Consider the following 57,671-nt stretch of genomic DNA (forward strand, 5'->3'; position numbering starts at 1 on the left):
TTTGATTTTCATTGAGTATCAGATTTAAGAAATTAACTTCCTCGTCTCCAGAAAATCGCTAAGACAATCATGGAACCTAGTACTGCCGGAATGATGGCAGTTCCTGCTATTATCGGTCCCCAAGTCCCAAAAAGCAAATGCCCTATAAAGGCACCAATCCAACCGAGAAACATTTTTCCAAAGCATCCCATACGTTCTCCACGATTGGTCAGAGTACCTGCTAAAAATCCCACTAGGAGACCAACGAACATACTTCCTAACATATTATCTCCTTAATTTACCCAATCTCCGTTACGGAAGAGTGGTACACGTGTCCCATCCTCACGGATACCATCGATATCCATTTGGTTAGAACCAATCATAAAGTCTACGTGAACATCTGAACGGTTAAGCCCCGCAGCTTCAAGCTCCTCTTCGCTCATCTCCGCTCCACCAACAACGCTAGTTGCATAGGCTGCACCGATAGCCAAGTGGTTTGACGCATTTTCATCGAAAAGGGTGTTAAAGAAGGTAATGCCTGACTGAGAAATTGGACTTGGATCTGGTACCAAGGCACATTCACCCAAGGCACGCGCACCCGCATTTTCAAAGACAAGGTCTTTCATAACTTGATCGCCCTTCTCAGCAGTGATATCTACGATTTGTCCATCCTTAAAGGTCACCTTAATGTCTTCAATGATATTTCCGTTGTAGCTAAGCGGTTTTGTAGAAGTGACATAACCATCTGCACGACGGAAGTCAGGCGCTGTGAAGACTTCCTCTGTCGGCATATTTGGCAAGAACCCTTCGTCCTGTGCATTGATAGCACCAGCTGATTCCCAAACGTGGTTCTTCGGCAAGCCAAGGGTCAAATCGGTCCCTGGCGCTGTGTAGTGAAGGGCTGAAAATTGTTCTTTATTAAGCATATCTGCCTTGCTCTTGAGGATAGCTGCATGCTCTTCCCAAGCTTTAACAGGATCTGCTTCGTAGACACGGCAAGTTTTGAAAATTTGGTCCCAAAGGAGATCGACTGCTTCTTCGTCGCTCGCAGCATTTGGAAAGACTTTCTTAGCCCACTCAAGTCCAGCAGCGGCTGCTACAGTCCAGCTAACCTTGTTGGATTGAGTTGCGATACGCATTGGCTTCATAGCAAGTCCCATAGCTTTAGCAGAAGCTGAAAGCTTGTCAGCGTCCACTCCGTTCAAGGCACTTGGATCAGATGAACGAACCCCAAGACGGCTAGCTTTGTTCTCCAAGAGATAGTTCATCTCAGCAATCTTGTATTCTGGCACATTGTCCAGACGCTCCATCGGTGCGTGGAGGAATTTCTCACGGTTGCTGACATCATCGGTCCACTGAACGATCACCTCATGTGCACCCAAAGCATAAGCTTCTTTCACAATCAAATGCGCCAACTCACGTTGCTCCACATCGATAGAAAGAGCCAAAGTGTGACCAGGTTGCACGTTGATTCCATTCGCAACCAACAATTTCGCATATTTTTCTAGATTTTCTTTAAAATTTGGTAAAACCATTCTGTTTTCTCTTTTCTATTTTTATTTTTCTTTCAAAGCAGAAAAGATTCCTGCTAAAGCAATAGCACCTGACAAGAATGCTGTCGATAGAAGAATTGTACGATCAGCAAGTTCTAATTGATATTCAAATAGCTTCTCAGCTGGCTTATCTTCTGCGAAAATTCTTAGTTTCATGAAATATCCTTTCTTATTCTTCATGCTCTCCTAGGTAGAGGCGTCGTGCCTCTGGACTATTTGTGAGGATATCTATATAGGTTTCATAGTCATCAGGTAGAGGCTTTCCTAAAGAGATATCTTGTTCTGGATTTATATTTTTCCCATAAAGAAAGCAAAGATAGAGACGTTCGTTGAGTGTTGGAAATACTTCAATAGACATATGTTCAGCCTGACCTACCCGATCCCAATCCTGTTCTTTGATATCTGATATGATATAGGATTGGAAGAGTCCCATAAGTGGATTATCCTCCGGTTGCCCACTGTCCTTATCCGCCAGAACCAAAGAACAGCATCGGCCAAAACCAGCTACTTGACGCTCCCGTCCCTTTACCGAAACAGTAATAGGATGCCCTCCAATATGGCTATAAATCCATTCTTTAGGCAGTTCATAATCTAGCAGGGGGGTAACTTCTTTGACAATCGCTACAGGACTGTAGCGTAGAAACTGGCGAGTAACAGCCTTACAAAAGAGGATATCCTCCTCTTTCAAGGTCACTCCCTTCCAATTATTTTCCTCGTTAAAATGGTTGAAAAATACTAGATAGGGATCACGCACCATTTGTGCTAATACGTAAACGCCATTTCGCAAACTTATGGAAATAACTTTCCCTGGTTTCCAGGGTGTTGCTCTTTTTTTCTTTTCCATCATGATACAACCTCAAACCTACACAAGACATTTCAAACTTTTAAAACAACTCATCAAACAAACTCAACTGGTTATCCTCTGGCATATTTCCAAGAATCCCCATCTCATCCATCTTTTCAACCAAGGTTGATGAGAGTCCACCACGCTTGCGTAGTTCTGTTTTAGAGAGGAATTCTCCCTCTTCACGCGCTCGCACCAACTGCTTAGCAACGTTCTCTCCCAGACCATCCATTGCTACAAATGGCGGGATGAGGGTGTCTCCATCGATGAGGAATTCAGTCGCATCACTGCGGTAGAGATCGAGTTTGCCAAACTTAAAGCCACGCTCCCACATCTCATTGACAATCTCAAGAGTTGTATAAAGATCAATTTCTACATTAGAGGCTTCATTGTTCTTCCGTTTTTCAGAGATTTCTTCCATTCTGCGCTTGATAGCCTCCAAGCCCGCCCCCATGGTCTTGATATCAAAAGCCTTAGCACGGATTGAGAAATAAGCACAGTAGTAATAAATGGGATGATGAACCTTGAAGTAAGCTACGCGCAAGGCCATCATAACGTAGGCTGCCGCATGGGCTTTAGGGAACATGTACTTAATTTTCCCACAGGATTCGATATACCACTCTGGTACCTTATTAGCCTTCATGGCTTCGATGTAGCCATTGCGTTCCTCTTCGGAAATCTTGAGCCACAATCCCTTACGTACCCGTTCCATGATGGTAAAGGCCATCTTAGGTTCGAGACCAGCATGCATGAGGTAAACCATGATGTCGTCCCGACAACCAATAACAGTCGATAGGTCTGCTATTCCTTGCTTAATCAAATCTTGGGCATTTCCCAACCAGACATCTGTACCATGGGATAGACCTGAGAGCTGAAGCAACTCCGCAAAAGTCGTCGGATGGGTTTCATCTACCATGCCTCGGACAAAGTTGGTTCCAAACTCTGGAATCCCCAGCATACCCGTAGGCGTTCCGATTTGCTCAGGTGTTACTCCTAGCACATCAGTCCCAGAAAAGAGTGCCATCACGCCTTCGTCATCCATAGGAATTTCATTAGGGTCAATCCCAGACAAATCCTGAAGTTTCCGAATCATGGTCGGATCATCATGTCCTAGAACATCTAGCTTGAGGACATTCTCATCGATATCGTGGAAGTTAAAGTGAGTGGTCTGCCATTCAGCCGTCACATCATCTGCTGGATACTGGACAGGCGTAAAATCATAGACATCCATGTAGTTAGGAATAACAACGATTCCCCCCGGGTGTTGTCCTGTTGTCCGCTTGACACCAGCGGCACCTTGAGCGAGGCGTTCTACCTCTGCGTCACGATAAAACTTGCCATAATCTCGCTCATAGCCCTTTACAAAGCCATAGGCAGTCTTGGCAGCCACCGTACCAACCGTTCCTGCACGGAAGGCATATTCCTCACCAAAGATATCACGCACATCCAAGTGGGCGCTAGGCTGGTCTTCTCCCGAAAAGTTCAAGTCAATATCAGGAACCTTATCCCCATCAAAACCAAGGAAGGTCTCGAAAGGAATATCTTGCCCATTTTTGCTGAGTTTGTGACCACAGTTTGGACAGTCCTTATTGGGCATATCAAAACCTGAACCGTAAGATCCATCGGTGATAAACTCACTATACTGACACTGACCACAGACATAGTGAGGAGAGAGAGGATTAACCTCCGTAATCCCAATCATAGTCGCAACGAAACTGGAACCAACAGATCCACGGGAACCAACCAAGTAACCCCGTTCATTGGAACGTTGCACCAGCATCTGCGAGGCTAGATAAATCACGGCAAATCCATTCCCCAAAATAGAGGTTAGTTCTTTTTCAATCCGCAAATCAACAATATCTGGCAACGGATTTCCATAAATCTCAAAGGCCTTCTTATAGGTTAATTCGGCAACTGTTTCTTCAGCCTTGTTGATGAAAGGCGTGTACAAGTCACCCTTAACGACCTCAACAGGTTCAAAGATTTCTGCTAAGGCATTGGGATTTTCAATAACCAGTTTACGAGCCAGTTCCTCTCCCAAGAAGGCAAATTCATCCAACATCTCATTAGTCGTTCGAAAATGAGCCTTGGGAAGAGGAGCGGGTTGGGCATGTTCACCATGACCAATGGTTCGGTTAATCATAGCCCCCTGTCCCAAACTACGGACGATAATTTCACGATAAATCTCTTCTTCCGGTTCGATATAGTGGACATTTCCCGTAGCCAGAACAGGCTTGCCAAGGCGGTCTCCAACCTCTATCAAACTCTTGATAATGGTCTGGAGTTCCTCCATATCCTTGACCTGCTCCTTGGCAATCAAGGGAGCATAAATAGCAGGTGGCATAACCTCGATAAAGTCATAATACTTAGCCACCTCAACCGCCGCATCCACACCTTGGGAAACGACTGCATCAAAAACTTCGCCTTCTGCACAAGCTGATCCTAAAATCAAGCCCTCCCGATGGGCATCTAGAACCGTTCTCGGAATCCGTGGTACCCCTTCAAAGTACTTGGTATTAGACAAGGAAACCAGCTTAAAGATATTTTTTAGCCCTACTTGATTCTTGACATAAATGGTCGCATGTTTAATCCGAGCTTTTTTATAAGAATCTGGACTAATCAAATCAATGTTTAGTCTATCCAAGTCGGTCACACCATGTTTTTCTGCCACCTCTTTGATAAAGATGAAAAGCAGACGACCAGTAGCTTCCGCATCGTAGTTGGCCATGTGGTGATGTTCCAAAGCCACACCAAAACGCTTAGTCAAAGGCCCCAAACCATGACGTTTGTACTCAGGATAGAGGTTTCGAGCAAACTCCAGCGTATCAATCACTGGCTGACTAATCTTTGGCAGACCATGACGCTCATAATTGGCATTCATAAAGCCAACGTCAAAGGTCGCATTGTGGGCGACTAGGACCGTATCCTTGCAAAATTCTTGAAATTCCTGTAACACTTGTTCCAGTGGTTTAGCATTTTTGACATGGTCATCTGTAATTCCAGTCAACTCAGTAGTAAACGCTGACAAGGGATGTCCAGGATTAATAAATTCATCAAATTCAGCAATGACATTCCCCTTGTACATCTTAGAGGCCGCAACCTGAATCAAATCATTATAGATAGCTGAAAGTCCCGTCGTTTCCACGTCAAAGACCACATAGGTCGCTTCTGACAAGTCCATCTCCACTTCGTTATAGACGATAGGGACACGGTCCTCCACGATATTGGCTTCCATCCCATAGATCAGCTGGATTCCCGCTTTCTTAGCCGCCTTATAGCCATGTGGGAAGGACTGGACATTTCCATGATCCGTGATGGCAACCGCCTTGTGTCCCCACTTAGCAGCTGTTGCAACGATTTCTTCTACCTCTGGCAAAGCATCCATAGTCGACATATTAGTATGAGCATGAAACTCAACCCGACGCTCACCTTCTGGCATCAAATCCTTCCGCTCATAGTGAACAACTTCCTGCACATCCTGTACGTTCATCGTCAAATCGCGTGTGAAGTTATTCATCTCCACATTCCCACGAACTCGGAGCCAAGAATTTTTCTTAATTAGATCAAACTTCTGGGCCTCTTCCTCATTCTTGACCCATTTTTGCATAGAAAAACTTGAAGTGTAGTCCGTCATTTTAAAGTTGATCAAAACACGCCCTGTTCTGGTCACTTTTTGCTCCACATCAAAAACAACCCCTTCAAAGACCAAACGATTTTCCTCCGTCGTCACTTCGATCATAGGAGTAATCTCCGCCTTATCCAGCTTGGGTTTAGCTGCAGCTTTTTTGGCTTGAAAATCAAAGGCTGGTTTCTCTTCCGCTGGAGGAGGTGCCATCTGTTCCAGTTGCTCCATAGCACGGAGCGCTTCCTCATTGGCAGCTTGAACAATCTGCTCATTTTCAGCATGAAAGGCCTCTTCCTGCTCTTGGGTTAGGATATCATTCTTCTCGACTTGACAGTTAAAAGTTGGAAAACCAAACTTTTCAAGTTGTTTGGCTAAATTTGGAAGATGATTCTTCTTAAAGTGTTCCTTATCAATCGCCTCGGAACCTTCGATAAAGAGCTGGTTCCCCTCCGCACGAACTTGCAAATTTTGATAAAGAGATTTAAAACCTTGACTAGCACATGGGCCTTCAGAGAAAGCCTCCCTATAGTAGGACTGCAAGAGCTGATTTGAAAATTCTTGAGACCGAGCCTTGATTTCGAAAACAGCTTTATTGCCTGTCTTAGAAAATTCTTCCCTCAAACCTTTCTTTATTTCTAAAAAGATTTCAATCGGTAAAATATTAGAAAATACGAAATGAAACTCCCATACCTTACTAATTTTATGAACCACAACTCGCTCAATATCAGCCTGTGATAAAGCAGGATCCTGTCTCATTTCAGCAGGCATCCCCAATTGATTCATCAAAATTTCAAAATTGTTTGACATTCATTTTCCTCACATTATTCTCCTACTATTTTACCATATTTAGAGGTATTTTCTAAAGACAAAAGGAAGCCACTAAGTGACTTCCTTCTAGAGCGAGGACTGATTAGTCTTCACCTTTGTTTTTCTTAATGATTTCTTCTTGTACTGACTTAGGTACATCTTCGTAGTGGTCAAATACCATCATGAATGTACCACGTCCTTGAGATGCAGAACGAAGAACTGTTGCGTAACCGAACATTTCAGCAAGTGGAACGTAAGCACGAACGATTTGGCTGTTACCGTGTGCTTCCATACCATCTACACGTCCACGACGAGCAGTTACGTGACCCATAACATCACCAAGGTTTTCTTCTGGAACAGTGATTGTTACAAGCATCATTGGTTCAAGGATAGCTGGTTGTGCTGATTTAGCAGCTTCTTTCAGAGCAAGTGAAGCCGCGATCTTGAAGGCAGTTTCAGATGAGTCGACATCGTGGTATGAACCATCGTAAAGTTTAGCTTTAACGTCAACCATTGGGTAACCTGCAAGAACACCGTTAGCCATAGATTCTACCAAACCTTTTTCAACCGCTGGGATAAATTCACGAGGAACCACACCACCGACGATTGCGTTTTCGAATTCGAATCCTTTACCTTCTTCGTTTGGAGTAAATTCAATCCATACATCACCGAATTGACCTTTACCACCAGACTGACGTTTGAAGAATCCACGTGCTTGAGTAGAAGCGCGGAATGTTTCACGGTAAGATACTTGAGGAGCACCTACGTTCGCTTCAACTTTGAACTCACGACGCATACGGTCAACAAGGACATCAAGGTGAAGCTCACCCATACCTGAGATAACTGTTTCACCAGTTTCAACGTTTGTTTCAACGCGGAATGTTGGATCTTCTTCAGCCAATTTTTGAAGGGCGATACCCATCTTGTCTTGGTCTGCTTTAGATTTTGGCTCAACCATCAATTGGATAACTGGTTCTGGAACGTTGATTGACTCAAGGATGATTTTAGCTTTTTCATCTGTCAATGAGTCACCAGTTGTAGTATCTTTCAAACCAACGGCAGCAGCGATATCACCTGAGTAAACAGTGTCGATTTCTTGACGGCTGTTAGCGTGCATTTGAAGGATACGTCCGATACGTTCACGTTTACCTTTAGAAGTGTTCAATACGTAAGAACCTGATTGAAGAACACCTGAGTACACACGGAAGAATGTCAAACGACCTACGAATGGATCTGTCATGATCTTGAAGGCAAGAGCTGCAAATGGCTCTTCGTCAGATGCTGGACGAGTTTCTTCAGCGTCTGTATCTGGGTTAATACCTTTGATCGCTGGGATGTCAAGTGGGCTTGGAAGGTAGTCGATAACCGCATCAAGCATCAATTGAACACCTTTGTTTTTGAAGGCTGAACCACACAATACTGGGAAGAATTCAACGTTGATAGTCGCTTTACGGATACCAGCTTTCAATTCTTCGTTAGTGATTTCTTCACCTTCGAGGTATTTCATCATCAATTCTTCGTCAGTTTCAGCAACTGCTTCAATCAATTTTTCACGGTATTCTTGAGCTTGGTCAAGGTATTCAGCTGGGATGTCTTCTTCAAGGATATCTGTACCAAGATCGTTAGTATAGATTTCAGCTTTCATCTTGATCAAGTCGATGATACCACGGAAGTCATCTTCAGAACCGATTGGCAATTGGATTGGGTGTGCATTTGCTTGAAGACGATCGTGAAGTGTGCTTACAGAGTAAAGGAAGTCAGCACCGATTTTGTCCATTTTGTTGGCAAATACGATACGTGGAACTCCATACTCAGTTGCTTGACGCCAAACTGTTTCAGTTTGAGGCTCAACACCTGATTGTGAGTCAAGAACGGTAACCGCACCATCCAATACACGAAGAGAACGTTGTACTTCGATTGTGAAGTCCACGTGTCCTGGTGTGTCGATGATGTTTACGCGGTGGTTGTTCCATTGAGCTGTTGTTGCAGCAGATGTGATAGTGATACCACGTTCTTGCTCTTGCTCCATCCAGTCCATTTGTGACGCACCTTCGTGAGTTTCACCGATTTTGTGGATTTTACCAGTGTAGTAAAGAATACGCTCAGTAGTTGTTGTTTTACCGGCATCGACGTGAGCCATGATACCGATATTACGAGTTTTTTCAAGTGAAAATTCGCGTGCCATGAGGTTTGTTTCTCCTATTTATTTTTGATTTCTATTCTATTATAACACGATTTTAATAAAAACGGATAGGCAGGACCTACCCGTTCTCAATGTTTTCATGCTATTGTTGGTTTCGACTTACGAGATGGTAAGTTGAGTTATAGCTAATACTAATCGATTTAGCTAATTTGAACCCGGGCTAAAAGCTCGGAAAATAGATAAGCTCTCCTAGAATCTTCGATTCTTCGTCAAGCTTCCTAATTTTCAGTCGCTTTTTTAACGCCCTTAGTATCTTAATCTTACCAACGGAAGTGTGCGAATGCACGGTTAGCTTCCGCCATACGGTGAGTGTCTTCACGTTTCTTAACAGCTGCACCAGTGTTGTTAGCAGCATCCAAGATTTCTTTTGCAAGACGGTCTTGCATTGTGTGTTCACCACGAAGACGAGCGATTGTTACCAACCAACGAAGTCCAAGTGTTGTACGACGTTCTGGACGAACTTCAACTGGGACTTGGTAGTTAGAACCACCAACACGACGTGCACGTACTTCAAGTACAGGCATGATGTTTTCCATAGCTGTTTCAAATACTTCAAGTGCATCGTTGCCAGTAGCTTCTTTGATTTGCTCAAAAGCACCGTAAACGATTGAAGCAGCTGTACCACGTTTACCGTCAAGCATAACGCGGTTGATAAGACGAGTAACTAGTTGTGAATTGTAAAGCGGATCTGGCAATACGTCACGTTTTGGAGCTCTATTTTTACGACTCATTTCTCTTTATCCCCTTTCCTTATGCTTTTGGACGTTTAGTACCGTATTTAGAACGGCCTTGTTTACGATCGTTAACACCTGCAGTATCAAGTGCACCACGGACGATATGGTAACGTACCCCTGGAAGGTCTTTTACACGTCCACCACGAAGAAGAACCACGCTGTGTTCTTGCAAGTTGTGTCCGATACCTGGGATGTAGGCAGTAACTTCGATAAGGTTGCTCAAACGTACACGAGCGAATTTACGAAGGGCTGAGTTAGGTTTTTTAGGTGTCATTGTTCCAACACGAGTTGCAACACCACGTTTTTGTGGTGAAGAAACGTTTGTTTGAACTTTTTTATGACTGTTGTAACCAACGTTCAAAGCTGGTGATTTAGATTTTTCTACTTTTGATTTACGCGGTTTGCGAACCAATTGGTTAATTGTAGGCATCTACATACTCCTGTGTTTTTTTATTTTTGGTGATGATACACTTGGTGACAGCTATCATCTGTGTGTACTTTTGCAACATTTGTCAGCACGTCCCTGTACACTCTTGAGAGACCAAAAGTAAAAAGTACCGTCTATTATTGTAGCAAAATTTTCCATTGGTTGTCAAGATATTTTTCTTTTTTATTGTTAATTTTAGCTCTGCGTAACTTCTCAAAGTAACTTCCACTTGCCTGATCGAAGTGGAAATTAGTCTAAAACGGATTTTTATGGTGGAATTAAGTGTGAGACTTTCCGTTCCATCGTTGATAATATGGGAAAAGGCCCGTCAACGATTTCAAAGGAAATTAAGCGCAATCGCATCATGCATCCAACATCCGTCAAATCTGATTGCACGGATTGCACACTTATCAAAAAGCTCCTTATGTCTGTAACAACGCATTTTTCTCATACTAAAAGCTAGGTTGTGGAAAACTGGAAGTTAGTTTTATATTGAATTGAAATAAGACATGAACAAATCTATTGGGAAAGTCAACTTAATTTCTAGAAATGTTTTAATAGCAACAACGTACTATTCTAGTTTCAATCTGCTATAGAAGTTACCCTTTTCATTCTCTCAAAAGCCAATCATAAAAGAGGAGAAATCGAAGTTTCTCCTCTTCACTGTTTACTCTCGAATCAAGTAAATCAAATCGTTACTCATTCACAATTTTTTCATCAACTTTAGGGTTTAGAGTTGTTCCCCAATGTGTAATTGTACGCTGTTGTACTAGTGGTAAGTCTGTGCGGTTGTAAACTGTACGCCATGGTTCCCATACAAGACCCGTCTTTTCTTGAACCTTGATGCGAAGATTACGGACATTTCCTCTAAATTGAATCTCTGTTTGGAAGCCTGAAGTTCTGTTTTTTCCGTTATCTTCCCATTGACGTGAACGGATTTCTGGATTTCCTTGTTCATCATATGTAATTTCATCCCAATAGATGTAGTAACGCGCAACATAAGCACCCTTATGATGAAGTTTCAAGAAGCCATTTTTGTAAGAAGTAACCTTCGTTTCGATATAGTCTGTACTATTTTGTAAAGTTGCTTGGGCATTATCTTTTAGGAAGGCAGTCTTATATGAGATTGGCACAGCTGGACTTTGAGCGCTAAAGTTAGCTCCTTCTCTGATGAGTTCCTTCAAGTTTTCGACTGTTCCTGTGACAACTTTGGCAGCACCGCTAGCATTACCTCCTACAATTACCGCTGTTACAGAAGTATTCTTCAATAGACGGCTCCATTCAGAATTTGGAGCAATTGTTGCACCTTTGATAACCGCATTGATAGCTGCTTTTAATTCAGTAGACTTACTTGTTGACTCAAACTTAACATAGATTTGACGTCCGTAAGAAACGTTTGATACATATACAGGTGGAGTTTGTGAATCAACGCCTCTTTGTTTTAAATCTTCAGGTGTCACACTCTTGTCAAATACAGCTGCTGGATTGGTAGGTGCATCAAATGTCGCTGTATAGTAGATTTGTTTAAAGTTTACAACTTCAATTTGCTTTTCACCCTTTTGCACAGCCTCAAAGTCAATCTTGAGCGGTGCGCCTGCTTTTTCAAAGTCTGCACCAAATTTTGCTTTCAATTGGTTCATGCTATAGGCTGTAGTTGATTCATACTGAACACGGGCAGGAACGGAATGGCTAGATGAGTAATTCTTTGTCCATCTTTCAACCAAGGTATTCATCGCAGACTGCATACCACTAGTTGTAGGATCTGCTTCAATTCGGCTGTCAGACTGAATCATCCCAGGTAAATCAACGCTGACTGTCCCCTTTGCACGGGCAAGACTAATCAATTCTGGCTGATTTTCTAGCAGATTTTGGTTTGCCTTATACAAGCCACCTAGGAAGACATTTTGATTTCCATTGATGGAAACATCTGCTGTGCCTGTAGAGAGGGTTTTCTTGATTTTTTCTACAACGACAAACTCTCCATTTTGTTCCTTAGCACTTGTGTTGTAGCGATTTTCTAAGGTTTCTCCCTTGCGAGTTAAAATATCCAAAGGATTATAAGTTAAGCCAAAAAGGTAGTCTTTCAATGCTGATGTTTGATCTACTACTGGTGCAGTTCTATCCTGTCCAACTTGAGTTGTTGCTGAACGGAATACTTCCACTTCTGCCAAGCTCAATGGGGTATTTTTAGTTTTCAACTCCACTTTTACATAACGAGCGTCTTTGGCAGTGAAGAAAACTTCAAGTTCTGCCTTCCCATTCAAACTATCAAAGTGTTGACGAGCAACTTCTTGTTTTGCTTCATTTAACAAAACAACATCAAAATTGGAAAGACGATTAGCTACATTCCCATCTCCACGATTGTAAAGTTTAACTTTTCCAACATTCTCTGTTTTTCCAAGATCAACTTGCCACCAAGCATTGTCTTCAAAGTTTGTATGCGTTACAGAATGGTGCCCATAGTCACTATCAACATTACCATCCACTGCTCGTGTAGCAGCTCCTCCATAAGCAGTAGAACTTTGACTAGCTTGTTTTCCACGAGCGATGTTTTCTGTCTCAACTGGACGATTCCCTTGCTCTGTAGCCAAAGCTACTCCCTGAGCGTTCAATAAAAAGGCCGCAACAACAGCACTACACACACCGAGTCCACACTTTTTGACAAAGCGATGCAAACGTTTTTCTTGATTCATTCCTTATTCCTCCGTTTTTAAATGAATACGTTTTCCTATTTGTTTATAGTCTATCAAATTTCAAGTAAAAGTCAAGCACAAACCAGCAAAAAAGTCAAGAAAATAAGAAGAAAACGTTTGCTGAATTTTTCTGATATTTTCTTTCGATTTCCAGTAAATACTATAGTTTGGAAACTAGATAACACTTGAAAAACACTAACTTTTTTCTTTTCCTATTTATAGTTTCACTAGATGAGCTTTTTAAAAGAAATATTAGAGATCAATTTCTGAATAAAAATAGCTGGGAACACATCATCTTCCTAATAATACGTCTTGTCTTATGTGACATTTTTATACTCTTCGAAAATCTCTTCAAACCACGTCAACGTCGCCTTGCCGTACTCAAGTACAGCCTGCGGCTAGTTTCCTAGTTTGCTCTTTGATTTTCATTGAGTATTATCTCCATCATTTATACTGATATACAAAATAGTACGGAAAACTTCTCAAAAGTAAGAATTTCTTTTACAAACAAAGGAAAACGCTTGCATATTGTTTTACTACATGCTATACTGGTATAGAAATTTATTGATTGGAGAATCATCATGAGAAAAACACCAGCTCAAACTGAGAAAAAAATGGTCTACAGCATCCGTTCCCTCAAAAATGGAACTGGTTCTGTCCTTATCGGCGCAAGCCTTGTCTTGCTTGCCATGGCTACACCAACTATCTCAGCCGACGAAAGTACACCAACCACTAACGCAAATAATAGTGAAACTACTACTGCCCTTGCCCAGCCTCTTACTGATACAGCAACTAGCACTGGTAAGAAAGAAAGCGATTTTTCTTCACCTAATAATGCAAGCGCTTCCCTAGAGAAAGAAGAAAAACCTGCAACAGAGGCAACCACTCCTGTTGCAAGCCCAGCCGATCCAGCACCACAAACTGGACAAGATCGTTCAAGTGAGACAACTACTTCCACTAGTCCAGTAACGACTGAAACTAAGGCAGAAGAGCCCATCGAAGATAACTACTTCCGTATCCATGTCAAAAAACTTCCTGAAAAAAACAAGGATGCTCAAGGACTATGGACTTGGGACGATGTTGAAAAACCATCTGAAAATTGGCCAAACGGAGCCTTGTCCTTCAAGGATGCCAAAAAAGATGACTACGGCTATTACCTAGATGTCAAATTAAAGGGAGAAGAAGCCAAGAAAATTAGCTTCCTCATCAACAATACAGCTGGAAAAAATCTAACCGGCGATAAATCTATAGAAAAACTAGTTCCAAAAATGAACGAGACTTGGTTAGACCAAGATTACAAGGTTTTCTCTTACGAGCCGCAGCCTGCAGGAACTGTTCGCGTCAACTACTACCGCACAGATGGCAACTATGACAAGAAATCTCTCTGGTACTGGGGAGATGTGAAAAATCCAAGTAGCGCTCAATGGCCTGACGGAACAGACTTTACGGCTACAGGCAAATATGGCCGCTATATCGACATTCCTCTTAATGAAGCCGCAAGAGAATTTGGATTTTTATTACTAGATGAGAGCAAACAAGGAGACGACGTGAAAATCCGTAAAGAAGATTATAAATTCACAGATTTGAAAAATCATAGCCAAATTTTCCTAAAAGACGATGACGAATCAATTTACACAAATCCATACTATGTCCATGATATCCGTATGACAGGTGCCCAACACGTAGGAACTTCTAGCATTGAAAGTAGTTTTTCAACACTTGTCGGTGCTAAAAAAGAGGATATCCTCAAACACTCCAACATCACTAATCACCTAGGAAATAAAGTAGCTATCACCGATGTTGCAATAGATGAAGCTGGTAAAAAAGTGACCTACAGCGGAGATTTCTCTGACACAAAACACCCATATACTGTTAGCTACAATTCCGGCCAATTCACTACCAAAACAAGCTGGCGCCTGAAAGATGAGGCTTACAGCTATGATGGTAAACTTGGAGCTGATCTTAAAGAAGAAGGAAAACAAGTTGATTTGACCCTTTGGTCACCAAGTGCTGATAAGGTTTCTGTCGTTGTCTACGACAAGAATGACCCTGACAAAGTAGTTAGAACTGTCGCTCTTGAAAAAGGGGAAAGAGGAACTTGGAAACAAACTCTAGACAGCACAAACAAACTCGGAATCACCGATTTCACTGGATACTACTATCAATACCAAATCGAGCGTCAAGGTAAAACTGTTCTTGCACTCGATCCTTACGCTAAATCTCTTGCTGCTTGGAATAGCGACGATGCCAAGATTGACGATGCCCATAAAGTGGCTAAAGCCGCCTTTGTAGATCCAGCTAAACTCGGACCTCAAGACTTAACTTATGGTAAGATTCACAACTTCAAGACTCGTGAAGACGCCGTTATCTACGAAGCTCATGTGCGCGACTTCACTTCAGATCCTGCCATTGCAAAAGACTTAACCAAACCATTTGGTACATTTGAAGCCTTTATTGAAAAACTAGACTACCTCAAAGACTTAGGTGTGACCCACATCCAGCTCCTTCCAGTCTTGTCTTACTACTTTGTCAATGAATTGAAAAACCATGAACGCTTGTCTGACTATGCTTCAAGCAACAGCAACTACAACTGGGGATATGACCCTCAAAACTACTTCTCATTGACTGGTATGTACTCAAGCGATCCTAAGAATCCAGAAAAACGAATCGCAGAATTTAAAAACCTCATCAACGAAATCCACAAACGTGGCATGGGAGCTATCCTAGACGTAGTTTATAACCATACAGCCAAAGTCGATCTCTTTGAAGATTTAGAACCAAACTACTACCACTTTATGGATGCTGATGGGACACCTCGAACTAGCTTTGGTGGTGGACGCTTGGGGACAACCCACCATATGAGCAAACGGATCCTAGTTGACTCTATCAAATATCTAGTTGATACCTACAAAGTGGATGGCTTCCGTTTCGATATGATGGGAGACCATGACGCCGCTTCTATCGAAGAAGCTTACAAGGCTGCACGCGCCCTCAATCCAAACCTAATCATGCTTGGTGAAGGTTGGAGAACCTATGCTGGTGATGAAAATATGCCTACTAAAGCTGCTGACCAAGATTGGATGAAACATACCGATACTGTCGCTGTCTTTTCAGATGACATCCGTAACAACCTCAAATCTGGTTATCCAAACGAAGGTCAACCTGCCTTTATCACAGGTGGCAAGCGTGATGTCAACACTGTCTTCAAAAATCTCATTGCTCAACCAACCAACTTTGAAGCAGACAGTCCTGGAGATGTCATCCAATACATCGCAGCCCATGATAACTTGACCCTCTTTGACATCATTGCCCAGTCTATCAAAAAAGACCCAAGCAAGGCTGAGAACTATGCTGAAATCCACCGTCGTTTACGACTTGGAAATCTCATGGTCTTGACAGCTCAAGGAACTCCATTTATCCACTCCGGTCAGGAATATGGACGTACTAAACAATTCCGTGACCCAGCCTACAAGACTCCAGTAGCAGAGGACAAACAACCAAACAAATCTCACTTGTTGCGTGATAAGGATGGCAATCCGTTTGACTATCCTTACTTCATCCATGACTCTTACGATTCTAGCGATGCAGTCAACAAGTTTGACTGGACTAAGGCTACAGATGGAAAAGCATATCCTGAAAATGTCAAGAGCCGTGACTACATGAAAGGGTTGATTGCCCTTCGTCAATCTACAGATGCCTTCCGACTTAAGAGTCTCCAAGATATCAAAGACCGTGTACACCTCATAACTGTTCCAGGCCAAAATGGTGTAGAAAAAGAGGATGTAGTGATTGGCTACCAAATCACTGCTCCAAACGGTGATATCTACGCAGTCTTTGTCAATGCGGACGAAAAAGCTCGCGAATTTAATTTGGGAACTGCCTTTGCCCATCTAAGAAATGCTGAAGTTTTGGCAGATGAGAACCAAGCAGGACCAGTCGGAATTGCCAACCCGAAAGGACTTGAATGGACTGAAAAAGGCTTGAAATTGAATGCCCTTACAGCTACTGTTCTTCGAGTCTCTCAAAATGGAACTAGCCATGAGTCAACTGCAGAAGAGAAACCAGACTCAAGCCCTTCCAAGCCTGAACATCAAAATGAAGCTTCTCTCCCTGCACATCAAGATCCAGCTCCACAAGCTAAACCTGATTCTACTAAACCATCTGCAACAGTAGCTGATTCAGAAAATAAACCTAGCCAAGCTACAACTGGTTCACAAGCTTCACAACCAGCACAAGAAGCACAAGCATCATCTGTAAAAGAAGCGGTTCGAAACGAATCGGTAGAAAACTCTAGCAAGGAAAATATACCTGCAACCCCAGATAAACAAGCTGAACTTCCAAATACAGGAATCAAAAACGAAAACAAACTCCTATTTGCAGGAATCAGCCTCCTTGCGCTCCTTGGTCTCGGTTTCTTACTAAAAAATAAAAAAGAGAACTAAACTAGCCCTCCTATAGAAAAATCCCCCAAGCCTTAACGCTCGGGGGATTGATTTTTGCCCTGATAAGCCTATCTATCAAATCATATATTCTACACTATAGGTCGCATCCGAGAGTATTCGTGCCAAAAATTGCTTGGTTCGTTCTTCTTTTGGACGACTAAAGAAATCATGGGCATTATTTTCTTCAACAATTTTCCCACCGTCCATAAAAATAACATGATTGGCTACATCTCTAGCAAAACCCATCTCATGAGTCACTACTACCATAGTAACTCCTTCTTTAGCTAACTGTTTTAAAACATCTAAAACATCCCCTACCAACTCTGGATCCAAGGCCGATGTTGGCTCATCTAATAAAATGACCTCTGGTTTCACAGCAATGGCACGCGCAATACCGATTCGTTGTTGCTGGCCTCCAGAAAGCTGAGAGGGATAGTAAGCTTTATAAGCTAGTAAACCAACTTTTTCTAAGGCAGCTTCCGCACGTTTGATGGCTTCTTCCTTAGGAATTTTCCGAGCAATAATCAAGCCCTCCAAAATATTTTCCAAGGCCGTTTTATTAGCAAATAAATTATAATGTTGAAAAACAAAGGCGGTCTTCTGGCGAATTTCTAAAATATCTTTTTTGGTCAATTTGCCAAGATCGTATTCTTTATCAGCAAGCTTCAAAGAGCCACTATCGGCTTTTTCTAAATGATTGAGACATCTGAGAAAAGTCGTTTTACCTGATCCAGATGGCCCCAATATTACAACCACATCCCCTTGGTTGACCTTGAGATTAACATCTTCCAGGACTTGTCTGTCTCCAAATTTTTTTGCAACATGTTCTACTTGTAACATTGTCTCCTCCTATGCTAAACCTGTACTGGGCACTACTTGTCCCTTTTTTCTTTGAATATAGCGTTTCTCTAAGATTGAAAAGCCCCATTGAATCAATCCGCAAATAAGAATGTACTGTAAAAAGATCACAAAATAGGATTCAAAATACTGATAACCATAAGACGCTTCAACACGGGCAATGGCTGTAATATCCTTAATGGTCATCACAAAGACCAAAGAGGTTCCTTTTACAATATTTATGACTAGATTAGCCAGATTGGGCAAGGCTGATTGCAAGGCCTGTGGAAAAACAATCCTCACATAAGCCTGACTAGTGGTTAAACCAATCGCTTGTGCAGCTTCTAATTGTCCCTTATCCACAGTCAAAATAGCCGAACGTAAGATTTCTGATAAACTACCTGTTGTCATCAAACTATAGATAATAAAAGCATAATAGATCGGATTGAGTTTAAAGATATCAACATCACTCCCTATGCTTTTGAGAAATTGATTGAGCAAACTCGGAAACAAACTATAAAAGAAAAGAATCAGCAAAATCGGAGGTGTTGCTCTTATAAAAGCTAGATACACGAGAGAGAAAGTTCGAACACCTTTGACTTTATATATTTGTCCCAGAGCTAAAAACAAGGCTGATCCAAAACTTAAGACCATGGCTACAATCATAATGATTAAGGTGGTTGGCACCCCTTTTAAGGTCTCTAAAAAAGTTTTCGCAATATAGTCTAAATCCATATCCTATCTCCCTTTCGTTTCCAAAGATTTTTCTAACAAGCGACTCAAGAAGGAAACAGCCAAGGCTACACCCCAATAAAGAATGGCAACCGCTGTATAGGTTTCAAGAGAGTAATTCCCCAAATTGCGACTGATTAAGAGATTCCCAGCTCCCATGACATCCACAAAACCAATCGTATAGGCTAGGGCAGCGTCCCGCATCAAATTTAGAATAGCGGTCGTCATATTTGGAAGAGCCACTTGAAAAGCCTGAGGAAAAATGATTCTCCAAAATGTCTGACTAGGGGTCAGACCAATACTGACTCCAGCTTCCATCTGACCTTTGGGAATTGCCTGATAGGACGCCTTAAATACTTCTGCAATGATAGCCGCAAATAGCAAGACCATGGTGAATAAGACGAAGACCGTCTTAGACCAGTTGTTGATATCTAAATTCAGCCACCATTTTAAAAATTCAGGTAAACCATAAAAGACAAGGAATAGTAAAACAATAGGGGGAGTACAGCGAAGAGTGAAAATATAGCCCTTAGAAAGACCTGCAAAAGTCTTGTCTTCTCCCACTTGAGCCCAAGCCAGTAAGACACCGAAAAGGGAACCGAGGACTGTAGTAAAAAAGAGAATGGACAAGGTCATAGGAAGAGCCTGCCATAAGGTTGGTAAAAATTGGAACACTCTTGAAAAATCATATGAAACCATATAAACTTCTTTCTAATACTCAATGAAAATCAAAAAGCAAACTAGCCGCAGGTTNNGTTGTGGATAGAACTGACAAAATCAGTAACCATACCTACGGCAAGGCGACGTTGATGCGGTTTGAAGAGATTTTCGAAGAGCATAACACGCCTGACTGCTCATCTAATCTCTATCAACGTAGCTAAAGACATCTTCTTTAAAGTATTTTTGAGAAAGTTTAGCTAGAGTACTGTCTTCTTTTAATTCTTTAATCGCTTTTTCATACTCTTTAGCAAACTTCTCACCCTTTTCATCACGGTGAATCAAGGGATAGGTTGGAATTCCTTTATAAGGGAACCAGCTAAGTTTGTCCGCATATTGGTGGTAAGAACCATCATCTGTTGTCACCGCTTTTTCAAAAGACAACTTGATGTCAAAGAAAGCATCATAACGTCCTTCTAAAACCCAAGCATAAGCATCTGCCACCTTGAAAGATTCAGCAGCTGTCAACTCAATTGGTGTATCCTTGTGCTTGTCATTATAGCTATTAATCACATTCCACTGGGCATTTTGAGGAGAGATGGGTACTAATTTTCCTTTATTTTTGGCGAAATCATCAATATTCTTATATTTAGCTTCATCTCCTTTTCTGACAGTAAAACCAATAATGCTGGCTCCTACTGGCTCAGATGGAATAATGAATTTCTTAGCCCGTTCATCTGTATACCAAGCACCTTTAGTTCCAATATCGTACTTGCCAGACTCAAGTCCAATCAAGAGATCATCATCACTAGTTCCAGTATACTCAAATTTATAATCTGCTAATTTCTCATCAACCGCCTTTAAAACAGCAACTTCATAACCATCTGATTCCCCTTTTTCGTCAATAAAATCATAAGGGACATAGTTTTGAGTATGGGCAACTTTTAAAGTTGTTACTTGTCCAGACGAAGCTGCATCTGCACCTTTAGCAGATGCTCCCGACAAAGTCCTACCAATAATCGTTGCTCCAAGCACTGCCACAACCGCAACTCCACCAACAATCCATGTTTTCTTACTCATATTCTTCTCCTTTATTTAGCTACTGCTTCTCTCACCCACTGGATACGCTCCACTGCAATATCGTTTGGAATGGTACAATCTGCTCCAAGTATGAGGCCATCTTTCCCTGTTTCTTCTACCAATCGTTTGGTTTCAGCCTGAATTTCTTCCTTACTGCCTCGATAGAGAAGGCCATCTTTACCGTTTTCAAATCCTCCCAGAACAGCACGACCCTTGAAAATCTCACGACCTTCTTTTAGGCTAATCCCTTCTGGACCAACTGCCCAGTTAAAAACATGAGCTGGATAGTCGGCAAAGATATGAATATCGTTTCGGGCTCCTTCATAGCCACAGATATGAAGTATATTTACCCCACCAACCGACTTAGCCGCATTTAAAACAGTCAGTTCACTCGGCGCAATAATCTCCTGATAGGCTTCAGCAGAAACACGCGCATCCTGAATACTTTGCACACTGAGATAAATACCATCTACTCCTGCATCTTTAATAATAGCTTGACTCAAGCTAGCGATATCTTGCGCAATCACATCAAGTACTTTTTTCAATTTCTGAGAATCTTGAACTAAGAAGTCTGCAATGAGATCATCTCCACCAGACACTTCTCCAAGTAACCATTTGAGGTAGGTCACAGGCGCAAAAATATTGTAAATAGCAACAATATCTTCCGTAAACTCCTGCTTAATCTTCTTCACTAATTCTACCTGCTCTCTAATCCACGGATGATCTTTACCCAGAGGTTGAATCTCCGACAGCTCTTGGAGTGACTTCCCTTTGGCAATAACTGGATTTGGATAAGCAAAATAGCCATCACTCATCAACTTGATAAAGTCTGGATGTAGGTCACGGATAAAACGTTTGTGACCTTGTATGTTCTTTTCAATAATCACAGGATTGGAAAATCCCTTTAACCATTCCTCTTCTGATGTAAAGTGGTGCCAAAAACCTACAGGTACACGGCCAACCACTTCTCCTCTAAATGCTTTTAAAACCCAGTCTCTTTTTTCTGACATCTCTATTTTCCATTTCTTTCTTTTTCAACTAATAAAACACTGGCAATATCATTGGTTTGAATAAAGGGAAGACTTCTCTTCTGAAAATCCTGAATCCCATGACATCTTGGCCCTTCCTTACAAGCAAGTCCCTTTGTAAGACTGATCGCAAGTAAGATGACAAAGCCGAGGGCCGTCCCTACCAATAGCCACTTTTTTCTTTTCATAAGGCTCTCCTATTCTAACATAGCAGCCTGACGAATCCAGTCCAATCTTTCTAATTCAAAGTCATCTGGAACCGTGCAATCCGCTCCAAGAAGGACTCCTCTAGTCCCAGCTTCAGCCAACAATCGTTTGGTTTCCTCTTGTAGTGCAGCCTTTCTACCTCCATAAAGCAGGCTCTGCTTCCCATTTTCAAAACCACCCAAGACCGCTTTGCCATGAAATAGCTCCTGACCTTGAGGTAAACTGACTGCTTCATGGTGGGTTGCCCAATTGAAAACCTGGGCTGGATAATCTTTGAAAATAGTCACATTGTTACTGGCACCTTGGAAACCGCAGATATGCAGGATATTTACCCCACCTACCTGATTGGCAGCTTCTAAAACCTTTATGTTACTTGGCTCAATATAGGTCTGATACAATTCTGCTGTGATGCGCTCATCCTGAATTTCTTGTGTACTGAGATAGATTCCATCTGCTCCACCATCCTGAATGATTTTTTTAGTTAGGATAGCGATATCCTCAGCTATCACGTCTAAAACATCCCTGAATAGCTCTGGATTTTCAAGAAAAAGATCTGAAACCTCCTTATCACCTCTAGAAGTCTCTGTACGAAACCACCTTTTCAAATAGGAGATCGGAGAAAAAATATTGTAAAATGATGCAATGTCCTCAGTGAAGGTTGCTCGAATAGCCTCTACCACTTCTACTTGTTGCTGAATCCAAGGATGGTTTTCACCAATCGACTCAATAGAAGCTAACTCCTGAAGACTTGTAACCTTAGGACTGTAGACATTACTTGGATAAATGAAAAATCCGTCACTCATCATTTTGACAAAATCAGGATGGATTCTTTCAACGTACTTCCGATGTCCCTCTACACTTTTTTGAAAGATACGTGGATTATTTAAACCTTGTCCTTTTTCCTCCAGTATTACAAAATGAAACCAAAAGCCAACAGGAACCCGTTCCACCTCTTCTCCTCGAATAGCTCTAAAAACTAGCTCTCTTTTACTTGTCATACTTCTCTCCTTCCATTTGGATTGAAACCATCTTACCACTCCTTTTGACCTTTTCCCAATATATATTGACTATCGACTTGATTGGGATTGTTTATATCAATAGAGAAAAAAATCTCTGAAAAGCTTGATTTTACTAGCTTTTCAGAGATTTTTTCTGTTTATTGCTTTTTAAAATAGTTGTTATATAGATTTTTTATCAGCCTGATTAGTATTTTTTATTAAGCCTCTTTCATGGCAAAGTAAGCCCGGACTTTGGGTGCTACTTGTGTTCCGAATAGTTCAATAGCTCTCAGAACCTGATCATGAGGCATAGAACCAAGAGGTAGGTGCAACATGAAGCGGTCCAAATCTAAATCCTCTATCATGCGAATCAATTTTTCGGCCACCTGATCTGGATTGCCCACAAACATGGCGCCATTTGATCCTACCTGCTCCAAATATTGCTTATAACGCAATTCTTGCCAGTGTGGACGGTCTTTGGAAATAGCATCCACTACTTGCTTGGTCGGATGGAAATAATCTTTCACAGCCTGCTCGCCATCTTCAGCAATCCACCCCCAAGAATGGACCCCAACCTTTAGTTCATGACTGGCATGGTCTGCTTCGCTCCCAATCTCACGATAAGCCTGAATCAACTTTTTAAAATAACGAGGGTTACCACCAATAATGGCATAGACAATCGGTAGGCCTGCCTGAGCAATCTTTACTGTTGATTCGACATGACCACCTGTCGCTATCCACAAGGGTAATTTGTCCTGAACTGGACGAGGATAAACTTCTTTACCAGCAATCGTTTGGGTCAATCGACCTTTCCAGTCTAGCTTTGTCTTTTCATTGACTAACTGGAGCAAGTCTAATTTCTCATCAAAAAGGGCTTCGTAGTCTTTCAAATCATAGCCAAACAGAGGAAATGATTCCGTGAAAGAACCCCTTCCAGCCATAATCTCCGCACGTCCATTTGACAAAGCATCGATAGTGGCATATTGTTGGAATAAGCGAATCGGATCCATGCTCGAGAGAATGCTGACTGCACTGGTCAAACGGATTTTCTTGGTATTGACTGCCCCAGCTGCCAGGACAATCTCTGGGGCTGATACTGCAAAATCCTCTCGATGGTGCTCACCAATCCCATACACATCCAAACCAACCTTGTCAGCCAGTTCAACCTCTGCTAGCAACTGGCGAATGCGTTCGTCATGACTGTAAGTTTGCCCAATCCCTTCAAGCTCCGTTGTTTCCCCAAATGTTGAAATTCCCAATTCTACCATTGTGATTCTCCCTATCTACTCTGTCCTTCAATTTGAAAAATTATTCTAATACTCAATGAAAATCAAAGAGCAAACTAGGAAGCTAGCCGCAGGCTGCTCAAAGCACTGCTTTGAGGTGGTAGATAGAACTGATGAAGTCAGCTCAAAATACTGTTTTGAGGTTGCAGATGGATGCTAACCTGATTTGAAGAGATTTTCGAAAAATATTAAATATACTCTACAATTTGCTCAATCAATTCTGGGTCGTCTAAACCTGTAACTTGTATAACAACATCTTTGACTGATTGTTTAGCCAACAATTCACCTAATCGAATACTTTCTTCATCATTTACATCGCGATAGTCAAAGGCATAGCCAACTGTTTTAAGTAGGTTTTCATATGACAAACCAAGTTCTTTCAATTCACGTATCGGCCGGATGAATCGTTCATTATAGCCTAATTTTCGGATTGGAGTACGAGCTACGCGACTAACCTCGTCCACTATGAAAGGATTTTCAAACCGTTCTATAATGACTTTGTGATAATTCTCCAATTCTTTTTTATCAAAGTTCCATTTGGCAATCAAGAGACTCCGAATTTCAGTTAATACAGATTCAATCCGAGATTTGATATTAGGATTTTGAAGAGCTTCCAAAATTGTCTTGGCACCATAATGCGCACCAATGTAAGCTGAAGTTGCATGTCCAGAATTGACTGAAAAAAGTTTTCGCTCAATAAAGGGTTCTAAATCTTCTTCATAATGCACATCTTTTAGACGTAAATCTGGATTTTTAAGACGCTTGGTTTCCACGACCCATTCATTAAAGGGCTCGACCACAACAAAAAGGGAATCCTCGTGACTTTGTGCTGGAACAATCCTGTCTACTGCAGCATTTGGAAAACCTATGTAGTTATCAGCAAATGTCAAACCTTCCGGACTTAAATATTTCTTGACTTCTTGATAAAGAAATTGAGACCCGCCAATCATATTTTCACAGGCCATAACATCCAATGCCTGTGTATTTCCTGCAACTCGGCGAGCTTCGATTCCTTTGGCTAGAAGTTCAGCGATAAAAGGGAGTATATTAGGTCCGATTGCAGTAGTAATAATATCCGTCTTTTGAATCGCTTCAATGACTTGCTCAGGGTCTTCTTTGCTATTAATGCCAGCCACATTAGTTACTTCTATACGAGACTGTCCTTTCTGTGCAATTTCAATTTCATACTTGCCCTTTTCATTTAGAGCATGAATTATCTGATTATTGACATCCACAAAATCAATATGGAAACCATTTTTAAATAGAATTTCACCTATAAAACCACGACCGATATTACCGGCACCAAAATGAACAGAATGTTTCATTCAATTTCTCCTTTTCCTATTTGAGGGACATATATACTAGATGACAAATGACGAAATTCAATTATTCAACAGCATCAAATAAGCGCAACACTTCCTCTTTTGACTGAGCATCTGCTAGTTTAAGAACATTATCTACATCTGCACAGAAGATAGAAATTTTCTGAATAATTTCTAAGTGTTCATTACCAATACCAGCAATACCAAAAAGAACCGTTGCCACTTGAGGGTTAGATACATTCCCAAAATCAACCCCTCTAGGGACTTGAACGACTGTAATACCAGACTTGAGGACATCATTTTTTGCTGCATCTGTTCCATGCGGTATGGCGATAAAGTTACCCATGTAAACAGATAGCTCTTTATCTCGCTCAATCATGGCTTCAATATAGTCTTCATTAACATATCCACCCTCATAAAGAACTTGCCCACAATAACAAATAGCTTCCTCCTTGTTAGAAAATTGTTTATTAAGCTTAATCAAATGTTTTTCAAGTTTCATATTAGTTCTCCAATTTCTTAATTTTTTCGTTAAAAATAGTATTTAGCATCTGATAAATAATGGATTGATTTCCCGTCTTGTAAATCTCTGTATAAAGATGATTTTCAATAATCGACTGACTGATAGCTGTCATTAAATCTCTCGCTTCCTCGCTAGCTTCTTTAGACATTAGCATTAGCAGACACCTTTTGACCTCTTCTTCCTCTCGTTTCATTGACAATGCGGAGATAGGTAGTTTGAGTTCAAACATAGTAAAACTATTTGTTGTTACTTTGCTAGACTGACTATGTAAAAGCACCAGACCAGTATTAGGAATAGCCATAGGACTATTCTGGAAGTGAGATAACAATTTTCTTGTTAGGTAATCTCTGTCACTCACATTCTTCTGATATTGGATGATTTGTTCTACCGTGTGCTCAAATGATTGATTATTCTCCAATTGAACCAACTCGAATTGACTCAAAAGCTGACTACTAGATATTAAATAATCTTGCAAGTCATAACTTTTCTCTGGAGCGATAGCATCACGCGCGACAATTGTACGATGTGCCTGTACATACTGAAGTCGTTCCTGTAATTCAAGCAATTCTTTGACGGTTGGAAAACTAGAAATTACATCGATTTCCTGATTAGTCAGCGGCTTGGTAGATAAAATATAATCATACTGACTGAGATCAATACTATGGTAATCTACTAGAGACTGAATATCTATCAACTCTACAAAAGGAGCAACACTCTTAATTTTACTGACTAATAAATCTCTAGTGACCCGACGTTCATCCGTTAAAAGCAAAACACGGACTGGATAAATCTCTGGACTACGGCCTAAGCTAGAGATAAAATGTAGGGCAATCATGCCATACTCATACTCTGTATGAAAATATTTCGGAAAAATATCATTCACTAAAAGACTGATGACTGTATAAAGAAATTTATTCCTTTCAACTAAAATCTGGACAGATTCTGGCAAATTTTCACCCTGAAAAAGGATAGGGACGCCTAAACTGAGCCGAATATGATGGAAAAGAAAATTGAATAAAACCTTGTCCTTAAAAAAGTCAATCTTGGTATACATGGAAACCGTATCAATCAGATTTGAAATATTGTAGAAAAATTCACCATCAAATTTCTCCGTAAAGAGCGGATTGTCCTGACGTTTAATGATTAATTCATCCAAGATGCTCGCAAAATAGATAATTTCCTGAATACTATAAAATTGTGCAGTCTGCTTAGAGTAAGCTTGAAAAATTTTTTGAGAAATTTCCAAAGCCTGCTTACTAGTATTAGGTGAATTTTCAATGTTTTGCTCCTGACCTATAAGAGATAACAAGATCGCAAAAAACATCTTCATCCTAGCATCCATATCTGGAAAACCTGACAGTTGCTTATTAACAATCTGACTGGCCAGCCTAGTTCTATCTGCTTCTAAAATATCAAAGCTCCCAAAATTACCGGTTGAAAAATCTGCTACTGAGATACAGTTTGTCAGTAAAATAGCCAAAAATCTTCTCTTACCAACTGAATCACCAGAAATACGATAACCTTTTTGTCGTTCAATTTTCAGATCAAAGTCTAAAAGACGCTTATCAATATCTGAAATATCCTGAATAATAGTTACATTACTGACTTTCATGCATTCTTGCAATGCTTCATTGGTGACAAAACCACTCTCAGTCAGAAGGCGATAGGTAATCAACTCTTGTCTTTCTTGGGGACTATACTCAACTAACACTTCAAGTTCTGTCGGCAAATCATCCAACTCTCCAGTCAAAATATAGTATTTCCCATGCTTCGTTATTTCGATTCCATATTGCTCCATGCTATCTGTCAAATCTGATAAAGTTCGATAAATTGTTCTAGATGAAACCTGTAAGATTTCAGTCATGTCTTGCATTGAAAGCTTCCCTACATGTAGGAAAGCCTTCAATAATTGTTCTTCTCGTTTGGTTAATAGCATTCGTAATTTAGAAACCTCTAGTTCTATTTGTACATTCTAACAGCCATTTTGTCATATTCTGGTGTTGTTACTAAACTATCCACAATAAGAAATTGAGAATTCGGTGCTGTTTGCTGCACTTCTGCCTGTAAAGAAATAGTTGTTACAATCATTATGTTTTTAGAATTAAATTCACCTAATTCTGAAATTTTGGCAGTAGAAACTGGAATACGAATATTTTTGTTTCTAAAGATAGCCCGAATCGTTTCACAGCCCATAGTTGCAGATCCCTGTGCTTTACCATAAGCAACTACTACAGCATCAATATGGTTAAGGTCAATTTCCTGACTATCTACTGATGCTGAAGTTGATATATCTCCTTCAATTTCTGCTATTGGAGAAGCTCCTGTTAATGAAGCTACAATTTCATCATAACGAGGGGACGCTAAGAAATTATCAACAGAAACATGAATAGCACTTGGACTCTTGTCTTTAGCTCTTGGTGTCAGTTCTTCCTGAGTAACAATTAATGTTTTTGGTGTATCAAGCAAATTTGAGATTGCCTGATTAGATACTGGAATCTCTAGACCTGCTTTTTTAACCTTATCTCGAAGAATACTAGCTCCCATAGCAGAGCTTCCCATACCAGCATCGCAGGCGAAAATGATTTTTTCCACTGAGTCTGTCGAAACAACTGCATCAACAGAAGTTGATACTAACTGACCTTTAGACTGAGCCTTAGCTGCTTGGGTAGCCGCCTGAGCAGCTTCGAGCGAATCCTCAGTTGACTTGTCTGCATGAAGAATAAGGGCTGCTACAAGGAAAGAAACAACTGCTGCCACTAAAACACCTAGAAGAACATTTAGATGGGGCCAAACGCCTTTTGGCGCCGTAGCCATAATCGCAATAATAGAACCTGGTGAAGCTGGAGATTTAAGACCAGCGTCTAAGAGTTGAAAAGTAAAAGTTCCAGAGATACCTCCTGCCATAGCAGCTAAAAATAGAGTAGGCTTCATCATAACATAAGGAAAGTAAATTTCATGAATCCCTCCGAAGAAATGAATAAGCATTGCCCCCCAAGAAGAAGATTTAGCAGAACCTTTACCGAATACAGCATAAGCTAATAGAATTCCCAGGCCTGGTCCAGGATTAGCTTCCAATAGGAAGAGAATTGACTTACCAGCTTGAGCTACCTGTTCTACTCCCAGAGGAGTAAAAATGCCATGATTGAGGGCATTATTGAGGAAAAGGACTTTAGCCGGTTCGATGATAATATTAGCTATAGGAAGGAGGCGAGCATTAACAATAGCCTCAACACCATTCCCAACAGCTCCAGTAAGAGTCGATACGACTGGACCGATTGCGTAGAAAGCCAAAAGCAATAATGCAAAACCAACGAGACCAGCTGAGAAATTATTAACTAACATTTCAAATCCGGGACGAATTTTTTCCTGGAACTTTTCATCAAATTTCTTGATAGTCCATCCTCCCAGTGAGCCCATTACCGTAGCTCCGATAAACATAGGAACACTAGAACCTGTGATTGCACCAACAGTAGCAATAGCTCCTACAACGGCACCACGTTGACCATGGATCATATATCCACCTGTGTAACCAATCAGGATTGGCAATAAATACGTTAACATAGGACCAACAACAGTAGCTAACTGTTCATTTGGCAGATAGCCATCAGCGATAAAGAGGGCAGTCAACACTCCCCAAGCAATAAATGCTCCAATATTGGGCATAACCATATTTGAAAGCGATGTCCCTAGTTTTTGAACTCTGACTTTCAATGATACTTTTTCTTCCATTAGGATCATCCTCCTTTTCTTAAAACTAGTATATACAAAGTTAAAAACCTTTAAAACTAAAGTTTTGTCACAGATTTTGTGCCAAAACTTTACTTTTGACGAGGCTGGGCAAAAAGGCTTAAAAATGATAAAACGCATCATATCAGGTGTACAAAACCTTAATATGATGCGTTTTATCATGGAAAGATTTACTGAATTTTCTCTTCAAATTGAGTTTTTGCCCAGCTTCCTCTTTTTATAGTAGTTTGAAATAAGATACGAACAAATCAATTGGAAAATTCAAATTAATTTCTAGAAATATTTTAGTATTCCTGTGTACTGTTCTAAATTCAATCTGCTATAATTATTGAAAAGTAAACCCTTATCATCATTTGTAACATAAAAAATAGGCTGTAAAACCTTATAGGATAAACCTATGGCTTTACGCCCGTATATTCATAGATTCTATTCTACCGTTACTGATTTAGCAAGGTTACGTGGTTTGTCCACATCAAGACCACGGTGGAGGGTTGCAAAGTAAGCGACCAATTGTGTTGGTACGACCATTGAAATTGGTGAGAGGTAAGGGTGTACAGTCGTAAGGACGATATCGTCTGTCTCTTTAGCAACATTTTCTTCTGCGATAGTGAGGACTTTTGCACCACGGGCTGCCACCTCTTGGATATTTCCACGAGTGTGGTTGGCAAGGACTGGATCTGACAAGAGAGTCAAAACAGGTGTTCCTTCTTCAATCAAGGCAATAGTTCCGTGCTTAAGTTCTCCTGCCGCAAAGCCTTCACACTGGATGTAAGAAATCTCTTTAAGTTTGAGACTTGCTTCCATGGCTACGTAGTAATCTTGACCACGTCCGATGTAAAAGGCGTTACGAGTTGTTTCAAGTAGCTCACGAACCTTGACTTCAATGGTTTCTTTCTCTGAAAGAGTTGATTCGATAGACTGAGCTACGATTGACAACTCATGAACTAAATCAAAGGCTTGCGCTTTGGCATTTCCATTTGCTTCTCCGACTGCTTTTGCAAGGAAGGCAAGGGCTGCAATTTGCGCTGTATAGGCCTTGGTTGAGGCTACGGCAATTTCAGGACCTGCGTGAAGGAGCATGGTATGGTTAGCTTCACGTGAAAGGGTTGAACCTGGGACATTTGTCACTGTCAAGCTTGGGATTCCCATTTCATTAGCCTTGACCAAAACCTGACGGCTATCCGCTGTTTCACCAGACTGGCTGATAAAGATGAAGAGTGGTGTCTTGCTGAGAAGTGGCATACCGTAGCCCCACTCAGATGAGATTCCAAGTTCAACTGGTGTATCTGTCAATTCTTCCAGCATCTTCTTAGAAGCAAATCCTGCGTGGTACGATGTTCCAGCTGCAAGGATGTAAATGCGGTCTGCATCTTGAACAGCCTTAATGATAGCTGGATCTACCACTACTTGACCAGCTTCATCTGTGTAGGCTTGAATGAGTTTACGCATAACAGTTGGTTGCTCATCAATTTCCTTAAGCATGTAGTAAGGGTAAGTTCCCTTACCGATATCTGACAAATCAAGCTCAGCAGTGTAACTAGCACGCTCACGACTATTTCCATCATAGTCTTGAACTTCCACACTATCAGCCTTAACGATTACCAATTCTTGGTCATGAATTTCCATGTATTGGTTGGTCTCACGAATCATAGCCATAGCATCTGAGCAGACCATGTTATATCCCTCTCCAAGACCAATCAAAAGTGGTGATTTATTTTTAGCCACGTAGATGACTTCAGGATCTTGTGAGTCAATCAAGGCAAAGGCATATGAACCACGGATAATATGAAGAGCTTTTTTGAAGGCTTCAAGAACAGAAAGACCTTCTTCTTCCGCAAATTTTCCAATCAAGTGAACAGCGATTTCCGTATCTGTTTGCCCCTTAAAGTGGTGACCTGCAAGGTATTCTTCCTTGATTTCAAGGTAGTTCTCAATCACCCCGTTGTGAACCAAAACAAAACGTTCAGTCTCAGAGCGATGTGGGTGAGCATTGTCCTCAGTTGGTTTCCCATGAGTTGCCCAACGAGTATGTCCAATACCAGTTGTTCCCTCAACACCAGCTGTCTTAGCGGACAATTCTGCAATACGGCCTACAGCTTTTACTAGGTGATTTTCAGCACCACCTAGGACAAAAATTCCCGCAGAATCATAGCCACGGTATTCGAGCTTTTCAAGCCCTTGAATCAAAATATCAGTTGCATTTGTGTTTCCAACAACACCAACAATTCCACACATAGTATATACGACACAGGCAAGCTGTGCTTTCTCCTTAAAATTGGTATAGTCTAATTCCTCTTTTATAGAATCAGCAAAAACAGTATATACTTGTTTCTTTCACTTGTCAAGAGTAAAAATTGGTATAGTTCAAATTAAGCTCTTGTAAGCAAAAAATTCTGACCAATTAGGACAATCAGTCAGAGTCTTTCTTAAAATCCATTATTGTCGCTTAGTTCCTTGAACCAGTGCCCTGATTTTTTCAGACGACGTTCTTGCGTTTTCAAGTCTAATTCGACCAAACCATAGCGATTTTTATAACTATTGAGCCATGACCAGCAATCGATAGAGGTCCAAATCAAGTAGCCCTTACAATTGGCTCCGTCTTCAATGGCACGGTGAAGTTCCCGAAGATGACCTTTTACAAATTCAATACGATAATCATCTTGAATCATCCCATCTTGACGGAATTTTTCCTCTCCTTCAACACCCATACCATTCTCTGTCAACAGCCACTCGATATTACCATAATTTTCCTTGATATTTTGGGCAATGTCATAAATCCCTTGCTCATAAATCTCCCAGCCACGGTGAGGATTGATTTTACGTCCAGGCATCACATAAGGCTCATAAAAATGTTCTGGTAAGAGTGGACTCTCTGGATGCTTCGCAAATCGAGGCGCCATAACACGCAAAGGTTGATAGTAGTTGACACCAAGGAAGTCCACCGTATTGTCACGAATGAGATTCAACTCCTCCTCTGTAGCATCAGGCAAGAGACCGTATTCATGTAAGATTTCTACCAACTCCTGTGGATAAGTCCCCAAAACAGACGGATCTAAGAAAGATTGGGCCTGAAAAAGGTCCGCAATACTAGCAGCCTTGACATCAGCAGGATGCTGGCTACGTGGATAAGCCGGTGTCAAGTTGAGGACAATCCCAATCTTGGAATCAGGCAAGAGTTCATGACAAGCCTTAACCGCCCGACTGCTAGCCAATTGTGTGTGGTAGGCTACTTTAACCGCCGCTTCTGCATCCACCTTATGTGGATAATGGGCATCGTAAAAATAGCCAAATTCCACAGGAACGATTGGCTCGTTAAAGGTAATCCATTGATCCACTAAATCTCCATAAGTCTCAAAACAAAAACGAGCATAGTCTTCATAAGCTGAGACAGTCCCCTTATTTTCCCAACCATCACCATCCTCTTGAAGGGCAAAAGGCAAATCAAAATGATAAAGATTGACTAAAAGACGAATCCCTTTGGCCTTAATAGCCTCAAAGACCTTACGATAAAAATCCACACCTTGAGGATTGACTTCCCCACGCCCTTGTGGAAAAATCCGTGACCACTGAATAGAAGTCCGAAAGGCCGTGTGACCAGTTTCTAACAGTAGCTCAATATCCTTTTCCCAATTTTCATAAAAGGTCGATGTCTTATCTGGACCAATCCCATTATAGTAACGGTTTGGCTCCACTTGGTACCAATAATCCCAGAGATTATCTCCCTTACCGTCACCAGCTACACGTCCTTCTGTTTGTGGTCCAGAAGTAGAGGATCCCCAGACAAAATCCTTTGGAAATCTTAGCATACATTTACCTCTTTATCTACTCATTTTTCCCATTATACAGAAAAAACAAGGTAAAAACTAGTTACATTTTTTCCTTGTTTTTCTTCTGATTATAGTTTTTATTTCTTGCTTAAGATTTCAAGCGTTTCGAGCACATTATCTGCATGAACTTCGATAGTGTCACCAGTCGCTTTAATCTTAACTTCTACGATGCCATCAGCCGCTTTCTTCCCAACAGTGATACGAATTGGCAGCCCAATCAAGTCACTATCGCTGAATTTGACTCCGACACGTTCATTACGGTCGTCTGTCAAGACTTCGTAACCTGCTCCCATCAAGCTTGCTTCAAGTTTTTCTGTCAAGGCTTGCGCTTCTTCGTCCTTGACATTGACAGTGATCAAGTGAACATCAAATGGCGCCAATTCTTTAGGGAAGTTGATTCCCCAAGCGTAACGGTATTCACCTTTTGGTGTTTTGTTAACAAAGAGGCGAGCGTGTTGCTCCATCACTGCTGAAAGGAGACGGCTGACACCGATACCGTAACATCCCATGATGATTGGCACAGCACGACCATTTTCATCCAAAACATCTGCTCCCATGCTTGCTGAATAGCGAGTGCCAAGTTTAAAGATGTGACCAATTTCGATACCACGCGCAAAGTTAAGGACTCCTTGCCCGTCTGGTGAAATTTCACCCTCACGAACTTCACGGATATCCACATATTCTGCAGTAAAATCACGGCCTGGATTCACACCAGTCAAGTGGTAGCCATCTTCGTTAGCACCCACAACTGCATTATGGACATCTTGCACCTTCCTGTCTGCGATGATTTTAACATTCTCTGGCAAACCAACTGGTCCAAGTGAACCGAATCCTGCTTGAACAAGATTCGCCACTTCTTCTTCGCTAGCAACGTCAAAGAAATCTGCTCCCAAGTAGTTTTTCAACTTGACTTCGTTGAGTTGGTCATTTCCAACTAGAAGGGCTGCAACAAGCTCACCATCTGCCATGTAGAAGAGGGTTTTAATCGTTTGTTCTTCTGGAACATTGAGAAAGGCTGCAACTTCATCGATTGACTTAACATCTGGCGTTGCAACACGAGTCACTTCTTCTTCAGCGACAACACGGTTGCTTGGTTTGTACTCGTTTGTTGCCATTTCTAAGTTAGCTGCATAGCTAGACTCACTTGAGTAAGCAATGGTATCTTCACCAGAGACCATCCATTTGAGCAATTCTGCCTTGATTTCTTCTTGCACTTGATCAGGAATTTCGTCAAATGAGGCAACTGACTTGTCCAAGACAACCCAGCGGTCAAGGTCTGTACGAGCAGGTGTAATGGCCATAAATTCTTGGCTGTCCTTACCACCCATGGCTCCACCGTCACCAATGATAGCCTTAAAGTCTAAGCCACTACGAGTGAAAATACGCTCATAAGCAGCCTTGTACTCATCGTAAACACTGTCCAAGCTATCATAGTTAGCGTGAAAGCTGTAAGCATCCTTCATGATAAACTCACGTGTACGGAGAAGTCCATTACGTGGGCGTTTTTCATCACGATACTTAGGCTGGATTTGGTAAAGGTTGAGTGGCAATTGCTTGTAAGACTTAACAGAATCACGGACAATAGCTGTAAAGGTTTCTTCGTGTGTTGGACCTAGGATAAAGTCTGATTTTTCACGGTTTTTTAGTTTGTAAAGGTCTTCACCGTAAGTTTCGTAACGACCTGATTCGCGCCACAATTCTGCACTGAGAAGGGCAGGAGCCAACATCTCAACGGCACCAATCTTGTCGAATTCTTGGCGCATGATATTTTTAGCTTTTTCAATCACACGATTAGCAAGTGGTAGGTAAGAATAAACACCTGCAGATACTTGGCGAACATATCCAGCACGCAACATAAGAGCATGGCTGATAACTTGAGCATCGCTTGGCATTTCGCGAAGCGTTGGGATAGGCATTTTACTTTGTTTCATAATATTCCTCGATTATCTAAAAAAGAGTCGCATAATGTCATTCCAGGTCACAGCAATCATCAAGACAACCATGATGACCACTCCGGCCAAGGTGACATAGGTTTCAATTTCTTGTTTCAATGGTTTGCGGCGGATAGCTTCTAGGATATTGAGCACAATCTTACCACCATCCAGAGCTGGAATCGGAATAAGATTAAAAATCCCGATATTGATGGAAATCATTGCCAAGAAGTACAAGACATTCTCAATTCCATTTTTAGCAGCATCACTACTTGCCTTAAAGATGGCAACAGGTCCACCCAACTTGTTCAAATCCGGTTGGAAAATCAGATTTTTCAGTGCTGATAAAATTCGTAGGGCCGAGTCAGCAGCAGTTGTAAAACCACCTACAAACATGGATAGAAAGTCCGACTTAATTCCCGGTTGAACACCTAGAAGGTAACGGCCTTGACTTTCTTCGGGTGTAACAGTGACTTGTTTGTCACTCCCCTTTTCAGAAATAGTCACATCCAAAGTCGGGGCCGTCTTATCTTTGGTTTCTGTTTCCACAGCCTGAATCAAGCTTTCCCAGTTGTTAATCTCATGTGAGCCAATCTTGGTAATTTGTGCCGTTTCTGGCACTCCCACCTTAGCCAAGGCCCCTTGGGGCATGACATGGAACTGGTTGGTATCAACATCTCTGACGCCACCCTGCATAAAGATTAAAATCCAAAAAACAACGACACCCAAGATAAAGTTATTCATAGGGCCTGCAAAGTTGGTAATCAGTTTGCCCCAGATAGTCGCATTTTGATATTGAACATCTAAAGGTGCAATCCGAACCTCAGTACCATCTGCTTCCACAACCGTTGCATCGTGATCCACTGCAAATGTTTTTTCTTCTTCCAGAACCAATCCTTTGATAAAGAGCTTGTCTTCAAAATCAAACTGGGTCACCTGCATAGGGAGGGCTGTTTGATCCAATTTTTTACCTGAGAGATTGATGCGTTTAACCTTACCATCATCAGCAAGTGTCAAACTAACAGGCGTTCCTGTCTTGATTTCAGTTGTATCATCACCCCAACCGGCCATGCGGACATAGCCACCCAGAGGCAAGATTCGAATGGTATAGGCCGTTCCATCCTTGCCAATGTGAGCAAAAATTTTAGGTCCCATACCGATGGCAAATTCACGTACTAAAATCCCTGATTTCTTGGCAAAGTAGAAGTGCCCGAACTCGTGCACCACTACAATAATCCCGAAAACCAGAATAAAGGTTAAAATTCCGAGCATAGCGTTTCCTCCGTCTTTTGATTAAAAGAGTCCAAATAAGTGCATGATTGGAAATACAAGCAACATACTATCGAAACGATCCAAAACACCACCATGTCCAGGGATAAATTTCCCAGAATCCTTAACACCAAAATGACGTTTGATCGAACTTTCTAGTAAATCACCAAATTGTCCAGCAATACTAAAGAAAATAGCAAAGACTGACATCTTGTAAATTCCATATGGAAGAGCAACTGTACTGTCAACTATCATAAAGATAATGGTTACTAAAATCGCTCCTAAAATACCACCCAAGGCACCCTCAAGGGTTTTATTAGGCGATACCCTTGGTGCTAACTTTCGTTTCCCATAGTTCATCCCAACAAGATAGGCACCACTGTCTGTCGCCCAGACGATACACAAGGCCAAAAGCGCCTTATCTAAACCTGCAACACGAGCATCTAGTAAAGCATTAAATCCAAAGCCCACGTAGAAGCTCATAGCAAGAGGGAAAACCGCATCCTCAATCGTATAAGACTTGCTAAACACAGTCGTTCCTAACATGATTGAAATCAAAACACTATAGGCAACCACATTCCCATCAACTGGCAAAAAAGTCAGGTAATTCTCCAAGGGAATGGTCAAGGCAAAGGTTGCAAAGAGGGTCAAGAGGCCCTCCATCGTCATGGTCTCTAGACCTCTCATCCTCAAAAGTTCATGCATGGCTAGCATGGCTATGATTCCGATTGCTATCTGAAGCAAGAGTCCCCCAATCATCAAAATCGGTAGGAAAATAGCCAGTGCAATCCCTGCAAACAAGGTTCTTTTCTGTAAATCCTGTGTCATATTTCCTCCTAAACTCCTCCAAATCGGCGATGACGACGATTGTAGGCAAGAATGGCTTCCTGCAAGGCCGCCTCGTCAAAATCAGGCCACAAGGTATCTGTAAAATAGAGTTCACTATAGGCCCCCTGCCATGGTAGGAAATTACTCAAACGCAATTCTCCACTGGTACGGATAATCAAGTCTGGGTCTCGTAACTCCTTAGGTAAATGCTGGGTAAAAAGATAATTACCAATCAACTCCTCTGTGATGTCACCTGGGTTGATTTTGGCATCTAAAACATCCTGAGAAATCAACTTAAGAGCCTGTGTAATCTCAGCACGTCCACCATAGTTAAGAGCAAAATTAAGAATCAAACCTGTGTTGTTCTTAGTCAATTCCTCAGCCTTGGTCAGAGCTTCAAAGGTTTGCTTAGGCAGGCGGTCCGTTTCTCCGATCATTTGAATCTTAACATTATTCGCATGCAGTTCCGGGACATAATTATCATAAAACTCTACTGGCAAGTTCATGATAAACTTGACTTCCTGATCTGGACGGGTCCAGTTTTCTGTAGAAAAAGCATAGACCGTAATAACCTTAACGCCTAGTTTGTTAGCTGCCTTGGTCACAGTTTGCAATGCTTCCATGCCCGCCTTATGTCCAAAAACTCGCGGTTGCATACGTTTTTTAGCCCAACGGCCATTGCCATCCATGATGATGCCGATATGAGCAGGAACCTGTGTCGGAACCTCTACTTCCACAGCCTTATCTTTCTTAAACAATCCAAACATGATCTTATTCCTATTCAAAAATCTATCGTTTCATTATACCATATTTCCCTATTTTCTTCTATCACTAAGCTATTTATACTCTTCGAAAATCTCTTCAAACCACGTCAGCTCTATCTGCAANNTGTTTTGAGCAACCTGCGGTTAGCTTCCTAGTTTACACTTTGATTTTCATTGAGTATTATTCTCAGGCACCAAGCCCATTTTTCAAAAAAATAAGCCGCCTGATTGGGCGACTTTATTTTTTATAGGGAGATTATTATGAAAAAGTTTTAGGAGTTTAAGTTAAGGTCTTCTTAACTTATGAACTTAGTATACACTCCCTAGCTTAAAGTTTCCTTAAGAAGTTTTAAAAATCAAATTTTTCCATTTCTCCTGACAATTTTTCTTAGATAAACGTGTTTGATAAAGCTCCATTCGGTCTTCATTTTCTAAGAAATGAGGAGTTGAACGAACTTGAAAATTCAAAATATCCTCGAGTCCGTAAGGAGTAAAGAGTTCTAAAGTAGAATCTTCATTCAAGCGTAGTCCAACAGCCGTACATCGTTCTGGATACTTACTCATAGCATCACGAGAACTGGTATAGGGAGCAGTGTGAGGACTGTGCTGATGCATATAGACCTGATTTTTCAATTCCCACTGGTACTGAGGAAAATCCTCTCTCAGCTTTTTCTCTAGGGACAAGGTTTCCTCATAAGAAATATCTGGATCAAAGAAAATTACATCTACATCTGTTTCACAGTCAAAAGGGGATTTGTCTGACAAGAGATTCCAGATAAAATTTCTGACAGAACCTGCTGCCAACCACGAGTCTTTCAGACCAAGGTTTCGGATGATAGTCAAAATAGCCATCATATCCGGATTTTCTCTGAAAGAGTCTAAAATTTCAGCCTTATTTTTCAATATATTCATACCCAAAATGCTCATAAGCCTTAGCAGTCGCCACCCGTCCAGACCGTGTCCGCATGATAAAACCTTTTTGAATCAAGTAAGGCTCATACATGTCTTCCACCGTCTCACGTTCTTCTGCTATGTTAACAGAAAGAGTTCCTAGACCAACAGGACCACCTCCGTACATCTCAATCATGGTACGAAGGATTTTCTGGTCCACATAGTCCAGACCTTCATGGTCAACATCCAGCATAGTCAAAGCCTTATCGGTAATAAGATCATCGATCACCCCATTCCCCATTATCTGGGCAAAATCGCGCACGCGCTTGAGGAGACGATTGGCAATACGAGGGGTCCCACGACTACGTAGGGCCAACTCAGATGCTGCCTCATGGGTGATTTCCATCTCAAAAATATCTGCCGTCCGCTCAACAATTTCCGTCAAGTCAGCATGGGCATAATACTCCATATGCCCCGTAATCCCAAAACGTGCCCGTAGCGGATTTGAGAGCATACCAGCCCGAGTCGTCGCACCAATCAAGGTAAAAGGTGGTAACTCCAAATGAACACTGCGACTGCCTTCACCAGCACCAATCATGATATCAATGTAGAAGTCCTCCATGGCACTATAAAGCACCTCTTCCACCGACATGGGCAAGCGATGAATCTCATCAATAAAAAGGACATCCCCAGGCTCTAAGTCATTCAAAATCGCTACCAGATCACCGGCTTTTTCAATGACAGGCCCAGACGTTTGCTTGAGATTGACACCTAGTTCGTTGGCAATAACAAAAGCCATGGTCGTTTTTCCCAAGCCTGGAGGGCCAAATAAGAGCACATGATCCAGCGCTTCATCCCGCATTTTGGCAGCCTCGATAAAGATTTGGAGCTGATCCTTGACCTTGTCCTGCCCAATATATTCACGTAAGTACTGAGGACGGAGCGTGCGTTCTACTAACTCCTCATCCCCCATTATCTCATTATCTAAAATTCTACTCATGGCTCTATTATATCAAAAAACCAAGCCACAAACAAAAAAGCCACTGGATTGTGACTCCCGAGTCTAGCACTTATGTGGTATAATATTGTTCGGCACTTCTACACCGCCTACGAAAGGAGGTGAGATAGCCCATGATGGAATTAGTACTCAAAACTATCATCGGACCAATTGTGGTCGGTGTCGTTCTTCGTATAGTCGATAAATGGCTAAACAAGGACAAATAGTGTCAAAAAAGACCTCAAGCTTATTTGGTCGTGAGCTTGGGGTCTTTTCTAGCCTATGATATAGAACTAGTACTCAATTCCTTTTTATTATCCCATAGTTCACGAATTTTGTCAAAGGTTTATATCCTCATCCATTCAGCTTCTCCAACTTTAGAATCTGTCCAATAAAGTTTATAAGATTTAGAGAAAGCTATTGAAAAATGATATTTAGAAAACTTCCGAAAAGCCTGAAATAGAGCAAAAAAACTCCACCAGTTCCGGTGGAGTTAAGGGAGATTATGATGAAAAAGAAAAGTTTAGGATTTTATTAAATAAAGTTAGGAGGTCTTTATTTAATGACTATATAATACTAGACTATCCTTAAATTTTGCTTAAGCAAAAACAAGTTTTATTATTTTTCTCTGTTGATCCAAGTCATCCCTATACAATTATAGGTGGATAAGGCTTCAAAATCCAATTTGCACCATTTTCTCCACTTCAACATAATTCCTAGATTACTAATTTTTTAAAACCATAACATAAAAACAAATGTAAAGAATAAGAAAAAATGCATAACATCTACTAAAAAATAGACATTTTGCATTTTTAATTCAGACTAATCTAGACTAATTTTTCCTCTTTGAGTTCCAAAAACACCTGTTTGTACTTGTAACTGTAAGCCTGAAGCATCTGCAGTCTCCGTATTCACATCAAATACCACATTTCCTGTGATACTATTTTCAGGGTTTAATTCTGACAAAAAGAATTTTGCTTCCTGATTTGCATAGATACCAGCTGTACTATCAGTTGAGTACTCTGTATCATCTTTTAAAAGCTTAAAGAAATCATCCGTAACAGTTATAGATTTTTTACCATTATTTTTTACCGTCACATTCAGAATTAAATAAATACCATTTGCGTTTTGCCAAATTCTCCTCCAACATTTTGAGACAGAGATTTTGAATTCACGATATATTCAACATCTCCAACTTTAACAACTTCTCCGATTTTATTCTCTGCCTTAGCTTTTGTCTCCTCTTCCTTATTTTTATTTTTTTCTGTTGCCTTTGTTTGAGCAGTTTCTTCTGATGCTGCTGTTTGCGTACTTGAACTAGATGCAACTTCCTGCTTAGTGGAGTTACTTCCACTTCCACCTTTAACTACACCAAATACAACAATAATAACAATCAATATGAACCACCATTTTTTATAAAAAGGTGTTTTTTTCACATATACATTCCCATTTTCATCTTTGATTTTCTTAGCCATAAGAAATCTCCTTTAATCTTTTTCAACTATTATATTATATTTCCTAAAAAAAAAAAGCATTTTTGAGGGTAATTTTAATTTTTTTAAATAAATGCGATTTAAAAAGTTTCAATCACTGAGCCTAGCTAAACAATTTCAACTAACAAAATTATCTCAAAAGAACTTTGCCATTTCAATTTTTCTAAAATATAGCACTCTAAGACAAATGAGGTGATTCTTGTTCATACTCAATTGTCTGAGCGTCTGCCTTCTTGGGATGTTCAGGTCGAGGAGTGACCGTTCGCCAACCATGGCATTTCAGGAGATAATAGCAACCATCACGTGTAGAAGTGCGACTAATCTCTTTTTGATAGGATGCAAATAACTGATTGACAGTTACAAATTCCCCAGCTTGAGCAGTTTCTATATGACGTTTTAGAAATGCTTGTTCTTCTTCGTAAGTCCTATATTCTCTATGACGTCCACCACGAGTCTCTTGAAGAAGAGCATACAAACTCCTTATATTTTTCAAATTCCTCCAAACAGTTGTTTTATTGCAATCTAGCAGATCCATGATTTCCTTATAACTCTTTTGAATAAAATATAATCTATAGACGTTTGTGGTATTCGGCGTACGATGAATCTCTTAGGAGTTTTTCAATTTTTTGTGTTTCTTCGTTTGTGAGTTTCATAACTACTATTATAAGATGTTTTTTGACTTTAGTATAATATGAGAGAGTAGATTACTTTATGGTATAATATTCTACGGCACTGCTACACCGCCTGCGAAAGGAGGTGAGATAGCCCATGATGGAACTAATCCTTAAAACTATCATCGGACCGATTGTGGTCGGTGTCATCCTTCGCTTAGTCGATAAATGGCTAAACAAAGATAGATAGTGTCAAAAAAGACCCCAAGCTTAATGTGGAAGTTAGCTTGGGGTCTTTTCTAGTCCATGATATAGAACTAATCCTTAATTCCTCTCCATTATCTCACAGTTCACAAAATTTGTCAAAACTTTACATCCTCAGCTTCTCAAGCTTTAACCACTTTACAACAAGACTTTCAAGTTTAAGAGAAAATTAGGGATTCTATCAATTTCATAGAAATTTTGATTTAGTAAACGAAGAGACAATCTTATATGTCACTCCTCATTTAATACGCCACTACTGGACAAGCAAAATCATTATTACAGTAGTTCTAGTCCTTCAATTAACAGTCACTTACATTCAAAGTGAGGTTGAAGTAGCTGAAGGTACAACAGACCTATTTCTTAATCATATTCGCTAAAAAAGCCCCCGCCAATTCCCCGACCAAAATCCGAAAAATACCGAAAAATATCGAAAAATGATTTTTAGAATAGTCCCCAAAAGCCTGAAATAGAGCCAAAAAACTCCACCTGATCGGGTGGAGTTAAGGGAGATTATTATGAAAAAGAAAAGTTTAGGATTTTATTAAATAAAGTTAGGAGGTCTTTATTTAATAACTATATGATACAAGACGAAGCTTAAAACTAGCTTAACTTTTCTCAGATTCTACCATTTTGCAGAAAATCACTATCACTATCACCTCACAAAAAGCCACCTGATTAGGTGACTTCATTAGGAGATTATGATGAAAAAAAGTTTTAGGATTTCATTAAATAAAGTTAGGAGGTCTTTATTTAATGACTATATAGTACTAGACCATCCTTAAACTTTGCTTAAGAAAAAACAAGTTTTGTTATTTTTCTCGATTCGCCCAAGTCATCCCTATACAATTATAGGTGGATAAGATTTCAAAGCCCATAGAACGATAAAATCCCACGTTTTTTTCTGTCTCTTCTGTCACCAGCTGGACTTGATAAGCATCTTTGTAATCTTTTAAGGCCTCTTTCATTAGGGCACTACCAATCCCTTGACGCTGATAGATTGGTAAAACAATCAAATCCTGTACAAAAACTGATGAGAATCCATCTCCAACCAAACGAATCAAGCCCACCACAGCATCACCATCAAGTGCCAGATAAATTACTAATGAATGCGATAAGGCCTGCTCCAGCATCTCTGGTTGATGGGTATAATTTGTCCAACCGACAGCCTGATAGAGATGCAAAACATCCTCTAGCTTGACAATTTCTTGCTTTTTAATAGTAATCATCTCAACACCTCTTAAAGTTCTCTCAAGCTCTTGTACTGCTGTCCATTTTTATCAAAATTTTCAGGACGCAGCCATGTTTCCAAACGATCTTTGACTTGAGGCCAGTCCTTATCAATCATAGACAACCAATCCGTATCCCTCGTCCGTCCCTTATAAACCACCGCCTGGCGGAAGGTTCCTTCATAGACAAATCCCAAACGCTCCGCAACTCGTCTGGATGGCAGGTTAAGAGCATCGCATTTCCACTCATAGCGACGATAGTTTAGCTCCTCAAAAATATAGCGAGCTAGGAGATACTGAGCCTCAGTTCCTATCCGTGTACCCCTTAGCTCTGGAGAAAAAGTGACTGCTCCGACTTCTATTACTCGGTTATTCTGGTCAATGCGCATGAGAGAAAAAGTTCCCAAAGCCTTACCAGTCGCCTTGTCTATGATTGCATAGTAAAAACGGTCCTTACGAGCCAACATCTGATTTAAAAGGCTAACCAGCTCCCCCATATCTGCTACTGGCTCCTGAAAAAGATAGGTCCACATCTCCCGAGGAGTATCCGGGCCATAAACAGCTAGCAAATCCTCCGCATGTTTTTCTACCGAGAGAGCCTCTATCCTAGCATAACGCCCTTCTAAGAAATCAATAGAAGGCAGTGCACCGGGTGTATAACCTTCCATTGACTCACCAATCATCTGACCATATTCATTTACTGGCATAGCTTTCTCCTTGTTTCACTTTTCAAACTTTTTACTCAACTCTATTTGAATTGTCCTATCTGCTAATTTCAAGTTTTTTATCAATTTCATTTAACAATTTTTCTGCATCTTCTTTATTTAAAACATTTTCTCGTGCTACATAGTTTCTACAAATATTCAGGGCCGCAATTTGGTCTGCTTTATCCAAAGATTCAAACATAATTCTCACTGAGTTACTAGCAATAACTCCTCGTTTATCATCCGAATTTTGAAGAAAGTTAAGTAGAACACTTAAATTGTTCTGACGACACGATTCGTACAAATCAATATATTCACCGTATTTTTTCGATTCAGAATCAGTAAGTTTATCTACAACTTTTACCTGCGAATAAAAATAGATTATTTCCCTATTTTGAATAATATAATTTATTTTTCTGATATATTTTAATCCCTCTATTAAGAGCCAAATAAAATAGATTATCAGAATACCAAACAGTGGTAGCCACATGATACCAACACTGGATTGAATACGAGGATAAGTTTCATTAAAAGAAACTATTAAATTTTTGGCTCCAAAATAATGAATAATGGATAACAAATTTGTCACTATTAATAGAGTTGCAAAAGATTTTGTAAATAAAAATTGATACACTTCAGACTGTGTCCTTATAATTTCATTTGGAGATATTCCAAAAATATTGCTTGATTTATCATTTGAAAAACTAAAGAAAGTAATAAAAACTGCAAAGAGAGTGTCTAAAGTGAGTGTCAAATTTAAACTTTCCTTGTCCCAAAGACAATTTTTAAAATAATATGCACCCACTATTGACATTACTAATACTATAACTGACACTACAATAATAGAAATCTTAAATAATAAAATTTCACACTTCCTGCTATCGTTCACTAATCTATTCATTCTGACCTATTCTAAAGTTCATACTCTAGAGTTACTTCTTTTTATTTCACAACAATGTTAACCAATTTATTCGGTACACTAATCACTTTCACGATGTCCTTACCGTCAATTTCTGCTTTGACTTTTTCATCCGCTAGAGCAATTTCTTGCAATTCTTCGCGTGATAGGTCTTTAGCAACCATGACTTTAGCACGGACTTTTCCTTTGATTTGGATAACAATTTCGACTTCGTCTTCAACTAGTTTGCTTTCGTCCCATGTTGGCCAAGCTACGTAAGAGATTGACTCACCTGTTGCTGCAACTGTTTGCCAAAGTTCTTCTGCCAAGTGAGGTGCAAATGGGGCAATCAATTGGATAAATCCTTTGGCATAGTCAACATAGAGCTTGTCTTCCTTGTTAGCCGCATTGACAAAGACCATAAGTTGGGCAATAGCTGTGTTGAACTTCATAGACTCGATTTGCTCAGTAACAGATTTGACTGTTTCATTGTAGACCTTATCAAGAGCGCCATTGTTTTCCGCAAGGATTTCCTTGCTTGTAATCAAACGGTAAACACGGTCAAGGAACTTACGGCCTCCTTCCAGACCTTCTTCTGACCAAGCAATCGAAGCATCAAGTGGTCCCATGAACATTTCATAGACACGAAGGGTATCGGCACCGTATTGTTCCACCACATCGTCTGGGTTAACAACGTTCTTGAGGGATTTAGACATCTTGGCTGGTGCTTGCTCCAACTCTTCTCCTGTTTCCACATGGAAGAAAGAACCGTCACGTTTTTCAACCTTATCGGTTGCCACAAGAGCCCCACGGTGGTCACGGTAGCTTGTTCCCAAAATCATCCCTTGGTTAAAGAGTTTTTGGAATGGCTCTTTTGTTGGAACAACACCAAGGTCATAGAGGAATTTGTGCCAGAAACGAGCGTAAAGCAAATGAAGAACGGCATGCTCTGCACCACCCACGTAGATATCTACTGGCAACCATTGTTTGAGAAGATCCTCATCGGCCAATTTCTCAGTATTGTGTGGGTCAATATAGCGGAGGTAGTACCAGCTTGAACCTGCCCACTGTGGCATAGTATTGGTTTCACGACGACCTTTGACGCCATCCTCACGAGTCACTTCAAGCCAATCTGTCAAGTTAGCTAGTGGACTTTCACCAGTACCTGAAGGACGGATGTCCTTGGTTACAGGCAAGACAAGTCGCAATTCACTTTCAGGGACAGCTGTTGAAGTTCCATCTTCCCAATGAATGATTGGAATTGGCTCACCCCAGTAACGTTGACGGCTAAAGAGCCAGTCGCGGAGACGGTAGGTAACCTTCTCTTGTCCACAGTCTTTTTCTTCCAACCAAGCCACAATCTTGGCAATTGCGTCTTCTTTGTTCAATCCATCTAGGAAGTCTGAATTAACATGAAGGCCATCTTCTGTGTAGGCAGCTTCTTCAACGTTTCCACCTTCAAGTACTTCGACGATTGGAAGGTCAAATTGTTTGGCAAATTCCCAGTCACGTTGGTCGTGGGCAGGCACAGCCATAACCGCACCTGTTCCATAACTAGCAAGAACATAGTCCGCAATCCAGATTGGAATTTCCTTGCCATTGACAGGGTTGATGGCATAAGCACCTGTCCAGACCCCAGTTTTTTCCTTGGCAAGGTCTGTACGAGCCAAGTCAGATTTGAGGCTAGCTTGGTGTTTGTAGTCTGCAACTGCTTCTGCTTGCTCTGAACTTACGATAGCGTCTACTAATTCATGCTCAGGAGCCAAAACAGTGAAAGTCGCACCGAAAAGAGTATCAGGACGAGTGGTAAAGACTGTGAATTCCTTATCAGTTCCCTTAACCTTGAAGGTTACATTAGCACCAGTTGATTTCCCGATCCAGTTGCGTTGCATGTCCTTGATAGACTCTGGCCAATCTAGTTCATCTAAGTCATTGAGCAAGCGCTCTGCGTAAGCCGTGATTTTGAGCATCCATTGGCGCATTGGCTTGCGGACAACTGGATAGCCTCCACGCTCAGACGTTCCATCAGGAAGGACCTCTTCGTTGGCGATGGCTGTTCCCAATTCCTCAACCCAGTTTACTGGCACTTCCGCTTCATAGGCCAAGCCTTTTTCGTAAAGCTTGGTGAAAATCCATTGCGTCCACTTGTAGTAGTTTGGATCTGTTGTGTTGACTTCACGATCCCAGTCATAAGAAAATCCAAGCGCATTGATTTGGCGTTTGAAGTTGGCAATGTTCTCCGCCGTAAATTCTGCTGGGTCATTACCAGTATCCATAGCGTATTGCTCTGCAGGCAAACCAAAAGCATCCCAACCCATTGGGTGAAGAACATTGTAGCCTTGCGCACGTTTGTAACGACTGAGGATATCGGTTGCAGTATAACCTTCTGGGTGTCCTACGTGCAGACCAGCTCCAGACGGATAAGGGAACATATCAAGAGCATAAAACTTAGGTTTTGATGCATCTGTTCCTGTCTTAAATGTATGATGTTCTGCCCAGTAGCCCTGCCACTTAGGCTCAATTTCTTTATGATTGTAAAAACTCATGGTCTCTCTCCAATTTTGTGATGTTACTATTATACCATTTTTGAGGGAATTTGGTCTCGTTCTATTCTATACTTTTCTATTTTACCTTGCTCTAAAATTTTTAAACTGCTATACTTATAACAGAAAACCCTTCCAAGGAGGTAGCAGATGTCTCATTCCTTTAAAAAATCGCTCCAAAAAGAAATTCTCCATAGAAGCTCTATCGCAGCCTTTGTGACCTCTCTTTTACTACTCATTTTACTTTTTGGTTTTTCCTATTTTTTACAAAAGCAGCAACTCTCCAAAGATACGAGACAGATTGTCAAACAGGTTCAAGAAATGAAAGAAGCAAATAATGAGCTCCTGACTACTATGAACCATAAAATGATTCCTGAATTTTTGGACGGCAAACACACAGAGAGAGAAGTCTTTAGCTTATTTTACGAGACAAAAGCTAGATTGAAGCTTAGTTCTGACCTCATTATTCTAAACGATACAGGTGAATTACTATTTAGTACCAATCGAAATCATCAAGAAAGTATTTTATCACCCTACTATCTAAAACTGCTCATTCAAAATCCTTCTCAAGAAAAAGTGACAGAAAAAATTGCACTCTCTTCAGATAAGCAACATTACACACTCTTTATCAAACCACTACTTCAAAACCAACGAGTTAAGGCCTATACTATTGCTTTCGTAAATGAGAATGATTTCATTTCAAGTTTCCCAATGATCAATTCCAAATACATCATTACCGATAGCTTTGGAAATATGTTTTCCAACAATACAAATCAGTTTACTCGTTCCACTCTTGAAAAATTGGATGAAAAACTCCTACACTCTCGCACCCACTGGTATGCGAATGAACCGCTTATTGTTCAAAAAGAAAAAGTTGGTGCTATTTTTTCAATCTATACTTTTCAATCCTTTTTTCCTATTCCTAGCTTACTCGGCCTAGCCTCCATTCTCACCTTATGTATATTCTTCCTCTACTTCTGGCAAGCAAGACGAATTGCTCATAAGATTGCTACACACAATGCTGTTCCTATTGAAAGTTTGGTTTACCAACTTCAAGAAATTCCTAAACAAGCAGAAAAAAGGCTTTCTCTACAAACAGGTGATGAGTTTGAGTTTATGGCAGAAAAAATCAACAATATGTTGTATGAATTAGATCAACTTCATCAAAAAATGCTAACTATAGAAAAAGAAAAGTGGATTTTTGAAAGAAAAATGCTGGAAGCTCAGTTCAATCCTCATTTTCTCTACAATACACTTGAGACAATTAAAATTACTTCTTTAATGGATGCCGCCCTCACACAAGACCTGATTCAAAATCTCACGCGCATTCTTCGCTACAGTATCACCGATTTAGAAAAAGAAACAACCATTTGTCAGGATTTAAAGATTATAGAGGATTACCTGATGATTCATAAGATTCGTTTTGAGCACTTTTCTTATGATATTGTCTGCCCAGAAACTGTTGATAATCAACCTATTCCTAAACTTTTCTTGCTTCCTCTAGTAGAAAATGCTATAAAATATGGGATGCAATACCGTATTGATCTTCATATTGATATCCAAATTACCTTGGAAGCAGATTCTCTAACTTTTTTAGTCAAAGATAATGCTGGAGGACTCACCAAACAAGAGCGACTCGCTATTTTAGACTCTTTAGAAAGCCCTCATACCCAGCATGGCATCGTGAACAGCTACAAACGATTGAGCAATTTCTTTTCTGATGTCCAGCTAGATCTAGGAGTCAATCGCCAAGGAGAAACTTGGGTCAAATTTGTAACGAAAGGACTAACTCATGTTTAAGCTCATTATCGTAGAAGACGAACACCTCATCCGAAAATGGCTAGAGATTGCCGTAGACTACTCTGCCTTAGGTATCCAAGTCGTAGGAACTGCCAGTCACGGTCAAGAGGGAATGAAACTCATCCAAGAAAAAGAACCTCATATTGTCTTAACAGACATCACAATGCCAATTATGGATGCTTTTATGATGTTCGAAGCCACTCGTACCCTCCCCTATGAAAAAGTTATCTTATCAGGTTATAACGATTTTCAAAATGCCAAAAAAGCCATGCAATATGGAGCAGTGGATTTCTTATCCAAACCAATTGACACCAAGGAATTGACAGAATGTCTTCAAAACATTGTTTTGCGATTACAAGGTAGCACCTATCAAGAAACTCCTTTTTTAGAAGAATATCAAACTTTACTCACCTCTATCCAACAGGTTGATACACAAAACCAAATCATTCAACAAATTATTTCCTTTGTCCACAAGCATTATGCAGAGCATTTTACGATTGCGACTATTGCTGAAGCTTTAAGCTATAGCGAAAGCTATCTATATAAAGTTATCAAAGAAGACTTCCCCATGACTCTAAATGAATATATCTTACAATATCGTCTGAAACAAGCTATAGATAAGATGGCTGAATCTCCCAACTCCCCTCTAAGCGACATTTCTGACCAAGTTGGATTTTCAGACTATAAATATTTTGCCAAAGTATTTAAAAAGTACCTCCATATTTCCCCAAAGGAATTGAAATCACTCGGAAGAATAGTAAAATAAGCTATTCTTCTTTTTGTAGAGAATTTTACTCTAATAGAATAGAATTGTCGGTTTTAAAAACGCTTACACTGTTTTAAAATAAACTTAAATAACACAACGGAGGTATCCATCATGAAAAAGAAATGGATGTATTATGCTGCTTGCGGACTAGCTCTTTTTGGTCTTGCTGCTTGTTCTTCTAATGAATCTGCCGATGGCGGTTCATCTGATAAAGGAGACGGCGATTCGCTAGTCGTTTATTCACCAAACTCAGAGGGCTTAATTGGAGCAACTATTCCTGCCTTTGAAGAAAAATATGGTATCAAAGTAGAACTGATTCAAGCTGGTACTGGAGAACTTTTCAAAAAACTAGAGTCAGAAAAAGAAGCTCCTGTAGCTGATGTCATCTTTGGTGGTTCTTATACACAATATGCTACCCACGGAGAACTCTTTGAAAACTATACTTCAAAAGAAAATGATAATGTTATCAAAGAATATCAAAACACAACTGGCTACTCTACTCCTTATACACTAGATGGTAGTGTTTTAATCGTCAATCCTGATTTAACGAAAGGCATGAACATTGAAGGATATAGCGACCTTCTCAAACCTGAACTAAAAGGAAAAATCGCAACTGCTGACCCAGCAAACTCTTCTAGCGCCTTTGCTCAATTAACAAATATGCTACAAGCTCAAGGTGGTTACAAAGATGATAAGGCTTGGTCTTATGTAAAAGATCTCTTCACACTTATTGATGGGAAAATCGGTTCAAGTTCATCTGGTGTCTATAAGGCAGTCGCTGACGGAGAAATGGCTGTTGGTCTCTCTTATGAAGATCCAGCAGTTAAACTCTTAAATGACGGAGCTAACATTAAGGTAGTCTATCCAAAAGAAGGAACCGTCTTCCTACCTGCTAGTGCTGCTATCGTTAAAAAAGCGAAAAATATGGAAAATGCCAAGAAATTTATCGATTTTATTATCTCTCAAGAAGTACAAGATACACTTGGTACAACCACTACTAACCGTCCTGTTCGTAAAAATGCTAAAACAAGCGAAAATATGAAACCAATTGACAAAATCAAAACACTCACTGAAGATTATGATTATGTCATCAAGAATAAATCAGATATTGTTAAGAAATACAACGAAGTCTTTACAGATATCCAATCTAAACAGTAAAAGAGGTTCACTATGAGTGAGATCAAAATTATTAACGCCAAAAAAATCTATCACGATGTCCCTGTTATTGAGAATTTGAACATTACAATTCCAAAAGGAAGTCTCTTTACCCTTCTTGGACCTTCAGGGTGTGGGAAAACGACCCTTCTTCGTATGATTGCAGGTTTCAACAGTATCGAAGGTGGAGAATTTTACTTCGATGATACAAAAATCAATAATATGGAACCCAGCAAACGCAATATCGGAATGGTTTTCCAAAACTACGCTATTTTCCCACATTTGACTGTCCGAGATAATGTTGCTTTTGGTCTCAAGCAAAAGAAAGTCCCTAAAGAAGAATTGATACAACAGACCAACAAGTATCTTGAACTCATGCAAATTGCTCAATATGCGGATCGGAAGCCCGATAAACTCAGTGGTGGACAGCAACAACGTGTCGCCTTGGCACGTGCCTTAGCGGTTAATCCAAGTGTTCTCCTCATGGACGAGCCACTTAGTAATCTGGATGCCAAACTTCGCTTGGATATGCGTCAAGCCATTCGAGAAATCCAACACGAAGTGGGAATTACAACCGTCTATGTAACCCACGACCAAGAAGAAGCCATGGCTATTTCAGATCAAATTGCTGTTATGAAAGACGGAGTCATCCAACAAATCGGTCGGCCAAAAGAACTCTATCATAAACCAGCTAATGAGTTTGTAGCAACCTTTATCGGACGCACAAATATCATCCCTGCCAATCTTGAAAAACGGAGCGACGGCGCTTATATCGTCTTTTCAGATGGCTATGCTCTTCGAATGCCAGCCCTTGATCAGGCTGAAGCACAAGCTATTCATGTAAGTATTCGTCCTGAAGAGTTTATCAAAGATGAATCTGGAGATATTGAAGGCACTATTAGCGATAGCGTCTATCTTGGACTGAATACTGAATACTTCATCGAAACAGGATTTGCCTCAAAAATTCAAGTTAGCGAAGAATCAACTTTTGAAGAAGATCTACAAAAAGGCGATCGTATTCGTCTACGAATCAATACTCAAAAATTAAACGTCTTTTCTGCAGATGGTTCACAAAACCTGATAAAAGGAGTCAACCATGGAACGTAAAAAACTAAATATTTGGACAGCCTCCTCTTTCTTCATCTTTCTTACTTATCTTGTCTTTCTCGTTTATCCTATCGTTACCGTGCTCAAGCAAGCACTCATACATGAAGGACAATTCTCACTAGCTAATTTTGTCACTTTCTTTAGTAAAGCCTACTACTCTGAGACACTCGTCAACAGTTTCAAGGTTTCCATTACCGCTACTGTCACTTCCTTAGTTGTAGGAACCCTATTAGCTTATCTCTTCTCTATGTATGACTTCAAGGGAAAGAAATTTCTACAAATATTGATTATCATTGCTTCCATGTCAGCTCCTTTCGTGGGAGCCTACTCCTGGATTCTCTTGCTAGGACGAAATGGGGTCATTACTAAATTCCTGACAAATACCCTTCATCTTCCAGCTATCGATATTTATGGATTCAAAGGAATTGTACTTGTCTTTACACTGCAACTATTCCCACTGGTATTTCTATACGTTGCTGGGACAATGAAAAGTATTGACAATTCTCTACTTGAAGCTGCTGAAAGCATGGGTTCCTTCGGATTTAAGCGTATCGTAACGGTTGTTTTGCCTCTCCTAGTTCCAACCTTACTAGCTGCTGCCCTACTTGTATTTATGAGAGCATTCTCAGACTTTGGAACGCCTATGTTGATTGGTGAAGGATATCGGACTTTCCCCGTCTTGATTTATACTCAATTTATTAGCGAGGTTGGAGGAAATTCTGCTTTTGCATCTGCTTTAGCAATTATGGCGATTATCATTGCCTTGGCAATCTTCCTTATCCAAAAATACATTTCAAACCGCTACAGTTTCAGTATGAATTCGCTCCATCCAATTGAGCCTAAAAAAACCACAAAAGGAAAAATGGTTGCCATTTATGCAACAGTCTACGGAATTATCTTGTTCTCTGTTCTACCTCAAGTCTACTTGATTTATACTTCTTTCCTAAAAACATCAGGTATGGTATTTGTCAAAGGCTATTCTCTAAACAGTTACAAGGTAGCTTTCAATCGTATGGGATCTGCTATTTTCAATACTATTCGTATCCCTTTGATTGCCTTAGTTCTAGTTGTCCTATTTGCAACATTTATCTCCTACCTAGCCGTTAGAAAACGGAATTTATTTACAAACTTAATTGACAGCCTCAGTATGGTCCCTTATATTGTACCAGGAACCGTTCTAGGGATTGCCTTCATTTCTTCCTTCAATACTGGCCTATTTGGAAGTGGATTTCTTATGATTACAGGAACTGCTTTCATCTTGATTATGTCCCTATCTGTCAGAAGATTACCTTATACTATTCGCTCATCTGTTGCTAGTTTGCAACAAATAGCACCAAGTATTGAAGAAGCCGCGGAAAGCTTAGGAAGTAGTCGTCTCAATACCTTTGCCAAGATTACAACTCCAATGATGCTATCTGGTATTATTTCTGGAGCCATCTTATCTTGGGTCACAATGATTTCAGAACTCTCTACTTCTATCCTCCTCTACAATGTCAAAACAAGAACAATGACTGTAGCCATTTATACAGAGGTTCTCAGAGGGAATTACGGTGTAGCCGCAGCCTTGTCAACTATCTTGACTATTCTAACAGTAGGTTCCTTGCTCTTGTTTATGAAAATCTCTAAAAGCAACAGCATTACACTTTAGTTTCCCCCATCAAAAACAGCCGAAAGGATTACCCTCAGCTGTTTTTTCTTATCTTGATATTCCTATCAAATCCCTAGTTCATAGCAAGCAAGTCTAGACTGATTATACTCAATGAAAATCAAANNGTCAGTAACCATATCTACGACAAGACTACGTTGACGCGGTTTGAAGAGATTTTCGAAGAGTATTAAATAGAGGTCGCTTCCATCTTCTCCCATCCTAGCTCTCGGTAACTACAGTCACCAACAACCTCTACGCTAAACTGGCCGTTCTCATATTCAAGGATCGTCACGCTACCATTATCGAGGCCATGCGGATGCATACCATTGATCAGATAAACAATGGTTCCAATGGTCATTCCATGGCTGACGACAAGGGCGTTGCCCCCGCCTTGTTCTTCCATTTCTTTGGCAATCGCTTCAAAACCTTCCTTGATTCGACCACTGAGTTTTTCCCATCCTTCAGCCCAACCAGCTGTATCAACCTCTACCAAGCCCTCAGCCAGTTCCGCATAAGATAATTGGTGAACGTGGTCCACATTAAAGATACGAGGAATAATGCCCATGAAAAGATCGCCATCGTAGGCTCCATCAAAGCTACCAAAACACCATTCTCTGATACGCTTGTCCATGCGATAAGGGATTTTCCCTTGCAGTCCAAGCTCCTCAAGTATAATTCCCATAGTCTGAATGGTGCGACCAGAATCACTGGAATAAGCGCGCTCAAACTGTAGACCAGATTCTCGCAAACCGATTCCTAATTCTTGAATTCCTAGCTCACCTTCAGCTGTTAAGGGAGTATCACTCCAACCTTGCGCGCGACCAATCGTGTTAAACATGGTCTTGCCATGACGTACCAAATACAATCGTACTTTTACCATTTTCCGTCCTCCGTTTGCTTCTATTATATCATGGATGATAAAACAAAAGCCACCCAGACAGGTGACTTTTGCAGGAGATTATTATGAAAAAGTTTAGGAGTTCTATTAAATAAAGATATTAGATGAAAATCAAATTCAAACTAAATCAGTATTATCTGTTTCAAATAATATTAGGAGGTCTTTATTTAATGATTATAGTATACACAGCTAACCTTAAATAGAGCTTAAAAAATTATACCCATTCACCTTTTTCATTTACTTTATAGCCGTTAATGGTCATATTTTTTGCCAATTTCCCATCAGCTAACAAGTAATACCACTTATCTCCGTCTTTAATCCATTGATTACGAGCGTACTTACCATCTTGGTTCAGATAATACCAACTATCATACTGAGAATCAAATACCCACTCACTCTTAGCCATGTAACCGCCACGTTTTAGGTAGTATTCTCCCTGCCAAGCTTTCTCCACATAACTACCAGTTGAATCTACATAAAACCAGCTCTTATAGTCTTCATCATAAATCCATTCACTTGCAGCCATTGAAGCATCTGATTTTAGATAATAACGGCCTACCCAACGGTTTCTTACAAGATTGCCAGAAAGGTCATTATAGTACCATTTGCCAGACTCTTTAAACCACTTACTTGCTTGATGATTTTTCTTAGTCTCTCCATTAGAGGTAATAATAGCTTGAGATGAAGTTGAAACTGAGGATGAAGTTCCAGTAGAAACTGCTTGAATAGCCTCTTCTTTTGTCACCTTAGGCTTAGCTTTTCCTTGGTAAACATCTTCGATACGCTTAGTAAAGACAGATAACTCTTCAGGGGATAACATGTGTCTTACAGTCTCTTCCTTATATACAAGACCTGCTTCTTTCCTGATTTTGTGTATCCCCTCTTCAACTATATCATCAATCTTACTAAACATAGAAACTTTATCTGCTTTTGAAAGTGTATCATCATTACTAATGGCTGTCTTCTCCATGAAAGCAACAGCATTAATTTCTCTGATATTTTTTTCCGTAGGAATTAAACTAGGGCTCCATTTATCAACTTTGTTATAAAAAGTTGATAATTTTTGAACATACTCTTTTAATGTTAAGTTACTATCATTGTATGGCTCATCATCGCCAAAATGACGAGACCGAGGTAACGACCAGCCTGTTAATGGTCCGTAAAAACTTTTTAAATCGCTAATTAGTTTTTCCTTCTCAACAGATGAGTATAAATTACTATCTTTTTCTACTTGCTGAAGTAGTAAGTCAAATTTTTTTATTCTAGCAATATCAAAAACATATTCTAAAGAGTTAGGCATATCACCTTTCATTCTATTAATAGTTCCTTCTATGTCAGACGAATAGTAATGATCTCTTTTTGAAAATCTATTTATATTTTCCTCTCTCTCCTCTATCACCTCATCTATTTTTTAACTATGGCATTCTTGAGTTTTAAAACATCAACCTCTTTAAATTGTACAGTATACCAATCAATATCATCAATTTCTTTTAATATTTTTTTCTTTACTTGTTCAGAATAATTTCTAACTGCACTCTTTAAATCTGCCCGTGTTTTGTAAAAACTCTCATTACTAGAATCAATATCATTTTCTTGCGCATAAACTACTTGACTAGCAAAAGTTGGGACTAGTGAAGTCGACAGTCCTAAAGCTACTAAAGCATGTTTCATTTCTTTTTTCATGAATTTCTCCTATTTTCTTAATTTTTAAAACTATGAATTGGTGCTGGGATTTGTCCTCCACGAGAGATGAAATCAACAGACGAAGCTCCATTGACTTTCATAACAGGTGCAGTTCCTAATAGGCCACCAAACTCAATCATATCGCCTTCTTTTCCTTTTGGAATGATACGAACAGCTGTTGTTTTCATGTTAATGACACCAATTGCAGCCTCATCCGCAATCATAGCCGCAATGGTTTCAACAGGTGTATCTTCTGGGATGGCAATCATATCCAAACCAACAGAACAGATAGCCGTCATAGCTTCTAGTTTTTCCAAATTAAGAGAGCCATTTTGCACTGCAGCAATCATTCCCTCATCCTCGGAAACAGGAATAAAGGCACCAGACAAACCACCGACTTGGTTGCAGGCCATCACTCCACCCTTTTTAACTTGGTCATTCAAGAGAGCCAAGGCAGCCGTCGTTCCATGCGTACCAACTGTTTCTAGCCCCATTTCTTCAAGGACACGTGCAACAGAATCTCCAACCGCAGGAGTTGGCGCCAAACTCAAGTCCACAATACCAAACTCCACACCCAGTCTCTCACTGGCCATTTGACCAACCAATTGACCGATCCGAGTGATTTTAAAGGCAGTCTTCTTGAC

The 57,671-nt window shown here is 40.4% G+C and carries 44 protein-coding genes and 4 pseudogenes (1 of these 48 running past the window's edge); 10 read left to right on the plus strand and 38 right to left on the minus strand.

Annotated elements, in window-relative coordinates:
* Window positions 1-32: 32 nt before the first annotated feature.
* From HT708_RS03210 to rpsL, 8 genes are all read right to left on the minus strand, one after another.
* Window positions 33-263 (minus strand): GlsB/YeaQ/YmgE family stress response membrane protein, encoded by a 231-nt coding sequence (locus tag HT708_RS03210; RefSeq protein WP_000901572.1) that lies wholly within the window; start codon window positions 261-263, stop codon window positions 33-35.
* Window positions 264-272: 9 nt separating this feature from the next.
* Window positions 273-1,514: an aminopeptidase gene (locus tag HT708_RS03215; RefSeq protein ID WP_172925975.1), complete on the minus strand. Its 1,242-nt coding sequence runs from the start codon at window positions 1,512-1,514 to the stop codon at window positions 273-275.
* A 21-nt stretch (window positions 1,515-1,535) separates the two neighbouring features.
* On the minus strand, window positions 1,536-1,712 hold the full coding sequence (locus HT708_RS03220; protein WP_172925972.1) for a hypothetical protein: 177 nt from the start codon (window positions 1,710-1,712) through the stop codon (window positions 1,536-1,538).
* Entirely contained in the window at window positions 1,702-2,379 is a 678-nt protein-coding gene (locus HT708_RS03225) for a hypothetical protein (RefSeq protein ID WP_172925976.1), read from the minus strand. The genes HT708_RS03220 and HT708_RS03225 overlap by 11 nt, the downstream gene beginning before the upstream one ends.
* A 37-nt stretch (window positions 2,380-2,416) precedes the next feature.
* Window positions 2,417-6,808 carry a PolC-type DNA polymerase III gene (locus HT708_RS03230; protein WP_172925977.1) on the minus strand — a complete coding sequence of 1,464 codons (4,392 nt, stop codon included), beginning with the start codon at window positions 6,806-6,808 and terminating at the stop codon, window positions 2,417-2,419.
* Window positions 6,809-6,911: 103 nt separating this feature from the next.
* Window positions 6,912-8,993 carry an elongation factor G gene (fusA, locus tag HT708_RS03235; RefSeq protein ID WP_000090345.1) on the minus strand — a complete coding sequence of 694 codons (2,082 nt, stop codon included), beginning with the start codon at window positions 8,991-8,993 and terminating at the stop codon, window positions 6,912-6,914.
* A gap of 278 nt (window positions 8,994-9,271) precedes the next feature.
* Window positions 9,272-9,742, minus strand: a complete 471-nt coding sequence (gene rpsG / locus HT708_RS03240; RefSeq protein WP_000087873.1) for a 30S ribosomal protein S7 — start codon at window positions 9,740-9,742, stop codon at window positions 9,272-9,274.
* A gap of 19 nt (window positions 9,743-9,761) precedes the next feature.
* Window positions 9,762-10,175, minus strand: coding sequence for a 30S ribosomal protein S12 (gene rpsL, locus HT708_RS03245; protein WP_001142332.1), 414 nt, complete (start codon window positions 10,173-10,175; stop codon window positions 9,762-9,764).
* 274 nt (window positions 10,176-10,449) lie between these two features.
* Here rpsL and HT708_RS03250 point away from each other — a divergent pair.
* A pseudogene (locus tag HT708_RS03250) lies at window positions 10,450-10,610 on the plus strand (helix-turn-helix domain-containing protein); the annotation flags it as partial.
* A 257-nt stretch (window positions 10,611-10,867) separates the two neighbouring features.
* Here the strand turns inward: HT708_RS03250 and HT708_RS03255 are convergent.
* Entirely contained in the window at window positions 10,868-12,865 is a 1,998-nt protein-coding gene (locus HT708_RS03255) for a thiol-activated cytolysin family protein (RefSeq protein ID WP_172925978.1), read from the minus strand.
* A 581-nt stretch (window positions 12,866-13,446) separates the two neighbouring features.
* On the opposite strand from HT708_RS03255, the gene spuA reads away from it, so the two are divergent.
* Window positions 13,447-17,307, plus strand: coding sequence for an LPXTG-anchored pullulanase SpuA (spuA, locus tag HT708_RS03260; protein ID WP_172925979.1), 3,861 nt, complete (start codon window positions 13,447-13,449; stop codon window positions 17,305-17,307).
* Between the two features lie 75 nt (window positions 17,308-17,382).
* Here spuA and HT708_RS03265 read toward each other — a convergent pair whose 3' ends face one another.
* From HT708_RS03265 to HT708_RS03300, 8 genes are all read right to left on the minus strand, one after another.
* Complete coding sequence (locus HT708_RS03265) at window positions 17,383-18,147, minus strand: amino acid ABC transporter ATP-binding protein (RefSeq protein ID WP_050207582.1); 765 nt, start codon at window positions 18,145-18,147, stop codon at window positions 17,383-17,385.
* Between the two features lie 9 nt (window positions 18,148-18,156).
* A complete protein-coding gene (locus HT708_RS03270) occupies window positions 18,157-18,879 on the minus strand; it encodes an amino acid ABC transporter permease (RefSeq protein WP_172925980.1) in 723 nt (240 codons plus the stop codon).
* A 3-nt stretch (window positions 18,880-18,882) separates the two neighbouring features.
* On the minus strand, window positions 18,883-19,575 hold the full coding sequence (locus HT708_RS03275) for an amino acid ABC transporter permease (protein ID WP_172925981.1): 693 nt from the start codon (window positions 19,573-19,575) through the stop codon (window positions 18,883-18,885).
* Window positions 19,576-19,734: 159 nt separating this feature from the next.
* Window positions 19,735-20,613 carry a transporter substrate-binding domain-containing protein gene (locus HT708_RS03280; RefSeq protein ID WP_172925982.1) on the minus strand — a complete coding sequence of 293 codons (879 nt, stop codon included), beginning with the start codon at window positions 20,611-20,613 and terminating at the stop codon, window positions 19,735-19,737.
* Window positions 20,614-20,624: 11 nt separating this feature from the next.
* A complete protein-coding gene (locus HT708_RS03285; protein ID WP_166730956.1) occupies window positions 20,625-21,623 on the minus strand; it encodes a uroporphyrinogen decarboxylase family protein in 999 nt (332 codons plus the stop codon).
* Window positions 21,624-21,625: 2 nt separating this feature from the next.
* On the minus strand, window positions 21,626-21,829 hold the full coding sequence (locus tag HT708_RS03290) for a hypothetical protein (RefSeq protein ID WP_000823549.1): 204 nt from the start codon (window positions 21,827-21,829) through the stop codon (window positions 21,626-21,628).
* Window positions 21,830-21,838: 9 nt separating this feature from the next.
* Window positions 21,839-22,846 carry a uroporphyrinogen decarboxylase family protein gene (locus HT708_RS03295; RefSeq protein ID WP_000202170.1) on the minus strand — a complete coding sequence of 336 codons (1,008 nt, stop codon included), beginning with the start codon at window positions 22,844-22,846 and terminating at the stop codon, window positions 21,839-21,841.
* Between the two features lie 218 nt (window positions 22,847-23,064).
* Entirely contained in the window at window positions 23,065-24,114 is a 1,050-nt protein-coding gene (locus HT708_RS03300) for an LLM class flavin-dependent oxidoreductase (protein WP_000229791.1), read from the minus strand.
* A gap of 55 nt (window positions 24,115-24,169) precedes the next feature.
* Between HT708_RS03300 and HT708_RS03305 the strand changes: the two genes are divergently transcribed.
* Window positions 24,170-24,292 carry a chlorohydrolase gene (locus HT708_RS03305; protein WP_153300023.1) on the plus strand — a complete coding sequence of 41 codons (123 nt, stop codon included), beginning with the start codon at window positions 24,170-24,172 and terminating at the stop codon, window positions 24,290-24,292.
* A 28-nt stretch (window positions 24,293-24,320) separates the two neighbouring features.
* On the opposite strand, the gene HT708_RS03310 is transcribed toward HT708_RS03305, so the two are convergent.
* The 12 genes from HT708_RS03310 to ruvB all read right to left on the minus strand — a co-directional run bounded on the left by HT708_RS03310 (window position 24,321) and on the right by ruvB (window position 40,234).
* Window positions 24,321-25,457, minus strand: coding sequence for a mannitol-1-phosphate 5-dehydrogenase (locus HT708_RS03310; RefSeq protein WP_138700356.1), 1,137 nt, complete (start codon window positions 25,455-25,457; stop codon window positions 24,321-24,323).
* Window positions 25,458-25,518: 61 nt separating this feature from the next.
* Window positions 25,519-25,956, minus strand: coding sequence for a PTS sugar transporter subunit IIA (locus HT708_RS03315; RefSeq protein ID WP_000764149.1), 438 nt, complete (start codon window positions 25,954-25,956; stop codon window positions 25,519-25,521).
* Between the two features lies 1 nt (window position 25,957).
* A complete protein-coding gene (locus HT708_RS03320) occupies window positions 25,958-27,913 on the minus strand; it encodes a transcription antiterminator (protein ID WP_172925983.1) in 1,956 nt (651 codons plus the stop codon).
* 23 nt (window positions 27,914-27,936) lie between these two features.
* Window positions 27,937-29,706: a PTS mannitol-specific transporter subunit IIBC gene (locus tag HT708_RS03325; protein ID WP_172925984.1), complete on the minus strand. Its 1,770-nt coding sequence runs from the start codon at window positions 29,704-29,706 to the stop codon at window positions 27,937-27,939.
* A 444-nt stretch (window positions 29,707-30,150) separates the two neighbouring features.
* Entirely contained in the window at window positions 30,151-31,959 is a 1,809-nt protein-coding gene (gene glmS, locus HT708_RS03330; protein WP_172925985.1) for a glutamine--fructose-6-phosphate transaminase (isomerizing), read from the minus strand.
* 191 nt (window positions 31,960-32,150) lie between these two features.
* A complete protein-coding gene (gene bglA / locus HT708_RS03335) occupies window positions 32,151-33,530 on the minus strand; it encodes a 6-phospho-beta-glucosidase (RefSeq protein ID WP_172925986.1) in 1,380 nt (459 codons plus the stop codon).
* A gap of 98 nt (window positions 33,531-33,628) precedes the next feature.
* Window positions 33,629-35,482 (minus strand): proline--tRNA ligase, encoded by a 1,854-nt coding sequence (locus HT708_RS03340; RefSeq protein ID WP_172925987.1) that lies wholly within the window; start codon window positions 35,480-35,482, stop codon window positions 33,629-33,631.
* Between the two features lie 12 nt (window positions 35,483-35,494).
* Window positions 35,495-36,754 carry an RIP metalloprotease RseP gene (gene rseP / locus HT708_RS03345; protein WP_119919896.1) on the minus strand — a complete coding sequence of 420 codons (1,260 nt, stop codon included), beginning with the start codon at window positions 36,752-36,754 and terminating at the stop codon, window positions 35,495-35,497.
* Between the two features lie 21 nt (window positions 36,755-36,775).
* Window positions 36,776-37,579 (minus strand): phosphatidate cytidylyltransferase, encoded by an 804-nt coding sequence (locus tag HT708_RS03350; RefSeq protein ID WP_000189868.1) that lies wholly within the window; start codon window positions 37,577-37,579, stop codon window positions 36,776-36,778.
* A gap of 8 nt (window positions 37,580-37,587) precedes the next feature.
* Entirely contained in the window at window positions 37,588-38,346 is a 759-nt protein-coding gene (locus tag HT708_RS03355; RefSeq protein ID WP_050222813.1) for an isoprenyl transferase, read from the minus strand.
* A gap of 336 nt (window positions 38,347-38,682) precedes the next feature.
* Window positions 38,683-39,255: a nucleotidyltransferase family protein gene (locus HT708_RS03360; RefSeq protein WP_119919895.1), complete on the minus strand. Its 573-nt coding sequence runs from the start codon at window positions 39,253-39,255 to the stop codon at window positions 38,683-38,685.
* On the minus strand, window positions 39,236-40,234 hold the full coding sequence (ruvB, locus tag HT708_RS03365; protein WP_119919894.1) for a Holliday junction branch migration DNA helicase RuvB: 999 nt from the start codon (window positions 40,232-40,234) through the stop codon (window positions 39,236-39,238). Before ruvB ends, HT708_RS03360 begins: the two co-directional genes overlap by 20 nt.
* A 131-nt stretch (window positions 40,235-40,365) precedes the next feature.
* Between ruvB and HT708_RS03370 the strand changes: the two genes are divergently transcribed.
* Window positions 40,366-40,458, plus strand: a complete 93-nt coding sequence (locus HT708_RS03370; protein ID WP_000970381.1) for a type I toxin-antitoxin system Fst family toxin — start codon at window positions 40,366-40,368, stop codon at window positions 40,456-40,458.
* Window positions 40,459-41,053: 595 nt separating this feature from the next.
* Here HT708_RS03370 and HT708_RS12305 read toward each other — a convergent pair.
* Together HT708_RS12305 and HT708_RS03380 are read right to left on the minus strand one after the other, a co-directional pair.
* Window positions 41,054-41,706: pseudogene (locus HT708_RS12305) on the minus strand (DUF4352 domain-containing protein).
* Between the two features lie 229 nt (window positions 41,707-41,935).
* Window positions 41,936-42,377, minus strand: a pseudogene (locus HT708_RS03380) (IS630 family transposase); the annotation flags it as partial.
* 115 nt (window positions 42,378-42,492) lie between these two features.
* Here HT708_RS03380 and HT708_RS03385 point away from each other — a divergent pair.
* Complete coding sequence (locus HT708_RS03385) at window positions 42,493-42,585, plus strand: type I toxin-antitoxin system Fst family toxin (RefSeq protein ID WP_000970294.1); 93 nt, start codon at window positions 42,493-42,495, stop codon at window positions 42,583-42,585.
* 823 nt (window positions 42,586-43,408) lie between these two features.
* Here HT708_RS03385 and HT708_RS03390 read toward each other — a convergent pair.
* Genes HT708_RS03390 through leuS form a run of 4 tightly spaced genes read right to left on the minus strand, consistent with a single transcriptional unit; the run spans window position 43,409 to window position 47,973 of the window.
* Window positions 43,409-43,825 (minus strand): GNAT family N-acetyltransferase, encoded by a 417-nt coding sequence (locus HT708_RS03390; RefSeq protein ID WP_000628388.1) that lies wholly within the window; start codon window positions 43,823-43,825, stop codon window positions 43,409-43,411.
* An 11-nt stretch (window positions 43,826-43,836) separates the two neighbouring features.
* Window positions 43,837-44,532: a GNAT family protein gene (locus HT708_RS03395; RefSeq protein ID WP_001144903.1), complete on the minus strand. Its 696-nt coding sequence runs from the start codon at window positions 44,530-44,532 to the stop codon at window positions 43,837-43,839.
* Between the two features lie 55 nt (window positions 44,533-44,587).
* Window positions 44,588-45,430: a hypothetical protein gene (locus tag HT708_RS03400; protein ID WP_001081167.1), complete on the minus strand. Its 843-nt coding sequence runs from the start codon at window positions 45,428-45,430 to the stop codon at window positions 44,588-44,590.
* Window positions 45,431-45,471: 41 nt separating this feature from the next.
* The gene (gene leuS, locus HT708_RS03405; RefSeq protein WP_172925988.1) at window positions 45,472-47,973 is read right to left on the minus strand and encodes a leucine--tRNA ligase; all 2,502 of its coding nucleotides are present in this window, start codon (window positions 47,971-47,973) and stop codon (window positions 45,472-45,474) included.
* A 147-nt stretch (window positions 47,974-48,120) separates the two neighbouring features.
* On the opposite strand from leuS, the gene HT708_RS03410 reads away from it, so the two are divergent.
* The 5 genes from HT708_RS03410 (at window position 48,121) to HT708_RS03430 (ending at window position 54,446) form a co-directional block, all read left to right on the plus strand.
* The gene (locus HT708_RS03410; protein ID WP_166736644.1) at window positions 48,121-49,770 is read left to right on the plus strand and encodes a histidine kinase; all 1,650 of its coding nucleotides are present in this window, start codon (window positions 48,121-48,123) and stop codon (window positions 49,768-49,770) included.
* Complete coding sequence (locus tag HT708_RS03415; RefSeq protein WP_166736643.1) at window positions 49,763-50,536, plus strand: response regulator; 774 nt, start codon at window positions 49,763-49,765, stop codon at window positions 50,534-50,536. The genes HT708_RS03410 and HT708_RS03415 overlap by 8 nt, the downstream gene beginning before the upstream one ends.
* Window positions 50,537-50,647: 111 nt before the next feature.
* Entirely contained in the window at window positions 50,648-51,694 is a 1,047-nt protein-coding gene (locus HT708_RS03420) for an ABC transporter substrate-binding protein (RefSeq protein WP_166736642.1), read from the plus strand.
* A 12-nt stretch (window positions 51,695-51,706) separates the two neighbouring features.
* Window positions 51,707-52,798 (plus strand): ABC transporter ATP-binding protein, encoded by a 1,092-nt coding sequence (locus tag HT708_RS03425; protein ID WP_001289692.1) that lies wholly within the window; start codon window positions 51,707-51,709, stop codon window positions 52,796-52,798.
* Entirely contained in the window at window positions 52,788-54,446 is a 1,659-nt protein-coding gene (locus HT708_RS03430; RefSeq protein ID WP_000440015.1) for an iron ABC transporter permease, read from the plus strand. Before HT708_RS03425 ends, HT708_RS03430 begins: the two co-directional genes overlap by 11 nt.
* Window positions 54,447-54,633: 187 nt before the next feature.
* On the opposite strand, the gene HT708_RS03435 is transcribed toward HT708_RS03430, so the two are convergent.
* The 3 genes and pseudogenes from HT708_RS03435 to HT708_RS03445 form a co-directional block, all read right to left on the minus strand.
* Window positions 54,634-55,326: a histidine phosphatase family protein gene (locus HT708_RS03435; protein ID WP_000241534.1), complete on the minus strand. Its 693-nt coding sequence runs from the start codon at window positions 55,324-55,326 to the stop codon at window positions 54,634-54,636.
* 232 nt (window positions 55,327-55,558) lie between these two features.
* Window positions 55,559-57,027: pseudogene (locus HT708_RS03440) on the minus strand (N-acetylmuramoyl-L-alanine amidase family protein).
* Window positions 57,028-57,044: 17 nt separating this feature from the next.
* Window positions 57,045-57,671, minus strand: the final stretch of a protein-coding gene (locus HT708_RS03445; protein ID WP_050207598.1) for a PFL family protein. It continues 711 nt past the right edge of the window; 627 of the gene's 1,338 nt are visible here — the last part of the coding sequence; its start codon lies beyond the right edge, outside the window — the gene reads right to left on this strand; the stop codon is at window positions 57,045-57,047.

Origin of the sequence: Streptococcus sp. 3613 (assembly GCF_013277375.1) — a bacterium.
GTDB classification, from domain to species: domain Bacteria; phylum Bacillota; class Bacilli; order Lactobacillales; family Streptococcaceae; genus Streptococcus; species Streptococcus pseudopneumoniae.

What these genes read in the sequence shown, in the direction of transcription:
- rpsG (WP_000087873.1), bottom strand. Translation starts at nt 9,742, where the DNA reads ATGAGTCGTAAAAATAGAGCTCCAAAACGTGACGTATTGCCAGATCCG.
- HT708_RS03350 (WP_000189868.1), bottom strand. Translation starts at nt 37,579, where the DNA reads ATGACACAGGATTTACAGAAAAGAACCTTGTTTGCAGGGATTGCACTG.
- HT708_RS03280 (WP_172925982.1), bottom strand. Translation starts at nt 20,613, where the DNA reads ATGAGTAAGAAAACATGGATTGTTGGTGGAGTTGCGGTTGTGGCAGTG.
- rpsL (WP_001142332.1), bottom strand. Translation starts at nt 10,175, where the DNA reads ATGCCTACAATTAACCAATTGGTTCGCAAACCGCGTAAATCAAAAGTA.
- HT708_RS03290 (WP_000823549.1), bottom strand. Translation starts at nt 21,829, where the DNA reads ATGAAAAGAAAAAAGTGGCTATTGGTAGGGACGGCCCTCGGCTTTGTC.
- HT708_RS03295 (WP_000202170.1), bottom strand. Translation starts at nt 22,846, where the DNA reads ATGACAAGTAAAAGAGAGCTAGTTTTTAGAGCTATTCGAGGAGAAGAG.
- HT708_RS03275 (WP_172925981.1), bottom strand. Translation starts at nt 19,575, where the DNA reads ATGGTTTCATATGATTTTTCAAGAGTGTTCCAATTTTTACCAACCTTA.
- rseP (WP_119919896.1), bottom strand. Translation starts at nt 36,754, where the DNA reads ATGCTCGGAATTTTAACCTTTATTCTGGTTTTCGGGATTATTGTAGTG.
- ruvB (WP_119919894.1), bottom strand. Translation starts at nt 40,234, where the DNA reads ATGAGTAGAATTTTAGATAATGAGATAATGGGGGATGAGGAGTTAGTA.
- HT708_RS03360 (WP_119919895.1), bottom strand. Translation starts at nt 39,255, where the DNA reads ATGAATATATTGAAAAATAAGGCTGAAATTTTAGACTCTTTCAGAGAA.
- HT708_RS03265 (WP_050207582.1), bottom strand. Translation starts at nt 18,147, where the DNA reads ATGTTACAAGTAGAACATGTTGCAAAAAAATTTGGAGACAGACAAGTC.
- HT708_RS03305 (WP_153300023.1), top strand. Translation starts at nt 24,170, where the DNA reads ATGAAAATCAAAGAGCAAACTAGGAAGCTAGCCGCAGGCTGCTCAAAG.
- HT708_RS03430 (WP_000440015.1), top strand. Translation starts at nt 52,788, where the DNA reads ATGGAACGTAAAAAACTAAATATTTGGACAGCCTCCTCTTTCTTCATC.
- HT708_RS03410 (WP_166736644.1), top strand. Translation starts at nt 48,121, where the DNA reads ATGTCTCATTCCTTTAAAAAATCGCTCCAAAAAGAAATTCTCCATAGA.
- HT708_RS03255 (WP_172925978.1), bottom strand. Translation starts at nt 12,865, where the DNA reads ATGAATCAAGAAAAACGTTTGCATCGCTTTGTCAAAAAGTGTGGACTC.
- HT708_RS03230 (WP_172925977.1), bottom strand. Translation starts at nt 6,808, where the DNA reads ATGTCAAACAATTTTGAAATTTTGATGAATCAATTGGGGATGCCTGCT.
- HT708_RS03220 (WP_172925972.1), bottom strand. Translation starts at nt 1,712, where the DNA reads ATGAAGAATAAGAAAGGATATTTCATGAAACTAAGAATTTTCGCAGAA.
- HT708_RS03270 (WP_172925980.1), bottom strand. Translation starts at nt 18,879, where the DNA reads ATGGATTTAGACTATATTGCGAAAACTTTTTTAGAGACCTTAAAAGGG.
- HT708_RS03400 (WP_001081167.1), bottom strand. Translation starts at nt 45,430, where the DNA reads ATGAATAGATTAGTGAACGATAGCAGGAAGTGTGAAATTTTATTATTT.
- HT708_RS03310 (WP_138700356.1), bottom strand. Translation starts at nt 25,457, where the DNA reads ATGAAACATTCTGTTCATTTTGGTGCCGGTAATATCGGTCGTGGTTTT.
- HT708_RS03355 (WP_050222813.1), bottom strand. Translation starts at nt 38,346, where the DNA reads ATGTTTGGATTGTTTAAGAAAGATAAGGCTGTGGAAGTAGAGGTTCCG.
- HT708_RS03385 (WP_000970294.1), top strand. Translation starts at nt 42,493, where the DNA reads ATGATGGAACTAATCCTTAAAACTATCATCGGACCGATTGTGGTCGGT.
- HT708_RS03340 (WP_172925987.1), bottom strand. Translation starts at nt 35,482, where the DNA reads ATGAAACAAAGTAAAATGCCTATCCCAACGCTTCGCGAAATGCCAAGC.
- HT708_RS03285 (WP_166730956.1), bottom strand. Translation starts at nt 21,623, where the DNA reads ATGTCAGAAAAAAGAGACTGGGTTTTAAAAGCATTTAGAGGAGAAGTG.
- bglA (WP_172925986.1), bottom strand. Translation starts at nt 33,530, where the DNA reads ATGCTAAGATTTCCAAAGGATTTTGTCTGGGGATCCTCTACTTCTGGA.
- spuA (WP_172925979.1), top strand. Translation starts at nt 13,447, where the DNA reads ATGAGAAAAACACCAGCTCAAACTGAGAAAAAAATGGTCTACAGCATC.
- HT708_RS03395 (WP_001144903.1), bottom strand. Translation starts at nt 44,532, where the DNA reads ATGCCAGTAAATGAATATGGTCAGATGATTGGTGAGTCAATGGAAGGT.
- HT708_RS03390 (WP_000628388.1), bottom strand. Translation starts at nt 43,825, where the DNA reads ATGATTACTATTAAAAAGCAAGAAATTGTCAAGCTAGAGGATGTTTTG.
- HT708_RS03425 (WP_001289692.1), top strand. Translation starts at nt 51,707, where the DNA reads ATGAGTGAGATCAAAATTATTAACGCCAAAAAAATCTATCACGATGTC.
- glmS (WP_172925985.1), bottom strand. Translation starts at nt 31,959, where the DNA reads ATGTGTGGAATTGTTGGTGTTGTTGGAAACACAAATGCAACTGATATT.
- HT708_RS03320 (WP_172925983.1), bottom strand. Translation starts at nt 27,913, where the DNA reads ATGCTATTAACCAAACGAGAAGAACAATTATTGAAGGCTTTCCTACAT.
- HT708_RS03415 (WP_166736643.1), top strand. Translation starts at nt 49,763, where the DNA reads ATGTTTAAGCTCATTATCGTAGAAGACGAACACCTCATCCGAAAATGG.
- HT708_RS03315 (WP_000764149.1), bottom strand. Translation starts at nt 25,956, where the DNA reads ATGAAACTTGAAAAACATTTGATTAAGCTTAATAAACAATTTTCTAAC.
- HT708_RS03210 (WP_000901572.1), bottom strand. Translation starts at nt 263, where the DNA reads ATGTTAGGAAGTATGTTCGTTGGTCTCCTAGTGGGATTTTTAGCAGGT.
- HT708_RS03325 (WP_172925984.1), bottom strand. Translation starts at nt 29,706, where the DNA reads ATGGAAGAAAAAGTATCATTGAAAGTCAGAGTTCAAAAACTAGGGACA.
- HT708_RS03300 (WP_000229791.1), bottom strand. Translation starts at nt 24,114, where the DNA reads ATGGTAGAATTGGGAATTTCAACATTTGGGGAAACAACGGAGCTTGAA.
- HT708_RS03435 (WP_000241534.1), bottom strand. Translation starts at nt 55,326, where the DNA reads ATGGTAAAAGTACGATTGTATTTGGTACGTCATGGCAAGACCATGTTT.
- HT708_RS03420 (WP_166736642.1), top strand. Translation starts at nt 50,648, where the DNA reads ATGAAAAAGAAATGGATGTATTATGCTGCTTGCGGACTAGCTCTTTTT.
- HT708_RS03215 (WP_172925975.1), bottom strand. Translation starts at nt 1,514, where the DNA reads ATGGTTTTACCAAATTTTAAAGAAAATCTAGAAAAATATGCGAAATTG.
- HT708_RS03225 (WP_172925976.1), bottom strand. Translation starts at nt 2,379, where the DNA reads ATGATGGAAAAGAAAAAAAGAGCAACACCCTGGAAACCAGGGAAAGTT.
- HT708_RS03370 (WP_000970381.1), top strand. Translation starts at nt 40,366, where the DNA reads ATGATGGAATTAGTACTCAAAACTATCATCGGACCAATTGTGGTCGGT.
- leuS (WP_172925988.1), bottom strand. Translation starts at nt 47,973, where the DNA reads ATGAGTTTTTACAATCATAAAGAAATTGAGCCTAAGTGGCAGGGCTAC.
- fusA (WP_000090345.1), bottom strand. Translation starts at nt 8,993, where the DNA reads ATGGCACGCGAATTTTCACTTGAAAAAACTCGTAATATCGGTATCATG.